54 protein-coding genes and 1 riboswitch (1 of these 55 running past the window's edge) are annotated in these 53,614 nt (G+C 71.7%); of the genes, 10 read left to right on the forward strand and 44 right to left on the reverse strand.

Annotated elements, in window-relative coordinates:
• The 6 genes from ACFWRT_RS03915 to ACFWRT_RS03940 form a co-directional block, all read right to left on the reverse strand.
• Positions 1 to 33, reverse strand: partial view of a DUF5701 family protein gene (locus ACFWRT_RS03915; protein ID WP_380951042.1) — the 5' portion only. 675 nt of this gene lie to the left of the window's left edge; 33 of the gene's 708 nt are visible here — the first part of the coding sequence; its start codon is at positions 31 to 33; its stop codon lies beyond the left edge, outside the window.
• A 140-nt stretch (positions 34 to 173) separates the two neighbouring features.
• Positions 174 to 1,064, reverse strand: coding sequence for an LLM class F420-dependent oxidoreductase (locus tag ACFWRT_RS03920; RefSeq protein WP_380951040.1), 891 nt, complete (start codon positions 1,062 to 1,064; stop codon positions 174 to 176).
• Positions 1,065 to 1,071: 7 nt separating this feature from the next.
• The gene (locus tag ACFWRT_RS03925; protein ID WP_380951039.1) at positions 1,072 to 1,218 is read right to left on the reverse strand and encodes a hypothetical protein; all 147 of its coding nucleotides are present in this window, start codon (positions 1,216 to 1,218) and stop codon (positions 1,072 to 1,074) included.
• A gap of 37 nt (positions 1,219 to 1,255) precedes the next feature.
• Entirely contained in the window at positions 1,256 to 3,376 is a 2,121-nt protein-coding gene (locus ACFWRT_RS03930; protein ID WP_380951038.1) for a glycoside hydrolase family 6 protein, read from the reverse strand.
• Between the two features lie 304 nt (positions 3,377 to 3,680).
• Positions 3,681 to 5,141, reverse strand: coding sequence for a WGR domain-containing protein (locus ACFWRT_RS03935; RefSeq protein WP_380951037.1), 1,461 nt, complete (start codon positions 5,139 to 5,141; stop codon positions 3,681 to 3,683).
• Between the two features lie 152 nt (positions 5,142 to 5,293).
• Positions 5,294 to 5,449 (reverse strand): DUF6131 family protein, encoded by a 156-nt coding sequence (locus ACFWRT_RS03940; protein ID WP_015613097.1) that lies wholly within the window; start codon positions 5,447 to 5,449, stop codon positions 5,294 to 5,296.
• Positions 5,450 to 5,646: 197 nt separating this feature from the next.
• Between ACFWRT_RS03940 and ACFWRT_RS03945 the strand changes: the two genes are divergently transcribed.
• Complete coding sequence (locus tag ACFWRT_RS03945; protein WP_380951035.1) at positions 5,647 to 6,090, forward strand: SRPBCC family protein; 444 nt, start codon at positions 5,647 to 5,649, stop codon at positions 6,088 to 6,090.
• Positions 6,091 to 6,287: 197 nt separating this feature from the next.
• On the opposite strand, the gene ACFWRT_RS03950 is transcribed toward ACFWRT_RS03945, so the two are convergent.
• Positions 6,288 to 7,940 (reverse strand): FAD-dependent oxidoreductase, encoded by a 1,653-nt coding sequence (locus tag ACFWRT_RS03950; protein ID WP_380951034.1) that lies wholly within the window; start codon positions 7,938 to 7,940, stop codon positions 6,288 to 6,290.
• A gap of 55 nt (positions 7,941 to 7,995) precedes the next feature.
• Complete coding sequence (locus tag ACFWRT_RS03955) at positions 7,996 to 8,910, reverse strand: AurF N-oxygenase family protein (RefSeq protein WP_380951032.1); 915 nt, start codon at positions 8,908 to 8,910, stop codon at positions 7,996 to 7,998.
• Positions 8,911 to 9,224: 314 nt separating this feature from the next.
• On the opposite strand from ACFWRT_RS03955, the gene ACFWRT_RS03960 reads away from it, so the two are divergent.
• Positions 9,225 to 9,866 (forward strand): TetR family transcriptional regulator, encoded by a 642-nt coding sequence (locus tag ACFWRT_RS03960; protein WP_380951136.1) that lies wholly within the window; start codon positions 9,225 to 9,227, stop codon positions 9,864 to 9,866.
• Positions 9,867 to 9,993: 127 nt separating this feature from the next.
• Here ACFWRT_RS03960 and ACFWRT_RS03965 read toward each other — a convergent pair whose 3' ends face one another.
• From ACFWRT_RS03965 to ACFWRT_RS04020, 12 genes are all read right to left on the reverse strand, one after another.
• Positions 9,994 to 11,145, reverse strand: a complete 1,152-nt coding sequence (locus ACFWRT_RS03965; protein WP_380951031.1) for an AI-2E family transporter — start codon at positions 11,143 to 11,145, stop codon at positions 9,994 to 9,996.
• A gap of 141 nt (positions 11,146 to 11,286) precedes the next feature.
• Positions 11,287 to 11,364 (reverse strand): 50S ribosomal protein bL37, encoded by a 78-nt coding sequence (locus tag ACFWRT_RS03970; protein WP_370454205.1) that lies wholly within the window; start codon positions 11,362 to 11,364, stop codon positions 11,287 to 11,289.
• A gap of 140 nt (positions 11,365 to 11,504) precedes the next feature.
• Positions 11,505 to 11,930 carry a DUF4190 domain-containing protein gene (locus tag ACFWRT_RS03975; RefSeq protein ID WP_380951030.1) on the reverse strand — a complete coding sequence of 142 codons (426 nt, stop codon included), beginning with the start codon at positions 11,928 to 11,930 and terminating at the stop codon, positions 11,505 to 11,507.
• Positions 11,931 to 12,023: 93 nt separating this feature from the next.
• Entirely contained in the window at positions 12,024 to 12,572 is a 549-nt protein-coding gene (locus ACFWRT_RS03980) for a heme-binding beta-barrel domain-containing protein (protein ID WP_380951029.1), read from the reverse strand.
• 505 nt (positions 12,573 to 13,077) lie between these two features.
• Positions 13,078 to 13,296: an MbtH family protein gene (locus ACFWRT_RS03985; RefSeq protein ID WP_380951028.1), complete on the reverse strand. Its 219-nt coding sequence runs from the start codon at positions 13,294 to 13,296 to the stop codon at positions 13,078 to 13,080.
• A 348-nt stretch (positions 13,297 to 13,644) separates the two neighbouring features.
• Complete coding sequence (locus ACFWRT_RS03990) at positions 13,645 to 14,526, reverse strand: siderophore-interacting protein (RefSeq protein ID WP_380951027.1); 882 nt, start codon at positions 14,524 to 14,526, stop codon at positions 13,645 to 13,647.
• Positions 14,527 to 14,638: 112 nt separating this feature from the next.
• Entirely contained in the window at positions 14,639 to 15,628 is a 990-nt protein-coding gene (gene hypE, locus ACFWRT_RS03995; RefSeq protein ID WP_380951135.1) for a hydrogenase expression/formation protein HypE, read from the reverse strand.
• Between the two features lie 85 nt (positions 15,629 to 15,713).
• Positions 15,714 to 16,892, reverse strand: a complete 1,179-nt coding sequence (gene hypD, locus ACFWRT_RS04000; RefSeq protein ID WP_380951026.1) for a hydrogenase formation protein HypD — start codon at positions 16,890 to 16,892, stop codon at positions 15,714 to 15,716.
• Positions 16,889 to 17,239 (reverse strand): HypC/HybG/HupF family hydrogenase formation chaperone, encoded by a 351-nt coding sequence (locus ACFWRT_RS04005; RefSeq protein ID WP_380951025.1) that lies wholly within the window; start codon positions 17,237 to 17,239, stop codon positions 16,889 to 16,891. The genes hypD and ACFWRT_RS04005 overlap by 4 nt, the downstream gene beginning before the upstream one ends.
• A gap of 14 nt (positions 17,240 to 17,253) precedes the next feature.
• A complete protein-coding gene (gene hypF, locus ACFWRT_RS04010) occupies positions 17,254 to 19,653 on the reverse strand; it encodes a carbamoyltransferase HypF (RefSeq protein ID WP_380951024.1) in 2,400 nt (799 codons plus the stop codon).
• Positions 19,650 to 20,402, reverse strand: a complete 753-nt coding sequence (hypB, locus tag ACFWRT_RS04015; protein WP_380951023.1) for a hydrogenase nickel incorporation protein HypB — start codon at positions 20,400 to 20,402, stop codon at positions 19,650 to 19,652. The genes hypF and hypB overlap by 4 nt, the downstream gene beginning before the upstream one ends.
• Positions 20,386 to 20,796 carry a hydrogenase maturation nickel metallochaperone HypA/HybF gene (locus ACFWRT_RS04020; RefSeq protein ID WP_380951134.1) on the reverse strand — a complete coding sequence of 137 codons (411 nt, stop codon included), beginning with the start codon at positions 20,794 to 20,796 and terminating at the stop codon, positions 20,386 to 20,388. The genes hypB and ACFWRT_RS04020 overlap by 17 nt, the downstream gene beginning before the upstream one ends.
• Positions 20,797 to 20,828: 32 nt before the next feature.
• Between ACFWRT_RS04020 and ACFWRT_RS04025 the strand changes: the two genes are divergently transcribed.
• Complete coding sequence (locus tag ACFWRT_RS04025) at positions 20,829 to 21,233, forward strand: helix-turn-helix transcriptional regulator (RefSeq protein ID WP_380951022.1); 405 nt, start codon at positions 20,829 to 20,831, stop codon at positions 21,231 to 21,233.
• Here the strand turns inward: ACFWRT_RS04025 and ACFWRT_RS04030 are convergent.
• The 11 genes from ACFWRT_RS04030 to ACFWRT_RS04080 all read right to left on the reverse strand — a co-directional run bounded on the left by ACFWRT_RS04030 (position 21,209) and on the right by ACFWRT_RS04080 (position 30,857).
• Entirely contained in the window at positions 21,209 to 21,313 is a 105-nt protein-coding gene (locus ACFWRT_RS04030) for a DUF6893 family small protein (RefSeq protein WP_374194653.1), read from the reverse strand. The two genes, ACFWRT_RS04025 and ACFWRT_RS04030, sit on opposite strands and share 25 nt — an antisense overlap.
• Positions 21,314 to 21,335: 22 nt before the next feature.
• On the reverse strand, positions 21,336 to 21,929 hold the full coding sequence (locus ACFWRT_RS04035; protein ID WP_380951021.1) for a hydrogenase maturation protease: 594 nt from the start codon (positions 21,927 to 21,929) through the stop codon (positions 21,336 to 21,338).
• Positions 21,926 to 23,383, reverse strand: coding sequence for a hypothetical protein (locus ACFWRT_RS04040; protein WP_380951020.1), 1,458 nt, complete (start codon positions 23,381 to 23,383; stop codon positions 21,926 to 21,928). Before ACFWRT_RS04040 ends, ACFWRT_RS04035 begins: the two co-directional genes overlap by 4 nt.
• Before the next feature lies 1 nt (position 23,384).
• Positions 23,385 to 24,041 carry a DUF6084 family protein gene (locus tag ACFWRT_RS04045; RefSeq protein WP_380951019.1) on the reverse strand — a complete coding sequence of 219 codons (657 nt, stop codon included), beginning with the start codon at positions 24,039 to 24,041 and terminating at the stop codon, positions 23,385 to 23,387.
• The gene (locus ACFWRT_RS04050; protein ID WP_380951018.1) at positions 24,038 to 24,682 is read right to left on the reverse strand and encodes a DUF5947 family protein; all 645 of its coding nucleotides are present in this window, start codon (positions 24,680 to 24,682) and stop codon (positions 24,038 to 24,040) included. Before ACFWRT_RS04050 ends, ACFWRT_RS04045 begins: the two co-directional genes overlap by 4 nt.
• Positions 24,679 to 25,608 carry a NifU family protein gene (locus tag ACFWRT_RS04055; RefSeq protein WP_380951017.1) on the reverse strand — a complete coding sequence of 310 codons (930 nt, stop codon included), beginning with the start codon at positions 25,606 to 25,608 and terminating at the stop codon, positions 24,679 to 24,681. Before ACFWRT_RS04055 ends, ACFWRT_RS04050 begins: the two co-directional genes overlap by 4 nt.
• Before the next feature lie 40 nt (positions 25,609 to 25,648).
• Complete coding sequence (locus ACFWRT_RS04060) at positions 25,649 to 27,439, reverse strand: nickel-dependent hydrogenase large subunit (protein WP_380951016.1); 1,791 nt, start codon at positions 27,437 to 27,439, stop codon at positions 25,649 to 25,651.
• A gap of 100 nt (positions 27,440 to 27,539) precedes the next feature.
• Positions 27,540 to 28,622, reverse strand: coding sequence for an NADH-quinone oxidoreductase subunit B family protein (locus ACFWRT_RS04065; protein ID WP_380951015.1), 1,083 nt, complete (start codon positions 28,620 to 28,622; stop codon positions 27,540 to 27,542).
• Between the two features lie 219 nt (positions 28,623 to 28,841).
• Positions 28,842 to 29,405, reverse strand: coding sequence for a type 1 glutamine amidotransferase domain-containing protein (locus ACFWRT_RS04070; protein WP_380951013.1), 564 nt, complete (start codon positions 29,403 to 29,405; stop codon positions 28,842 to 28,844).
• Between the two features lie 102 nt (positions 29,406 to 29,507).
• Positions 29,508 to 30,599, reverse strand: a complete 1,092-nt coding sequence (locus tag ACFWRT_RS04075) for a glutamate--cysteine ligase 2 (protein WP_380951012.1) — start codon at positions 30,597 to 30,599, stop codon at positions 29,508 to 29,510.
• A gap of 30 nt (positions 30,600 to 30,629) precedes the next feature.
• Positions 30,630 to 30,857, reverse strand: coding sequence for a DUF5133 domain-containing protein (locus ACFWRT_RS04080; protein ID WP_380951011.1), 228 nt, complete (start codon positions 30,855 to 30,857; stop codon positions 30,630 to 30,632).
• Between the two features lie 219 nt (positions 30,858 to 31,076).
• Between ACFWRT_RS04080 and ACFWRT_RS04085 the strand changes: the two genes are divergently transcribed.
• Positions 31,077 to 31,328, forward strand: coding sequence for a hypothetical protein (locus ACFWRT_RS04085; protein WP_380951010.1), 252 nt, complete (start codon positions 31,077 to 31,079; stop codon positions 31,326 to 31,328).
• A gap of 86 nt (positions 31,329 to 31,414) precedes the next feature.
• Here the strand turns inward: ACFWRT_RS04085 and ACFWRT_RS04090 are convergent, their stop codons facing one another.
• From ACFWRT_RS04090 to ACFWRT_RS04130, 9 genes are all read right to left on the reverse strand, one after another.
• Positions 31,415 to 31,543: an LPFR motif small protein gene (locus tag ACFWRT_RS04090; RefSeq protein WP_018512899.1), complete on the reverse strand. Its 129-nt coding sequence runs from the start codon at positions 31,541 to 31,543 to the stop codon at positions 31,415 to 31,417.
• Positions 31,544 to 31,736: 193 nt separating this feature from the next.
• Entirely contained in the window at positions 31,737 to 31,940 is a 204-nt protein-coding gene (locus ACFWRT_RS04095) for a cold-shock protein (protein ID WP_003964323.1), read from the reverse strand.
• A 233-nt stretch (positions 31,941 to 32,173) separates the two neighbouring features.
• Positions 32,174 to 32,551 carry a DoxX family protein gene (locus ACFWRT_RS04100; protein WP_380951133.1) on the reverse strand — a complete coding sequence of 126 codons (378 nt, stop codon included), beginning with the start codon at positions 32,549 to 32,551 and terminating at the stop codon, positions 32,174 to 32,176.
• A gap of 104 nt (positions 32,552 to 32,655) precedes the next feature.
• Positions 32,656 to 33,054 (reverse strand): DUF6221 family protein, encoded by a 399-nt coding sequence (locus ACFWRT_RS04105; RefSeq protein WP_380951009.1) that lies wholly within the window; start codon positions 33,052 to 33,054, stop codon positions 32,656 to 32,658.
• 139 nt (positions 33,055 to 33,193) lie between these two features.
• Positions 33,194 to 33,649, reverse strand: coding sequence for a VOC family protein (locus ACFWRT_RS04110; protein WP_380951008.1), 456 nt, complete (start codon positions 33,647 to 33,649; stop codon positions 33,194 to 33,196).
• Positions 33,633 to 35,282 carry an MFS transporter gene (locus tag ACFWRT_RS04115; RefSeq protein WP_380951007.1) on the reverse strand — a complete coding sequence of 550 codons (1,650 nt, stop codon included), beginning with the start codon at positions 35,280 to 35,282 and terminating at the stop codon, positions 33,633 to 33,635. Before ACFWRT_RS04115 ends, ACFWRT_RS04110 begins: the two co-directional genes overlap by 17 nt.
• Positions 35,283 to 35,497: 215 nt before the next feature.
• Positions 35,498 to 36,508, reverse strand: a complete 1,011-nt coding sequence (locus ACFWRT_RS04120; protein ID WP_380951006.1) for an NAD(P)/FAD-dependent oxidoreductase — start codon at positions 36,506 to 36,508, stop codon at positions 35,498 to 35,500.
• Positions 36,505 to 37,032, reverse strand: coding sequence for an isoprenylcysteine carboxyl methyltransferase family protein (locus tag ACFWRT_RS04125; protein ID WP_380951005.1), 528 nt, complete (start codon positions 37,030 to 37,032; stop codon positions 36,505 to 36,507). The genes ACFWRT_RS04120 and ACFWRT_RS04125 overlap by 4 nt, the downstream gene beginning before the upstream one ends.
• 13 nt (positions 37,033 to 37,045) lie before the next feature.
• A complete protein-coding gene (locus ACFWRT_RS04130; protein WP_380951004.1) occupies positions 37,046 to 38,098 on the reverse strand; it encodes a type III polyketide synthase in 1,053 nt (350 codons plus the stop codon).
• Between the two features lie 118 nt (positions 38,099 to 38,216).
• Between ACFWRT_RS04130 and ACFWRT_RS04135 the strand changes: the two genes are divergently transcribed.
• From ACFWRT_RS04135 to ACFWRT_RS04150, 4 genes are all read left to right on the forward strand, one after another.
• Positions 38,217 to 39,089, forward strand: coding sequence for a UbiA family prenyltransferase (locus tag ACFWRT_RS04135; RefSeq protein ID WP_380951003.1), 873 nt, complete (start codon positions 38,217 to 38,219; stop codon positions 39,087 to 39,089).
• Positions 39,090 to 39,253: 164 nt separating this feature from the next.
• On the forward strand, positions 39,254 to 42,205 hold the full coding sequence (locus tag ACFWRT_RS04140; protein WP_380951002.1) for a CARDB domain-containing protein: 2,952 nt from the start codon (positions 39,254 to 39,256) through the stop codon (positions 42,203 to 42,205).
• Between the two features lie 109 nt (positions 42,206 to 42,314).
• Positions 42,315 to 43,394 (forward strand): NAD(P)H-dependent amine dehydrogenase family protein, encoded by a 1,080-nt coding sequence (locus ACFWRT_RS04145; protein WP_380956091.1) that lies wholly within the window; start codon positions 42,315 to 42,317, stop codon positions 43,392 to 43,394.
• On the forward strand, positions 43,391 to 43,870 hold the full coding sequence (locus ACFWRT_RS04150) for a carboxymuconolactone decarboxylase family protein (RefSeq protein ID WP_380956092.1): 480 nt from the start codon (positions 43,391 to 43,393) through the stop codon (positions 43,868 to 43,870). Before ACFWRT_RS04145 ends, ACFWRT_RS04150 begins: the two co-directional genes overlap by 4 nt.
• A 60-nt stretch (positions 43,871 to 43,930) precedes the next feature.
• Here the strand turns inward: ACFWRT_RS04150 and ACFWRT_RS04155 are convergent, their stop codons facing one another.
• Together ACFWRT_RS04155 and ACFWRT_RS04160 are read right to left on the reverse strand one after the other, a co-directional pair.
• Positions 43,931 to 45,580, reverse strand: coding sequence for a GMC oxidoreductase (locus tag ACFWRT_RS04155; RefSeq protein ID WP_380956093.1), 1,650 nt, complete (start codon positions 45,578 to 45,580; stop codon positions 43,931 to 43,933).
• A gap of 159 nt (positions 45,581 to 45,739) precedes the next feature.
• Positions 45,740 to 46,579 (reverse strand): transglycosylase SLT domain-containing protein, encoded by an 840-nt coding sequence (locus ACFWRT_RS04160; protein ID WP_380948612.1) that lies wholly within the window; start codon positions 46,577 to 46,579, stop codon positions 45,740 to 45,742.
• A 3-nt stretch (positions 46,580 to 46,582) separates the two neighbouring features.
• A riboswitch (cyclic di-AMP (ydaO/yuaA leader) is annotated at positions 46,583 to 46,738 on the reverse strand.
• Positions 46,739 to 47,221: 483 nt separating this feature from the next.
• On the opposite strand from ACFWRT_RS04160, the gene ACFWRT_RS04165 reads away from it, so the two are divergent.
• On the forward strand, positions 47,222 to 48,583 hold the full coding sequence (locus ACFWRT_RS04165; protein ID WP_380948613.1) for an FAD-dependent oxidoreductase: 1,362 nt from the start codon (positions 47,222 to 47,224) through the stop codon (positions 48,581 to 48,583).
• A gap of 31 nt (positions 48,584 to 48,614) precedes the next feature.
• Here the strand turns inward: ACFWRT_RS04165 and ACFWRT_RS04170 are convergent, their stop codons facing one another.
• Together ACFWRT_RS04170 and ACFWRT_RS04175 are read right to left on the reverse strand one after the other, a co-directional pair.
• On the reverse strand, positions 48,615 to 51,242 hold the full coding sequence (locus ACFWRT_RS04170; protein ID WP_380948614.1) for a SpoIIE family protein phosphatase: 2,628 nt from the start codon (positions 51,240 to 51,242) through the stop codon (positions 48,615 to 48,617).
• An 85-nt stretch (positions 51,243 to 51,327) separates the two neighbouring features.
• Positions 51,328 to 51,951 (reverse strand): hypothetical protein, encoded by a 624-nt coding sequence (locus ACFWRT_RS04175; RefSeq protein ID WP_380948615.1) that lies wholly within the window; start codon positions 51,949 to 51,951, stop codon positions 51,328 to 51,330.
• A gap of 160 nt (positions 51,952 to 52,111) precedes the next feature.
• Between ACFWRT_RS04175 and ACFWRT_RS04180 the strand changes: the two genes are divergently transcribed.
• Positions 52,112 to 53,455: a helix-turn-helix domain-containing protein gene (locus tag ACFWRT_RS04180; RefSeq protein WP_380948616.1), complete on the forward strand. Its 1,344-nt coding sequence runs from the start codon at positions 52,112 to 52,114 to the stop codon at positions 53,453 to 53,455.
• Positions 53,456 to 53,614 lie beyond the last annotated feature (159 nt).

The raw sequence follows: 53,614 nt of genomic DNA on the forward strand, positions 1-53,614 counted from the left end.
GACGGTGGAGGTGACGGGCGCGGTCTCGGGCACGATGCTCCCAGCTGTGGCGGCGTGAAGGGGACCCAGCTGGGACAAGGCCGCCGACGGAATTATTCCCGCCGCTTCTCTACAGCGCGCCTTCCCTGCAGCTCGTCTTCCCTACAGTTCGCCCTCTCTACAGTTCGCCTTCTCTACAGCTCGTCGCCGAACGCCTCGGCCAGCTCCCGCCACTGGGCCCGGGGCAGTCCGGCGCCGCCCTCGTCGGCGGTGAGCACCTGGAGCGCCACATGGTCGGCTCCCGCGTCGAGATACGCCCGGGTCCGGGACTTCACGTGCTCGGCGTCGCCCAGCGCGAAGAGGGCGTCGAGGAGGCGGACGCTGCCGCCGCCTTCGAAGTCGCTCTCCGCGAAGCCCAGCCGCAGCAGGTTGGCGGTGTAGTTGGGGAGCTGGAGGTACATCTCCAGCATGTTCCGCGCGGTGGTGCGGGCCCGGTCCGGGTCGGTGTCGAGTACGACCGTCAGCTCGGGGGCGAGCAGGGCGTCGGGGCCGAGCGCCTCGCGGGCCTCGGCCGTGTGCTCGGTGGTGACGAGATACGGGTGTGCGCCCAGCGACCGGTCGGCCGCGAGCTTCAGCATCTTCGGGCCGAGCGCCGCCAGGACCCGCTCTCCGGGCTCCACGGACGGGTTCGCCGCGTCGAGCGCGTCAAGGTAGGCGACCATCGCGCTGTACGGCTTGGCGTACTGCGGCACCATCGGGCCGTGGCTGACGCCCAGGCCGAGGACGAAGCGTCCGCGCGCGGCCTCGTCGACGGCGGCGATCCGGGCGGCCACCTCCTCGGCGGTGTGGCTCCAGATGTTCAGGATGCCGGTGGCGACCGTCACCGTATGGGTGGCGTCCACGACGGCGGCCGCGTCGTCGGGTGAGGGGCTGCCGCCGATCCAGAGGGTGCCGTACCCCAGCTCTTCGAGCTCGGCGACCGCCTCCGCGATCGCCTTCCTGCCCGCGTCGTCCGTCCGCGACCCGTGCAGGGCGCTGCTCCAGATGCCGACCCGGCCGAATGCCTGATGCGTTGAGGAAGTCATGGTGTGATCAACCGTCATCCGGGGCCGGTATTCCCGGCCGGGCGACCCGCTCACCCGTCCGGCGGGCGTCGTACGGGCGGACCAGCGGGTTGGCGGCGTCCTTCACGGCGGTCGGGTGGTCGGACGGCTCCGCGCGCGGCTGCCCCTCCCCCACCGTACGGCGGGAGAAGGGCAGTTGCTCGCGCGTCGGGTCAGGGGGCGGTGCCCCAGGTGAGGGTGGAGCCGACGTAGAGGCCGATCTTCGGGGCGTCGGCGAAGGCGGTGTTGGTGGCGCGGCTGTAGTCGTCGGCCTCCTGGAAGGACGACCAGTCGCTCTTGTTGACGCGTAGCTGGATCTCTCCGGTCGAGGCGCCCGCCGCCAGGGTGCCGCTGCCGAAGCCGGCCTCCAGGTAGTGGCTGGCGCCGGGGGCGGGCGCGCTCGCCGCTCGTACGCCGTGCCTGACGGTGCCGCAGCCCAGTGCCGCCCAGTCGCAGGAGGTGGCGAAGGTGCTCGCTCCGGCGTCAGGGGTGAACCAGTAGCGGGCCGTCACCGTGGACAGGTCCACGGCGGTCGTCCCGGTGTTGACCACCTGGAGGGACATCCGGATCTGGTTGTCGGTCGGGGAGGAGTCGGTGGCACGGTACTGGACCTTGAGTGCGCCGGTGCCGCTACCTCCGCCCGCCTCCGTGGTGACCGGCAGGACTGCGGACGCCGCCGATACGTTGCCCGCCGCATCCTTGGCCCGGACCGTGTAGCTGTAGGACGTCGACGCGCTCAGGCCGGTGTCGGTGAAGGTGGTCGAGGCGGTGGAGCCCACGACCGCGCCGCCGCGCAGGATGTCGTACCCGGTGACCGCCCGGTTGTCCGTGGAGGCGGTCCAGGCCAGGGTGACACTGCTGCTGGACTTGGCCGTCGCCCGCAGGGCCGTGGGTACGGTGGGTGCCTGGGTGTCCTGCTCGCCGCCGTTGCCGCCGTCGAGCGGCGGGTTGGCGTTGCGGAGGAGTTCCTGGAACTGGCTGGAGAACCAGTGTCCGGCGACCGGGGAGTCGGGCAGGGCGCCGGTGAGGTTGAAGCCGTTGCGGCCGTTGCCGGTGTACGTGGGGTCGCACATCCGGTCGAAGCCCTTGCCCTCGTCGTTGTCGACGGGCTTGCTGCTGCCGTCGGACTCGCCCGGCGGCTTGGCCCAGACGTAGGCGTCGATCCCGGGCTCGGGGGCGGTCGTGGGCCGCTCGCCGACGCCCGCACCGCTCTGGTTGCACCAGTTGCCCGCGTGGATACGGCGGTCGGTGCGGCTGCCGTCGACGTAGGCGTTGACGCTGGTCGTCGGGCCGGGGCCGGTGGGCCGCGAGGGGCCGCCCCAGCCGTTGCGGGCGGTGTCGATGAGCATGCCGATGCCGGAGGCGAAGCCCTGGCGGACCAGCTCGGTGCGCAGGGCCTGGGCGAACGACAGCTCGTCCACGTGGTAGTTCCAGTCGACCCAGGAGGACTGGCGCACCGTGGTCCCGTTCACGGAGTCCGTCACCTTGAAGTGGGGCTCCTTGAGGGCCGAGTAGTTGGCCGTGTTCACGATGAAGCCGTGGACGTCGGCCACCGAGGCGCCTTCGACGGTGGCGGCCTTCTTGAACTGCTGGGCCGCGGGGACGAAGTTGGAGTCCCAGCCGAGCCAGCCGTGGTGGGCCGCGTCGACGTAGTTGTAGACGTTGGGGAGGGCACCGAGGGTGTGGAGGGCGTACCCGATGCCCTTCTCGTAGTTCCCGTTCGCCTTCATCGTGGCGCACTCGGGGGTCGACCCGGCGGTGCCGCCCGCGTTGGTGACCAGGTTGGGCAGCGAGTCGGGTTCGATGAGGGTGACGATGCGCAGGCTCGCGTAGGCGGGGTCGCCGAGGATGGCGGCGATCGGGTCGATGTAGTCGCTCTTGTAGCGGCCGAGCTCGGTGGGGCCGAGTTCGCCGTTGGAGGCGAGGGCGGCGCAGTCCCGGCCGGGGAGGTTGTAGATGACGACCTGGAAGAGATCGGCGCCCTGGCTCACGGCCGTTTCGAGGTGGGCGCGCAGACCGCGCGCGCCGGGGGTGCCGCCGATCGCGGCGATGCGGTCCATCCAGACGAACGACGGCTCGTCCGCGATGACGCCGCCGCCCGGTTCGGCGGCGGCCCTGGCGGACCAGTCGGGGTTCACATAGGCGGTGGCGCCGGCGTAGGGGTTGTCGACGCGGGCGGCGGCCGACGCCTGGCCGGGTAAGGCGATCGCGAGGGACGCGCCCATGACCAGGGCGGACAGGGCGGCGACCGCTCGTCTGCGCGGTGCGTGCGGGGTGGTGCCTCTGCTTCTCATTGCGGCTCCGTGCTCCTCTCGTACGTCCGCCACGGCCTGACGTGGCGGACGGGCTCAGGGCGTACATGGTGCTCAGGAGGTGAGGCGTGCTTGGTGGTGCGGGAACGTGATGCGGGGCATGGTGCGAGGCGAACTGTGGGAGCGCTCCCAAGGTGGCGTGACCGCCGGTGCATGTCAAGCAGCCCGGCTCAATCACCTTGCGTTGAAGGCACCTTGCCCGAATGGAAGCGCTCCCATCATCGGATGGCGGGCTCGGCGAGACCGGGCGGTGGGCCGGGTCGGCCGGCCCACCGTCAACGCTCGCTCACCGCAGTCGTCGGATGTCACCCCGCACCCGGTAGAAGCCGCCGGCCGCCGCGTGCAGGGCATCCACGACGTACCGCGCGCCGGGCTCCCGTATCGCGCGAGGGAACTGGACGTTCCAGGAGGTGTCGTAGCCCCCGGAGACCACATGCACCCGGATGCGGCCGCCGGTGTCCTGGACGCACTCGACGACGACCGATCCGGCGGGGGCGTGGGTGACGGTGGTGACCGCGGCGACGGCCGTGGCGGGCGCGTAGGTCGGCAGCGCCGCCGCCAGCTTCACGTCACGGGGCGCGGGCACCGTGCCCTGCTGGGCCGCGGAGATAGCCGCCTCGCTCGCGTCCACGCAGACCAGCGAGCCGTCGGTCGTCACGAGGTAGAGCCGCCCGTCGCGGTATTGCATGGACAGCGCCGACCCGCCGCCCGTACCGAGCTTCCACAGGCGCGTGCCGTCCTGGTCGAAGCAGTACACGGAGGACGAGGCGTCGCCCGCGAAGACGAACCGGCCGCCGGGCGAGGTGGCGCACGAGTAGACCGCGCTGTCACAGGCGTACGTGGCCTCGATCGCGCCGGTCGCCTTCGCCAGCCGCTGGACGACCCGGTGCGCCGTCCCCGCGTACACCGCGTCGTCCTCCTGCCAGCCGAACAGGACACCGCCGCGGGTGGGTGTGTGCCACAACTCGCCGCCGCCGTCCGGGGCGTAGGCGGTGACGCCGCGGTGGTGGCCGTGGTAGACCGCCCGGTCGTCGGCGCGGACCATCCAGGCGTGCTCGCCCTGGCTGCGGCGCGCCCATTGGTGCTCGTCCTCGTGGTCGATGACGGTCAGCCGGCCGTCCCGGTCCGAGACGTTCAGCAGGCCCTCGTGGATGTCCAGCCAGAAGATGTCCACGTCCGCCGCGATGTCGTACGCCGCGAACGGCAGCTTGGAGGAGAGGTCGTAGACCCGGCCGTCGTCGCAGCCCGCGTAGATCCAGAAGTCGTCGGCGACCAGGCACTTCACGCCGTCGGGGAGGCTGAAGCGAGCGAGGACGCCACCGTCGTGGTCCAGGGTGTAGACATCGCCCGCCTGGTTGCCGACCCAGCACCGCTCGTCGTCGACGTGGATGCCGAACGCGGAGGAGCCGGTGCGGAAGCGCCACAGGACGGGAGCCACGGCGCGCGCGGTGGAGGGGGCCGAGGTCACCTGGCGGCGGGTCACCGCTCGGGGCGCGCGCTGCCCGGGGACGGCCGGGGCGTACCCCTTGCGGACCTTCTCCCCCACCTTCTTCGCGGCTGCGGCCTGCGCCTTCGCGACCGTGGCGAACGTCGATGTCTGGGTCTGGCCACCGGCGCCGATCCGCCCGTAGCGCACGGTCACCACGAGTCCGTCGACGGTCACCTCGTAGAACTTGTGCGCACCGGCGCCTTCCTGTGACAGCTCCAGATACGTCGTCGTCGGCACGGTGGTGGACGCGGCAGACATGGCAGACCCCTCCCCAGGGCGGACCCGCGGCCGTTCCGGCGGGTCTCACTGCTCACACCGTAGAAGAGGGCACTGACAACGCCCGTCGCCGCCGTTCCCGTAAGGGAGCGACGGCGACGGTCATGTGGGTGTGCGGGTTCCTCCCCGGCGGGCTACCAGTAGTGGCGCCTTCCGCCAACCGCGCGGCCCGTCGCGCCCAGGACCCAGAGGACCAGACCGATGGCCACGAGAATGATGCCGATGGTCCAGAGGATGGAAATGCCGGCGATCAGACCGATCACCAGCAGAATGACACCGAGGACAATCATGGAGCCCTCCAAACAATGCCGACTACCTTCGAGTATGCGCCTCATAAAGGTTTTCCGTCAGTTCCCGTCGGTTCCCGCCAGTTCTCGTCGTTCCCGTCGGTTTCCGTCGGTTTCCTTCGGTCGGCTTCGCGTGGACCTTCAGGATGCGGGTAGCAGACAGCCCAAGCCGTACCCGAGGGAAAGCAAGGTGGTCGTGCATGTCCTCCTCCATCGTCGAGACCGTCGACATCCAGGCGCCGGTCGCCGTCACCTGGGCGCTGTGGAGCGATGTCACCCAGTGGCCGAAGTTCCTGAGCCATGTGCAGCGGGTCGACCCGCTGGACGAGCGGCGTTTCGCCTGGCAGCTCTCGCTGCCCGGGGCGGACAAGGGGTTCGTCGCGGAGTTGACCGAGGTGGTGCCCGAGAACCGCATCGCCTGGAAGACGACCGAGGGCGTCCATCACGCCGGAGTGGTCACCTTCCACCGGCTCGACGACCGTTCCAGCCGGGTCGCGCTCCAGATCGAATACGACCCCCAGGGATTCGTGGAACGCCTCGGGGCGCTCACCAACCTCGATTCGGCGCTCGCCAACTACGATCTCGGGGAATTCCAGAAACTGGCCGAGCTGACAGCGTCCGGCGGAACTCCCGAAACCCGCTGACCGTCGCCGCGCACCTCGGCACGAGGCGCCGGACTCCTGTGCCTCAGCCCACGCACACTTCCAGGTGCAATCCGGCGCTCAGCGGGTACGAGACACCCTGACCCGAGTTCATGCAGGCTCCCCCTCCTGCCTGCACGAAGCGCCGAGGCCCCACCGGTTCACCTGCCGGTGGGGCCTCGGCTCTGTCCGGAGCCGGTTCAGCTTGGCGTCTTCCAGCGGCGGCGGCCCTTCGCCGCCGCGACCAGGGCGGGAACCGTGCCGAGCTTGACGCGCGGGCGGCCGTGCTCGCGGCCGCGGGCCGTCTCCACCCGGTCGATGGCGGCCAGCCCCCGGGCGTCGACGACGTCCCCGCCACGGCTGCGGACGAGGCGGCGGAACGCCGTGGACGGGCGGGCCGGGGCGGGCAGGGCGCCCGCCACCGCGTCGGCCAGCAGCGTTCCGACGGTCTCGGCCGCGCAGGTGCGGTTGGCGCCGATGCCGCCCGAGGGGCCGCGCTTGATCCAGCCGACGACGTACGTCCCGGCCATGCCGCTCACCCGGCCCCCTTCGTGCGGTACGGTCCCGGACGCCTCGTCGAAGGGCAGGCCCGGCACGGCCACACCCCGGTAGCCGACCGCCCGCAGCAGCAGGCCCGCCGGGATGTCCCGCTCGCCCGGCCCCGACGTCACGCGCACCGCCGTGACGCGGTCTTCGCCCAGCGCCTCCAGCGGGGCGGAGTGGAAGCGGAAGACGATGCGCCGGCCGGGTTCCGGCGGCCGCGACCAGTCCACCTCCCGGCGCTCCACGTCCCGCAGCAGCGCCGCCTTCCCGCGCGGGGCCGCCGCGTCGATCGCGGCGCCGGTCCTGGGGTCGTGGTCGTCGACGACCAGGCCGACGCCCGGCAGGTGCTTCAGGGCGAGCAGCTCGGAGGCGGTGCAGGCCGCGTCCTCGGGGCCGCGCCGCCCCAGCAGGATCACCTCACGGACCGTCGATCCGCGCAGCGCCGCGAGCGCGTGGTCGGCGATGTCGGTGGCAGCCAGCGCGTCCGGGTCCGCGACCAGGATGCGCGCCACGTCGAGGGCGACGTTGCCGTTGCCGACGACGACCACGCGTTCCGCGCTCAGGCGTACGGATTCCGGTGCCACCTCCGGGTGGGCGTTGTACCAGGAGACGAACGAGGTGGCCGATGCGCTGCCGGGCAGGTCCTCCCCGGGGATGCCGAGCCGGCGGTCGGTGGAGGCGCCGACCGCGTAGATCACCGCGTCGTGGTGGGCGGCGAGTTCCTGGGCCGTGACGTCCTTGCCGACCTCGACGCCCAGGTGCATCCGTACCCGGGGGTGGGAGTGGAACCGGGCGAAGGTCTCGCCGACCTTCTTCGTCGCCGGGTGGTCGGGCGCCACGCCGTAACGGACGAGGCCGCCCGCCACGGGCAGCCGGTCGACCAGGGTCACCTCGGCGTCGGTGTGCAGGAGCAGGTCCTCGGCGGCGTACATCCCGGCCGGTCCGGTGCCGACGACCGCCACCCGGATCGGGGCGAAGTCGGCGGGCAGGCTGCGCTCGAAGGTCGGCTCGCCCCAGACGTGGAAGTTCGGTCCGGCGGGGGCGGGTTCGGGCTCCCTGTCGGCGAAGTAGGCCGCGTTGATGGCGGCGTACTCCTTCTGCGCGCCGAAGAGACTGTCCACCGGGAAGATCGCGTCGACCGGACAGGCGTCGGCGCAGGCCCCGCAGTCGATGCAGGTCCGCGGGTCGACGTAGAGCATCTCCGTACTGCCGAACTCCCGCTCCTCGGGGGTCGGATGGATGCAGTTGACGGGACAGACGGCGACGCAGGTGGCGTCGGAGCAGCAGGTCTGGGTGATGGCGTAGGTCATCTCGTCGTCTCGGGTCGTGGTGAGGGAGCGGATCGCCGGCGTCCTGCGGCCCGGATCAGATCAGCGAGGCGCGCCTGTAGAAGAACAGCGCCGGCTTCGTCAGCAGCCCGGCGGAGGCGAGGAACTCCATCAGTCCCGAACAGCTGGAGCGCATCAGCGACTTGTGGTGCTCGTTGACCTTCGCCTCGGCGCGGGCCCGCCGCGCGTCCAGACCGGCGTTGGTGTAGACATCGCGGTTCACCATGCTGATGACGATGTAGTACGAGGCGATCGCCACCACGATCGCGTTGAGCTGACGGCGCAGCGCGCCCGCGTCCCGGAGCCGTTTGCGGGTCTCGTCGCGGGCGAACTTCATGTGCCGCGACTCCTCGACGACATGGATGTTGTTGATGGTGCGGACGAAGGGCGCGACCCGCTCGTCCCGCATCCAGTCGCGCTGCATCACGTCGAGGACTTCCTCGGCCACGAGTATCGCCGCGTAGGCCGCCTCGCCGAAGGCCAGGGTCTTGAAGGCGCGCCCCAGCTCCACCACGGGGCGGCGCGGCCGGTAGGCCGGTGCGCCCAGCTTCGCGGCGCCCCGGGCGAACATGATGGAGTGGCGGCACTCGTCGGCGACCTCGGTGAGGGCCCACTGGAACCGGGGGTCGGTCGGGTCCTTGGCGTACATGTCGCGGAGCACCATCTGCTGGAGGATCATCTCGAACCAGATGCCCGTGCTGGCGACGGACGCCGCCTCCTGGCGGGTGAGCGCCTTGCGCTGCGCGTCGGTCAACTCGTTCCAGTACGCGGTGCCGTAGAGCGTGGACCACTCGGGGCTCGCGCCGTGGTGGTCCGGGTCGAGCGGGGTCTCCCAGTCCACCTCGGTGGCCGGGTCGTACGAGAGTTTGGCGGACGAGTCGAGCAGGCGTCGGGCGACGTCCTGCTCGGCGAGCCGGTCCTGGTCCTCCGGCCGAACGGTGCTGCTTGACATGGTGCGGCTCCTTGACTCGCGAGATCGGCCTGGCGCCGCCCGGCCTGTCCCCCATCGCGTTCCCGCCCGATGAGGTCCATGGCCGCCGAGCGCCGCCCGCTTGTTAGACGCGACGTCTAGCAAGCTTATTAGACGCAAGGTATAGCAAGAGAGGAGTGCGGGCCTAGACCCGTGCGGGGAATCTGTACGAGCTCTCCACCATCGGGCGCGGAGCGACGGGCCTCAGTACGGGAGAAGGCGGCTCTCCCGCCGTCTGCGGGGGCGTGCCACCCGGGCTCCGGGTAGCGTCGGTAGCGGCCCAGGGAGGCGTGACGATGCAGGACCGCGGGGAGCAGACCGTTCAGCGGATCATCGAGGCCGCCGGGGTGATCATCGCCCGGGACGGCTACACAGGCGCGACGACACCCGAGATCCAGCGGCTCGCCCAGGTCTCACCCGGCGGCTTCTCCCACCACTTCGACTCCAAGGAAGAGCTCGGCGACGCGATCCTGGCCTACCAGAACACGTACTTCCAGCAGGTCGCCGAGGAGACGGCGGCGGGCCCGGTTCCCGAGTTCTGGCTCCAGGCGCTGATCGACATCAGCCACCATTACACCGCCGGCCTCCTGGAGGACCCCGTCCTGCGGGCCGCCGTACGCCTCAGCATCGAACCGGGCCCCTACCAGACCGCCGAGAGCTACGCGGGCCCGCTGGGAGCCGTCACCGCCGTCCTCGAATCCGCCCGCGAGGCCGGTGAACTCCAGGACCACGTGGAACCCGTGGAGGCCTCCCGGACCCTCGTGGGCTGCTACAGCGGGGTGCAGATGCTCTCCCTGGCCCTGGCCGAGCGGGACGGCCTGCACCAGCAGGTCAGCGCCATGTGGTCCCTCACCATGCCCGGCCTCGCCCGTGCGGCCGTCCTCACCCGGCTGCGCCTGGGCGCGCCACGGTCGTCAGGTGCGGCCCGGCGGCGGTGAGACGCGGGTCCAGGGTCTTTCGTTCGGATCAGGCCGGGCTCGCGGGCCCCGGTGGGCAGGGAGTTACGCCACCGGGGCAGGCCTCATCAAGCAGGGGAGTTACGTCACCGGGCCCGGCCGGACCTCCTTACGCGGGGACCGGGGCGTCGGCGTCGGGGCGGCCGTCCGGGGCAGGTCCCGGCTCCGGCTCCCCGTCCTGCTGCTCCGGCCCCTCCTGCGGATCGCTGAGCTGTTCACGCAGGTAGTTCCAGATCACGGCGATCAGCGCGGCCACCGGGACCGCGAGCAGGCTGCCCACGACACCGGCCAGGCTGCCGCCGAGGGTCACCGCCAGCAGGACCACCGCGGCGTGCAGGCCGAGTCCACGGCTCTGGATCATGGGCTGGAAGACGTTGCCCTCCAACTGCTGCACCGCGATGATGATCGCCAGCACGATCAGGGCGTCGGTCAGGCCGTTGGAGACCAGCGCGATGAGTACCGCGACGAAACCGGCGAAGACCGCGCCGACGATCGGCACGAACGCGGAGACGAACGTCAGCACCGCCAGCGGGAGCACCAGAGGCACGTCCAGGATCCACAGGCCGATGCCGATGAAGACGGCGTCGAGCAGGCCCACGAAGGCCTGGGACCGCACGAACGAACCGAGCGTGTTCCAGCAGCGCTCGGCCACGACCGGGACGTCGGTGGCGAGCCGACCGGGCAGCTGGCGGGCGAGCCACGGCAGGAAGCGCGGGCCGTCCTTGAGGAAGAAGAACATCAGGAAGAGGGCCAGAATCGCGGTGACCAGGCCGCTGAAGACGGTACTCACCCCGGTCACCGCGGTGTTGACGACGCTTCCCGCGCTGTTCTCGATCCGGTCGACAGCGGCGTCGAAGGCGCCCGTGATCTGGGCATCGCTGATGTTCAGTGGCGGCCCCGCCGCCCAGTCGCGCAGCCTTCCGATGCCTTCGACGACACCGTCGGCCAGCTCGCCGGACTGCGAGGCGACCGGCACCGCGATGAGCGCGATGACGCCGCCGCCGACCAGGAGGAACAGCACGGTCACCAGCGCCGCGGCCGGCGCGGGGCGCCAGCCGTGGTTGCGCAGGAAGCGGGCGAACGGCCAGGTCAGGGTGGTGAGAAGCAGACCCACTATGAGGGGCCAGACCACCGGCCAGGTCCGGCCCAGAAGCCACAGGGCGACGGCGGCCATCAACAGGACCAGCAGCAGTTCGAGCGAGACGCGTGCCGATCTGCGGAGCGCGGCCGCGGTCTTTTCGGAGCTCAACGTGGCAGACATGGGAGCCACCTTATGAGTGCTCCGGCCTCTCCCCCGCATCGACGTCCGAACAGGGTGCCGCGTGGGCCCCGTGGCACCTGTCCGGAACAGGTCCGAGGGGCAGCACCGTGCGGTGCTGCCCCTCGGACCTGCGCGCCGGCCTCAGCTCTGCGGCCGCTTGCCGTGGTTGGCGCCGTTCTTGCGGCGGGCCTTCTTCTTACGACGTCGCTTCGAGGACATTCGAACCCTCCTCTCCCTCTGCTCGGTTGGGCACACTTGGTCCGCCGGACCGTCGGGTCCGGTGGTGAGGAAGACCATTCCTCGCCCCTACCGTCACAAAATCGGGCCGCGGCCGCAAACCGCCGCCCCGCTGTTCGAGGTCACTTGAACAGGCTGTCGCCGAAGTCCTCGGCGCAGCGGTCCTCTTCGGCCGAGGTGTTCGCGCTCTGCATACAGTCCTCGAAGTCCTGGAACGACCCGGAGTTCACGACGGATATGCCGATGATGAGGACGATGGCCGAGCCGATCAGTCCGAGTGCGCCGAGGACGGCACCGGCGATGGCCATGCCCTTGCGCGGAGCCCTTCCCTGGCGGGCGCGGAGCGCACCGAGGATGCCGAACACCAGCGCGAGCAGGCCGAGAAGGAGCCCGCCGGCGACCGTCCAGAAGAAGACGCAGGCGAGCAGACCCAGCACAAGAGCGGTGACCGCGAAGCCGTTGCTCCTGGCAGGTTCCGGAGCGCCGTACTGGTCGCCGTACTGCGCTTGGTCCGCATTCGGCTGCTGAGGGTAACTGGGCATGGACATCGGATACGAACTCCTTACCAAAAGTTGTCCTGTCCATGTGCCCCGGAAGACCCTCCGTATGCAAATCCGATCTATCCTCCCCCCGGTTCCGGATCAGCTCGGCGAACACCGCCGGAACTCCGCCGCCAGGTGGTGCTGCAACGGCTGCCCGACCGCCGCGAGGTCGTGGACGAAGGAGAGGGTGTCCGCGCCGGTCAGGGTGTAACGGCGGCGGGTGGCGTCGACCTGCTTGGCGGTGGGGGCGAGCGCCACTTCGTGGGTCGCGAGGTCGATGGTGCCCTCGCCGGCCCGGCCGACCGCGATCTCCGCGACGCCGGTGGGCTGGGTGATCAGCGCTTCCACCCGCCCTTCCGGCTGGAGCCGCCACCAGCCGCTCTCCCGGGCCGAGGGCCGCAGGGGGCGCCGGTCCGCGTCGACCAGCCAGGCGCGCGACGCGTAGTGGAGGAAGGGACGTCCGTCATGGCTGAAAGTGACCTCCTGTGCGTAGGCGAACTCCTCCTCCAGCGTCGGATACCCGCCGCGCCCGCTCCCCGTCCAGGTGCCCAGCAGCCCGAGCACCGGTGTGAGGAGCGGGTGCGGTGCCGGTGTTTCGTCGGGCCGGAAGGCGTCGGGGTACGGGTGGCGCGGGGTGGGGTCGGACATGGGGCGTGCTCCTGGGTCGCTGCCGGTTCTGGTGCCGGTGGCAGCCTAGGGGTGTCTCAGGGCCTGTGGGGGCGACGCTCATCGGTCGTGGCCCTGCTCATGCCGTCCGACTCCTCTCTGCTCCGAGGTGATCGGCTCCCGCCTTGAGGCTCCTCGATCTCGGACTGGCCCCGTCGGCATCCCGGACGGGCGGCGAACCCGCAGTCGCTACCGAAGGACGTGTTACGAGCAAATCGCGAAACCGGCCGCGGCGGTCAACCGCGAGAGCTGGCTCGGCGAGCGGAAGAAGGAGTACGAGAGTGGCCTCGCGGAAGTGGGAACGGCCTACCGCAAGCAGATCGACACCATCATCTGGGCCCCCTGAGCGGCGGTCCAAACGGCACGTTCTTCCTCGGGACACCGCAGGTCACGGTGGCGTGCGACGTCGGTCTGCGGATCGGCGCCGGGCTGCCCGGGACCGGATCTACGGACACCGCCCGGTGGTGAACCGGGCAGCGCGAAGGGCTCACACAGGATCGGTGGCCAGGCTCCGCGTCAGGCTCCTGGGGCGCAGGTCGGTCCAGTTCTGCTCCACGTAGTCGAGGCAGGCCTGGCGGGTGTCCTCGGCGTGGGCCACCGTCCAGCCGGCGGGGACCTCCGCGAAGGATGGCCACAGGGAGTGCTGTCCCTCGTCGTTGACGAGCACCAGGTAGGTGCCGTTCTCGTCCTCGAACGGGTTGGTCACCGATCCTCCTTGAACTCAGGCCTCGAACCCAGGCCTTCGACGTAGGTAGGTAAGGCTGTCTTTACTCGACGACAGCGACCCTACCCACAACTCCCCCGCGTGTCAGGGGGATCGCCTACCGGGATGGAGCGCCCGGAGGACGAGCAGCCCCCCGCCGCGCCGGGCGTTCCGGGCGGGGGTGGGTTCTTGGTGCTTACGGGCCGCCGGGACCGGGCGGCCGAGGGTGGTCGCACCGGGCACGTCAGGCTCTCACCTACCCGTCCGGCGGTGGCGTCCAGGCACCGATAACGCCCCGCCCGCACGATCGCCAGAGGCTCCGGAACCGATCCGCGCGACCGTGCACAGCGGTCACAGGCCCAGGTCGCTGAGGCGCGCCTCGTACCGGATGGTGAGGTCCTGCTCGTCGTCGACCGGGTCGTCCCAGAGGGCCATCAGCTCGGCGCGGACGGCGTCGGGCAGGGCCTCGTACCGCTCGTTCCAACTGTCGGCGTCCGGGATCCAGTAGCCGACGACCTTGAACCGGGTGGCGGGCAGCCCCAGCTCCTTGCGGAGGTAACGGCGCACGGCGCGCAGCGCGTTGGTCTCGCCCGCGACCCAGACGTAGCCGCCGGTCATGTCCGTGCCCGGCGGGATCGCGGCGCTCACCAGTTCGGCCAGCCGGCTGGCCGCGTGGCCGTTGCCGCCGTAGGTCCAGGTGACCTTGGTGCCGGGCAGCGGCTGGACGGCCTCGGGGCCGGGCAGTTCGACGACCACGCGGGTGGCGACCTCGTCCGGGGTGTTCTCCAGCAGCCGTGCCACGGCGGGCAGGCCGGTCTGGTCGGCGATCAGCACCTGCCAGGCGAGGTCGTCCGGCGGGCTGTAGAGGCCGGTCGGGTCGTTGACACCGAGCACGTCCCCGGGCTGCGCGCCGGCCACCCAGGTCGAGGCCACCCCGTGGTCGTGCAGCACGAAGTCGACGTCGATCTCCCGGCTCTCCGGGCGCGCGGCCCGCACGGTGTACGTACGCATCGGGGCGACGGGCCGGCCCTCCGGGGTCTCCCAGCCCTTCTCCGTGGTGACGGGCAGGGAGACGTCCGAGCGGTCGGGGCCGTGCGGGAAGAACAGGCGTATGTACTCGTCACCGACCCCGGTGGACGCGAAGCCGGCGAGCCCTTCGCCATGGAGCGTGACGCGGGTCATCGTCGCGGTGAGCGGCTGGACTCGGGCGACGACGGCTCGGTGGATCGTCATGGACATGGCCCCTTCGTACGAAGTTTCCGGATCGACTTAGGCCAGCCTAACCTTCCACGGAGGGTTGTTCGATACCACCTCGGGTGCACGGTCCCGCCCGGGGTCGCCGATTTCAGCAGATGCGCGGCAGTTGCTCACCGAGGGGCATGTCCACCACCCGGGTTCCGCCGAGGCCGGTGGCGGCCACGACCATGCCGGGGTGGTCCTCGACGCAGCTCCCGATCCGCACCGACTCCTTGCCGAGCGGGTGGGCGCGCATCGCCTCCAGGACGGCGTCGGCGTGGTCGGGAGGTACGAAGGCGACGAGCTTGCCCTCGTTGGCGACGTACAGGGGGTCGAGGCCGAGGAAGGAGCAGGCGTTGGCGACGGTGTCGGGGACGGGGAGGGACCGCTCGTCGAGGGTGATGCCGACGCCCGCCGCCCCGGCGATCTCGTTGAGCGAGGTGGCCAGGCCGCCCCGGGTGGGGTCGCGCAGGACGTGGAGGTCCCGGCAGACGGCGAGCATGTCGGCCACCAGGCCGGCCAGGGAGGCCGTGTCGCTCTGGATCTCGACGCCGAACTCCAGCCCCTCGCGCACGCTCATGATCGCCACGCCGTGCACCCCGATCTGGCCGCTGACCAGGACCGCGTCCCCGGGGGCGGCCCGCTGCGGGCGAATGTCGACGCCGTCGGGGACCAGCCCGATCCCGGCGGTGTTGATGAAGATCCCGTCGCCGTGTCCGGCGTCGACGACCTTGGTGTCGCCGGTCGCCACGGTCACCGAAGCGGTGCGCGCGGCGTCGCCGAGCGCTTGGGCGACCCGGCCGACGACGGAGAGTTCGATGCCCTCCTCCAGGATGAAGCCGCAGGAGAGGTAGGCGGGGACGGCCCCGGCCATGGCGAGGTCGTTGACCGTCCCGTTGACGGCGAGGTCCCCGATGGACCCGCCGGGGAAGAACAGCGGCCGGACGACGAAGGAGTCGGTGGAGAAGGCGAGCCGGGCGCCGCCCATGGTCACCCGTGCGGAGTCGCCCAGCTCGGCGAGCACGTCGCTGCCGAAGGCCGGGGCGAAGAGGTGTTCCACCAGCTCGGCCGAGAGCGTTCCGCCGCCGCCGTGGCCCATCACGATGCGTTCGTGGTCGCGGAGCGGAGCGGGGCAGGTCCAGCCAGAGAAGTCGGCGGGGGTCGAGGAGGAGGCCGGGGCGATGTCAGCCAACGGAACTCGCCTCCTTGGCCGGGGCGTTCGCAGCGGGGGCTTCCGTCGTCGGGGCCTCCCTCGTCGGGGCCTCCTTCTTCGGGGCCTCCAGACGCCGGTACAGGTAGTACGCGGCGCACGCGCCCTCGCTGGAGACCATCGTGGCGCCCAGCGGGTTGCGCGGGGTGCACTCCTTGCCGAACGCGGCGCACTCGTGCGGCTTGATCAAGCCCTGGAGGACCTCACCGCTGCGGCAGACCGTGGACTCCTCGGTCTCGATGCCGGTGACGGAGAACCGGTGCTCGGCGTCGTACTCGCGGTACTTCGGCGACAGCCGCCAGCCGCTCTGCGGGATCATCCCGATGCCGCGCCAGGCCCGGTCGGTGGCCTCGAAGACGTCGGCCAGCATCTTCTGCGCGGCCGGGCTGCCCTGTTCGTTGACAGCACGTGGGTAGGCGTTCTCCACGGTGTGCTCGCCCGCCTCCAACTGCCGTACGGCACGCCGGATGCCTTCCAGGATGTCCAGCGGCTCGAAGCCGGTGACCACGATGGGGACCTCGTGCTGGGCGGCGAGCTCCGGGTACTCCTTGGTGCCCATGACCGTGCAGACGTGCCCGGCGGCGAGGAACGCCTGCACCTGGCAGTCCGGCGAGTTCATGATCGCGTCGATCGCCGGGGGCACCCGGACATGGGAGACCAGCAGGCTGAAGTTGGGGATGGAGAGCTTCTTCGCCTGGTAGACCGTCATCGCGTTGGGCGGTGCGGTGGTCTCGAAGCCGATGCCGAAGAAGACGACCTGCTTCTCGGGGTTCTCCTGGGCGATGCGCAGGGCGTCCAGCGGCGAGTAGACCACGCGGACGTCCGCGCCCTCGCTCTTGACCTGGAACAGGTCGCGGCCGCTGCCCGGGACCCGGAGCATGTCGCCGAACGAGCAGAAGATGACGTCGGGGCGGGAGGCGATCTCCAGGGCCTTGTCGATGATCTCCAGCGGGGTGACGCAGACCGGGCAGCCGGGGCCGTGGATCAGCCGGATCTCGTCGGGGAGCAGTTGGTCGATGCCGTGGCGGATGATCGAGTGCGTCTGTCCGCCGCAGACCTCCATCAGGGACCACGGTCGGGTGGTGAGGGCCCGGATGTCGTCGAAGAGCCGCTTGGCGAGGACCGGGTCGCTGAACTCGTCCAGATACTTCATGACCGTGCCTCCTTCTCACTCCGGTCGCCTGGGACTTGGTCGGCGGGGAGTTCGGTTCCGGCGGGGCGCCGGGCGCCCGCGTCCTTGGCCGCCTTGCCCCAGTGGTCGCCGAACTCCTCCTCCAGGACGCCGAGGTTCTCGAAGAGTTCCAGAGTCTGGCGCGCCGACTCCTCGTCGAGGCGTTGCAGGGCGAATCCGACGTGGACGATGGCGTAGTCCCCCACCTGCATGTCGGGGACGTACTCCAGGCAGACGTCCTTGACGACGCCGCCGAAGTCGACCTTGGCCATCCGGGTGGCGTCGCGTTCCTCGATCTCCAGCACTCGGCCGGGTACGGCCAGACACATGGCGCTCTCCTCCCTCACTCCTTCGTCCGGGCGGCGACCATCAGCTGTCCGAGCGCGAGCCCGCCGTCGTTGGGGGGCACCTTGCGGTGTCGAAGTACGGTGAAGCCGTCCTCCTCCAGGCCGGCCGAACAGCCCTCCGTCAGCAGGGCGTTGCAGAACACCCCTCCGGTCAGGGCCACGGTGTCGATGCCCGTACGCCGCCGGGCCGCCGCGCACACGTCACGGACGAGGCCGGTCACCGCCCGGTGGAAGCGGCGGGCCACGGCCGGGGCCGGTGCTCCGGCGAGGACGTCCGCCGCGGCGGCGGCCAGGACGGGTGACGGGTCGGCGATCAGGGGGGTCTCCGGCCCGCCCGGCTCGGCTCCCGGCTCCGCTCCCAGGATGAACCCGTACGCGCGCCCGCGCCCGTCGTCGCCGGAGTCGGGGTCGGGACCGGGGTCCGGGCCGGGGGCGCCCAGCGCCGCGTTCTCCAGCCGCATCGCGGCCTCGGCCTCGTACTCCACCCGGTGGCAGACGCCCGCGAGCGAGGAGACCGCGTCGAAGAGGCGGCCCATGCTGGAGGTGGGCACGCAGTTCAGTCCGCGCTCCAACTGGCGCTCCAGGAGCCGTCGTTCGCCGGGCGGGGCGATGGCGGTGCAGGGCAGCCCCTCCGACCAGGGCACCCCGGCGGCGCGCAGGTGGGAGAGCGCCATCCGGTACGGGTTGCGGACGGCGGCGTCACCGCCGGGCAGCGGTACGTAACGGAGGTGGGCGAACCGCTGGAAGCCGTCGTAGTCCGCGATGAGCACCTCGCCGCCCCAGACCGCCCCGTCGTCGCCGTACCCGGTGCCGTCGAAGGCGATGCCGATGACGGGGGCGGTGCCGTCGAGCCCGTGCTCGGCCATGGTGGAGGCGACATGGGCGTGGTGGTGCTGGACCTGGCGGAGCGGGAGGCCGCGCGCCTCGGCGGTGCGGCGGGCCCACTGGGTCGAGCGGTAGCCGGGGTGACGGTCGGCGATGAGGAGGCGCGGGGTGACGGTGGTGAGGTCGGTGAGGTGGTCGGTGGCCTTCGCGAAGGCGGTGAGGGTGGCGAGGTCGTCCATGTCGCCGACGTGCGCGGAGAGCCAGGCGTAGCGGTCGTCGGCGGCGCAGAAGGTGTTCTTCAGGTCGCCGCCGACCGCGAGGGCCGGCAGGACGGGCTGGGGCAGGGCGAGCGGCAGCGGGGCGTAGCCGCGCGAGCGGCGGACCGGGAGTTCGGCCCCCGCGCAGATCCGGACCACCGAGTCGTCGCACGGCACGTGGATGGGCCGGTCGTGCCGGAGCCAGGCGTCGGCCAGCCCGTCCAGCCGGGCGAGCGCCTCGGCGTCATCGGTGACGATCGGCTCACCGGACCGGTTCCCGCTGGTCATGACGAGGACCGGCGGCCCGGGCGGATCACCGGGCAGGCCGAGGAGCAGGCGGTGCAGCGGCGTGTACGGGAGCATCACGCCCAGGTCCGGGCTGCCGGGCGCGACACCGGGCGCCACGTCCGTGGTCGCGGAGGCGTGGCGGCGCAGGAGGACGACCGGTTTACGGGGGCCGGTGAGGAGCTCGCGTTCGGCTTCGTCCACGTGGGCCAGGCGCTGGGCGGTCTCCAGCGAGTCCGCGAGGACGGCGAAGGGCTTGCCGCCCCGGTTCTTGCGCTTGCGCAGCGTGCGTACGGCGGTGGGGTCGCCGGCGTCGCAGGCCAGGTGGTAGCCGCCGATCCCCTTCACCGCGACCACCGCGCCCGCCGCAAGCAGCCGCCGGGCTTCCGCGAGCGCGTCGCCGTCGTAAAGAGCTTCCGGGTCGTCCAGGCCCAGGCTCAGGGTGAGGCCGGGACCGCAGGCCGGGCAGGCGATCGGCTGGGCGTGGAAGCGGCGGTCGGCGGGGTCGGCGTACTCGCGGGCGCAGTCGGGGCACATCGGGAACCCGGCCATGGTCGTGCGGGGCCGGTCGTAGGGCAGGCCGGTCACCACGGTGAAGCGGGGGCCGCAGTGGGTGCAGGTGATGAACGGGTGGCGGTGGCGCCGGTCGGCCGGGTCCGCGAGTTCGGTGAGACAGGCGTCGCAGGTCGCGGAGTCCGGGGGGATCAGGGTGCGGCCGGGGCCGGAGGAGGCGGAGGGGCGGATGGTGAAGCCGGAACCGTCGTTCAGGACGGGCACGGGACGCGGCTCGACCGACTCGACGACGGCGAGCGGCGGCGCCCGGGTCCCGATCGCGGCGGTGAAGGCGTCGACCGCCGCCGCCGGACCCTCGACCTCCGTACGGACACCGTCGGCGTCGTTGGTGACCCAGCCGGTGAGGCCGTGCTCCTCGGCCAGCGTGTAGACGAACGGCCGGAAGCCGACCCCTTGGACCGCGCCGCGCACGGTGAGGTGGCGGCGGACGCGGTCCTGCGGGGTCGCCGGGGTCATCGCGGGGTTCCGGCGGGTGAGGGGGAAGGAGCGTCGTGGTCATGGTGCAGGTGCTTCTCGTGGTGCTGCGCGAGCACCGGCGTATGCGGTTCCTGGCCGTCCGCAGCCCGCAGGACATGGGCGAGGAGGTCGTCCACGCCTTCGCCGGTCCTGGCGGACGTCTCTATGACGGGCACGCCCGGGTTGACCTGCTGGACGCCGCGCAGGAAGTCGTCCCGACGGAACTCCACCGCCTCCGCGAGGTCCGTCTTGGTCACCACGACCAGGTGCGCGAGCCCGAAGGCCGCCGGGTACTTCACCGGCTTGTCCTCGCCCTCGGTCACCGAGGCCAGCGCGATCCGCAGGGTCTCGCCGAGGTCGTAGGAGGCGGGGCAGACGAGGTTGCCGACGTTCTCGACGAAGAGCAGCTGGGTCCCGTCCGGCAGCCAGCCCTCCAGCTCGGCCCCGAGCATGCCCGCCTCCAGATGGCAGAGCCCGTCGGTGAGGATCTGCCGGACGGGGGCTCCCGAGCGGGCGAGGCGCGTCGCGTCGTTCTCGGTCGCGAGGTCGGCGGTGACGGCGGCCGCCGGGGTGCCCCCGGCGACGGCCCGGGTCAGCAGTGCCTCCAGGAGAGCGGTCTTGCCGCTGCCGGGGCTGGACATGAGGTTGACGGCCGTGGTGCCGCGATCGTCCAGGGTGCGGCGCAGCTCCACCGCGTTGGTGTCGTTCTTCGCCAGCACGGCCTGGTGCAGGTCAACGGTGCGGCACATGGCTCGCCTCCGGTACGTCGTCCCCCTGCCGGATCTCCGGGTCCTCCAGGACGACCCGGGCGATCTCCAGTTCGCGCCCGCCGGTCAGGCTCAGCGCCTGTTCGCAGGCGCCGCACCACAGGTCCGGGGGCATCCCGGTCGCGGTGTCCCGCCCGCAGCCCTCGCAGCGGGCCCTTCCCTCAACAGTCTCGATCAGCAGCCGGGCGTCCGCCAGCACAGTGCCCTCGGCGGCCACGCCGAACGAGAAGTCCAGCGCCTCGGGGACCACCCCGGACAGCTCCCCGACCCGCAGGGTCAGCGACCGCACCCGGGCGGCTTCCGCCTCCGCGCCCTGCTCGCGGACGGCGCTCGCGACCTGGTCGACGACGGCCATCGCGATCGACAGCTCATGCACGGTGCTCACCCCCTGGCTACCCTGAAAGGACCATGCCTGGTCACGAGGTCGAACGGCGAGCGCTGCTCACCCCGGTCCTGCTCCTGCTCCTGGCCGAGCGCCGGGATCACGGCTACGAGCTGGTGCAGCGCCTGGGCGCGTTCGGCTGGGAGGAGGCCGAGTCGGCCCATGTGTACCGGCTGCTGCGGTCCATGGAGAAGTGCGGCGAGGTCACCTCGCAGTGGTGCGCCTCCCCCTCCGGCCCGGCCCGGCGCGTGTACGCCATCACTCCGCAGGGCGCGATGAACCTCGCCCTGTGGTTCGTCCGGCTGGGAGAACTGCACAGCACCCTCCATCTCTTCCTCGAGCGCTGTGTGCAGCTGGAGGACGTCGGCGGCGGGGACGGGTCCCCGGACCACTCCGGACACGGGGACTACATCCGGCGCATGCGCAGGTAGCGGCGGACATCGGGCAGGTTCCTGGCGACGCCGTAGACGGCCGCGAGGCCCGCGGCGACGCCGATCCACATCCAGTGCATCCTGTCCTCCAACGTCGTGATCTCAGTGCTTCTGCGGTACGGGATCCGGTACGGAGCCGGGTACGGCGTCGGGTGCGCCATCCCGTACCGGGTCGGGTACGGGGCCGGCGCGGCGCGACAGCAGGCCGAGCACCAGGTCCACCGCCGGATCCACCGCCTCCCCGACGGGCGGGCTCAGCCCGATCCCCTCCCCCGTGTCCCGGGGTTCGCAGCCGACGACGTACACCTCGTCGGGGAGCGTGCCGCCCGCACCGGCGTGCAGGTCGTGCAGCAGGCCGAGCACGGTGGCGGGGTCCATCGCGTGGGTGTCGAGGGGCCCGGGCCGGTGGCCGGTCTCCGGGGGGCGCGGCCCGACGTCGATCGTGTACAGCGTGCCGGGCGGGGATCCCCGGCTCACCAGGTCGACCAGGACGAGGGTGCGGTAGCCCTCCAGGAGCCGGTAGGCGAGGTGCACCCCGCGGATTCCGGCGTCCATCAGCTCGGTGCCGGGCGGCAGGCGGGACGGGTCGAGGGTGCCGAGCCGCCGGACCGTCTCCACCCCGAAGCCGTCGTCCTGGAGGAAGATGTTGCCGACGCCGGCGACGAGGGTGCGTCCAGGTGTCTCCGTACCGCTCATGGCTCCTCCTCCCCTTCCCGCAGCGGCGCCACCTCGTCCGGCTTGAAGTAGAGGAAGCGGCCCTGCTGGCGGCGGATGTCGGTGCCCGGGTCGTCGTCCAGGACGACGGCCAGGTGCAGCTCCCCGTCCAGGTCCGCGACCACGGCCTCTACGGTGGCCCGGCAGCCCCGCAGGAACGTGTCCTGGGCGTCAGTGCGGCGGGCCCCCGGGGTGAGGAGGACCCGGGAGCCCTGGCCGACGGCCGCACCGTCTATGGGGATGGTGGTGGGCGCGTCGGCCGCCTCGGGGTCCTGCTGGGGGTCCCACCAGGGGTGCCCGGTGCCTTCGGGGAGGGTGAGCCCGGCGGCGGGCGGGCCGGGGGGCTCCGGGGGCGCGGGCGCACCAGCGGGATCCGTCACCTCACGCAGCCCCCGGATCGCCCCGTGCAGCCGCTCCCGTACCGCGTCGGGCAGGGAGTCCACCAGGTCGATGACCTCGGCGGCCCGGTCGTCGGTGCCGCGCGCCTCCCGCTTCTCCCGCTCGGTGAGGACGGCGGTGCGCAGCGCGAGGATCTCGTCGATCTCCGTGGCGTCGTACAGGGGGCCGGGGCTCTCGTCGGCGAGGACGGGGTGGTCCTCCAGGATGATCGGCGAGGAGAGGACGAGGTCCTCACGGCCCGCCGGGCCCGCCAGCACCGGCCAGGTCTGCTCGTTCCGCAGCTCGGCCACCGCCGGGCCGGCCCACTCGGGCGGGTCCGTCATCGACAGGAATCTGCCGCCCTCGACCGCGAGCAGCAGGTGGGCGCCGATCATGCTGTGCGGGAGGGCCGTCGTCCGGTCGCCGGCCGGGGCGTCGGTGGTGTTGTGGACGGTGACGGTGAGGCGGGAGACCCGGTAGGGGCCGGCCAACTCCTCGACGTGGGGCCGGATCTCGCCGGCCAGCCGCGCCCGTCGCCGTACGAGCCGCCCCACCGTCCGCCCCTCCGCGTCCCGCACGGGTTCGTGTTCGACGGCGGGCGGCAGGTCGAAGGTGACGGTACGGGTGTGGGCCTGCTCCCCCGTCAGCTCGGCCAGCGGCGCGTGGAGCCGGATGCGCTCCTCGTGGCCCTCGTCCCAGGGGACCAGGACCCGGTCGGGCAGCTCCAGTTCGGGCACTTCGGTGTACGTGCCGTCGGGGTCGAGGCGTTCGACGGTCCGCCGCCGGACGTGCAGGAAGCGCAGTTCGGCGTGGAGCCGGTCGCCGGTGCGGGGCTCCAGGAGGAGGTCGGTGCGCTGCTCCGCGTACTCCCCGCCCTCGGCCGTACAGGCGGGCGGCACGAGGACGCCGAACTGCCAGCGCATCCGGTTCTTCGCGGACGAGGCGCGGTACGGGTAGAGGACGTACCCCTCGAAGAGCACGGCGTCGGCGACCGTACGGGCCTGGCCGAGGGCGTCGTCGAGGGTTCCGGGCGAGGACAGCAGGTCCGGGTCGGCCATGTCACTCGGCCCCCTTCGCTTCCGTCGCCTTCGCTTCCGCCGTCGCGAGCAGCTCCTCGAAGACCTGCTCCCACGACGGCAGGGCGCGCGCCGAGCGGTAGCGGCGCAGGGACTCCAGGCTGTCCTTGCGCAGCCGCAGCCAGCCGGTGTTCGGGAAGTAGGACTCGATCAGCTCCCGCCACACGTCCACCGGCATCAGGCAGGACGCCTCCTTGTGCCACGGGATCGGCTCGGCGCGGAAGCCGTTGCGGCCGGTGAAGACCGTGCCGGAGAAGAGCAGCAGCAGCGGTATCTCGCCGCGCGCGAGGGCCCGGAAGTACGAGGCGGAGGCGACCTCGGTGTCGTACGTGCAGGGCACCGGGAGGTCGACGTGGGTGGTGCCGGTGAAGGCGGGCACGGTGAGGGAGGCGTGGGCGAACTGGAGCGGTTTGAGGGTGCTGCTCCAGCGGCTGGGCTCGCCGAACAGGTCGCCCAGCATGTCGACCTCGTCGGCTTCGTAGGTGCGCTGGGCGGGCTCGATCCGGATCTGGCAGCGCAGGGCGACAGCGTGGACGGGCTGGTGGTCCAGCTCCTCGATGCGCAGATCGAACAGGAGCGTGGGGCTCGCGCCGAAGGGCTCGGGCCGTACGCCGGTACACCGGAAGTCGAGGTCGGTCACGGAACGCCCCCGTCCTTCGCCCTGTCCTCGGCCGGCAGCGGTCGCGCGCGGGCGGCGACGCGTCCGAAGAACTCCGCGATGTCCGCCCGGGCCTCGGCTCCCCCGTCGAAGCCCTTCCAGTGGAGCCGCATCCGTCCGACGAGTTCGTAGCAGACGTCGATCGGGACGAGCGTGCAGGTGGCGGTCTCCCCGCGCCCGGCGCGCAGCAGCAGCGCCTCCACGTCGTCCTGGAGCAGTCCGGCCAGCCGGGTGGAGCCGATGACCGCGTCCCAGGTGGCGGGGTCGAGTTCGCTCTCGGTCGCTCCGGCGGGGCTCGGGTAGAAGGCGGCGAACCGGTCGAGCGCGGAGTTGCGGAAGAAGAAGGCGAGGCCGACCGGGATCTGGAGCCGGTTCCAGCCGTCGGCGTCGAGGGTGAAGCCGGGGTCGGTGAGGTAGCGGTCCGGGACGGCCCGGAAGCGGCCCTGCCCCGCGCCGGGCCGGGTGAAGAGCAGGTGGCAGGGCGGGCAGGAGCACTTGAGGGAGCGTCGGACGGTGTCGACGAGGTGCCGGTGCTCGTCGGGCAGCGGCTCCCCGCACAGCTCGCACCGCTCCCCCGGCGGTGGCGGCCGCCGGGTGAACTGGGCCAGCACATCGGCGCTCACGGCCTTGCCCCCAGCAGCTCGGGCAGCGCGACCCGGACCGCTCCCTCCTCCTCCAGGAGCGGCAGGGGCTCCAGGTGGGCCTGCTCGCCGCGCCCCGCGTGCCTGATGTCGAACCGGGCGGCGCAGGCGGCGCAGCTCAGGAACTCCCCGTCGAGAGGTGCGGTGCGCAGGTCGGCACCGCAGCCGGGGCAGCGGTCGCGGTAGGCATACAGGTTGCCGGGGAGCCGGACGAGCAGGAGTGCGTTGCCTTCGACGTCGGCGACGCGGGTGGCGTGGTCGCGGGCGGGCAGGGCGGGGGCGGCGAGGGTGTGCCAGTGGGGCGGTTCGGCCGCGCTCGCGGTCGGGGCGTCGGCGGCCGGGGGCGGTGCGCCCGGGGCGTCGGCGGGCGGCCGGGGCTGGATCTGGAGCAGGGGCTGTCCACCGGCGGCGGGTTCCTCGGTGACCCCCTCCACCTCGATGTGCGCGATCTCCGGCGCGAGGCGGGCGACGGCCTCCTCGATGGTCCAGCGCACGGTCTGGGTGGAGGACGGGCAGCCGTCGCAGCTCCCGCGCAACCGCAGCCGCAGGGTGGGCCCTTCGGGCGCCTCCGCGTCGAGACCGGCGACCTCGACGTCGCCGGCGTGCGAGCCGAGGTAGGGGCGGACCTTGTCGAGTGCGCGGCCGACCCGGGTCATGGTGTCCTCGGGGTGCAGGTCGTGCAGGATCAGCAGGTCCCCGACGAGCTCGTCGGCGGTGAGCACGGCGAGCGGGTCGGAGCCGGCCGGGGCGGTGCGCAGCAGCCGTACGGTGCGGGCGAGGCCCTCCCCGTAGAACTCGACGACGCTGCGTACGAGTTCGTCGGCGGTCTCGCGCGCCTGGGGCCCGGCCTCGCGTCCCAGTCGGTCCAGCAGTTCACCGATGCGTGCACCGGGGTCGGCTCCCGCCATGGTGGGCCCCTTTCCGAAGTGTGCGCCCGCCGGTGCGGGGTCAGCCGCCCGCCAGTCCGCTCAGCCCGGTCGGCATATGGGTCTGCTCGATGGTCCGGCCGCCGCCGACGTACATGTGGACGCCGCACGGCAGGCACGGGTCGAAGCTGCGGACGGCCCGCATGATGTCGATGCCCTTGAAGTTCTCGGGCGGGTTCTCCTCGAAGATGGGGGTGTTCTGGACGGCGTCCTCGTACGGTCCGGGGGTGCCGTAGCTGTCACGGACGCTGCCGTTCCAGGGGGTCGGCGGGTAGGGGTGGTAGTTGGCGATCTTCCCGTCCCGGATGACCATGTGGTGGGAGAGGACGCCGCGTACGGCCTCGGTGAAGCCGCAGCCGATCGACTCGTCGGGGACGTCGAACTGCTCCCAGGTCTGGGTGCGTCCGGCGCGGACCTCCTCCATCGCCTGCTCGGCGAAGTGGAGGGCGGCGGCGGCCGCGTACGCCTGGAAGTAGGTGCGGGCCCGGTTGCGTTCGATGGCGTTGGACCACTGCGGGATCGTCCACTCCAGGGCCGTCTCCGGCTTGGTCATGGTGCGCGGGAGGTTGATCTGCACGCTGTGGCCGGTGGCCTTGATGTAGCCGATGTCGACCAGGCCGGACAGGGCCGTGGACCAGAGGCGGGCGATGGGGCCGCCGCCGGTGTCCAGGGCGAGGTGGTCGGTGCCGTCGAACCAGCGCGGGGACATGACCCAGCTGTACTTGTCGTCGAAGTCGCGCTTCTGCGGGGCCGGGATGGTGTGCTGGTTCCACGGGTGGCGCTCGTCCAGCTCGTTGCCGAGGGGGTCGCGCTCGACGAACTTGCCCATGCCCGCCCAGTCCTCGTAGTAGGAGGATCCGAGCAGGATGCGGATGCCGAGGTTGATGTCGACGAGGCTGTTGGTGACCAGCTTGCCGTCCACGATGACGCCGGGGGTGACGAACATCCGCCGGCCCCAGTCCTCCATGTTGGCGTACGTGAAGTCGCAGTACTCCGGGTCGTTGAGCGCTCCCCAGCAGCCGAGCAGGATCCGCCGGCGGCCGACCTCCTCGTACCCGGGCAGCGCCTCGTAGAAGAAGTCGAAGAGGTCGTCGTGGAGCGGGACGACCCGCTTCATGAACTCCACGTAGCGGGTGAGGCGGGTGAGGTAGTCCGTGAAGAGCTGGATCGTGGCGACCGTGCCGACACCGCCGGGGTAGAGCGTGGAGGGGTGCACATGGCGGCCCTCCATCAGGCAGAACATCTCCCGGGTGTAGCGGCTGACCTGGAGCGCCTCGCGGTAGAACTCGCCTTCCAGCGGGTTGAGCGAGCGCATGATGTCGGCGATGGTGCGGTAGCCGTGGTCGGCCGCGTGTGGGGCCTCGGTGCGCTCCGCGAGTTCGAGGACGCCGGGGTTGGTCTCGGCGACCATGCGCTCGCAGTAGTCCACGCCGACCAGGTTCTCCTGGAAGATGTTGTGGTCGAACATGTACTCGGCGGCCTCACCGAGGTTGATGATCCACTCGCCGAGGTGCGGGGGCGCCACGCCGTACGCCATGTTCTGCGCGTAGACGGAGCACGTGGCGTGGTTGTCGCCGCAGATGCCGCAGATGCGGCTGGTGATGAAGTGGGCGTCGCGGGGGTCCTTGCCCTTCATGAAGACGCTGTAGCCGCGGAAGATGGACGAGGTGCTGTAGCACTCCGCGACCCGCTTCGCGGCGAAGTCGATCTTCGTGTGGATGCCGAGGCTGCCGACGATGCGCGTGATCGGGTCCCACGACATCTCCATGAGGCCGTCAGCGTCGACGGCGGGTTTGCCGGTCGCAGTCGCCATGGTCCCGCGCCGCCTTTCTGGTGGGTCGTGCTGCCCGTCTCCGGTGGGTCGTGCTGCCCGTCCTGGCCCTAGGGCTCCCCGGGGTCGCCGGGGGCCCGGGTCACCAGGGCGGCCGGTAGCCGGTCTTGATGGTGTCGGTCCTGGTGCGCCACTTCGGTTCCTTGTCGGCCGTCCTCACCGTGAAGCCGCGCAGCCGGCGGACGACGGAGCCGTAGATCCCGCTCGCCGCGGCCGAGACGTGGCCGCCGGGCGGCTCGTCCATGAACGGCATGAACTTGTCGGGGAAGCCCGGCATCGTGCAGGCGATGCAGATGCCGCCCACGTTGGGACAGCCGCCCACGCCGTTGATCCAGCCGCGCTTGGGTACGTTGCACTTGACGACCGGGCCCCAGCAGCCGAGCTTGACCAGGCACTGCGGGGAGCCGTACTCGTCGGCGAACTGGCCCTGCTCGTAGTAGCCCGCCCGGTCGCAGCCCTCGTGGACGGTGGCGCCGAACAGCCAGGTGGGCCGCAGCTCCTCGTCCAGCGGGATCATGGGCGCGGCGCCGGCGGCCTGGTAGAGCAGGTAGAGCAGGGTTTCGGAGGCGTTGTCAGGGTGCACCGGACAGCCAGGGATGCAGACGATCGGGATGCCCGCCTTGGACTTCCACTCCCAGCCCAGGTAGTCGGGTACGCCCATGGCTCCGGTCGGGTTGCCCGCCATGGCGTGGATGCCGCCGTAGGTGGCGCAGGTACCGATGGCGACGACCGCCAGGGCCTTGGGGGTGAGCCGGTCCAGCCACTCGCTGGTGGTGATCGGCTGACCGGTCTCGGGGTCGTCACCGAAGCCGCACCAGTAGCCCTCGGGCTTGATGCGCTCGTTCGGGATGGAGCCCTCGACCACCAGGACGAAGGGTTCCAGTTCGCCCCGGTCGGCCTTGAAGAACCACTCCACGAAGTTGTCGGCGCCCTGGACGGGTCCGCACTCGTAGTCGATGAGGGGCCAGTGGACCGCGACCTTGGGCAGTCCGGGCAGGGCGCCGAGGGCGAGTTCCTCGATGCTCGGCTGGGTGGCGGCGGTGAGGGACACGGAGTCCCCGTCGCAGCTCAGCCCGGCGTTGATCCAGAGGATGTGAACGGTCGGGTCTTCCTGAGGTGTGTCCATCACGTCCGTGTCGGCCATGGTGGCGGTCGGGGCATCCATGGGCCCTCCTCGGGTCGGCCCGCTTCAGGAACTTCTTGCCGGCAGCCTCTTTCCTGGATACCGCGCGCGCGTCCCGCCCGGTAAGTGCGCGATGGCCCTATTGCCGCCCCGCACCCCTGCGCATGGCCCTGTTGCCCGCCCCGCACCCCCTGCGTACGCGGACATGCCGACGGCCCCCGCCGCGGTACGCGAACGGGGGCCGTGAGCCGTACGTCAGGATCAGGACTCGGTGAGGACCGCGTCGATCTCGCGGAGGAAGTCCTTCAGGTCGTCGGGGTCCCGCGAGGTGATCAGCGGCCAGCCGCCCTCGTCGTCGCGGACGACGGACTTGTCGACCCAGGAGCCGCCGGCGTTGGTGATGTCGGTCTTCAGGGACGCGTACGAGGTCAGGGTCTTGCCCTGGACATAGCCACCCTCGATGAGCGCCCACGGGCCGTGGCAGATCGCCGCGACGGGCCGGCCGGAGACGGCGAACGAGCTGACGATCCGGGTGGTGGCGTCCTGGAGGCGCAGGGTGTCGGCGTTGAGCGTGCCGCCCGGGACGAGCAGGAGGTCGTACGCGGCGGGGTCGACGTCCGCCAGGGTGAGGTCGGGCCGCACGGTGTCACCGGGGTCGCGGTCGCCCACGAGGGTGCGGATCCCGTCGTCGGAGACCGCCGCGACACTGACCTCGGCCCCGTGGTCGCGCAGGTGCTTCACGGGGACGACGAGCTCGTCCTGCTCGACCCCGTAGTTGGTGACGATCGCCAGGATCCGGCGGTTGCCGAGATCGGTGCTGGCCATGTGCTGCTCCTTTCCTCACAGGTCATGCGGTCGTGTCGTCGGCCGTTCTGCTCAGCCCGCCGTTCTGCTCAGCCGGTCGTTCTGCTCAGCCGGTCGTTCTGCTCAGCCCGCCGTGATGCGGACGCATTCCGCGACGGTGTCGCGGAGGCTTCCGGTCCGCTCCAGGATCTCGCGCTGGACCCTGGCCCCGTTACCGCGCCGCTCCAGAGTGGTCAGCGCCTTCTGGGCGGCCTTGAGGTCGCCGCTGTCCTCCAAGGCGTCCCGCACATGGGTGACGAGCGCCTGGAGCACGTCGGCCGCGGGCTCGGGCCGCAGGGTGCGGGGATGGATCAGCCGGTCCTCCAGTCCCGAACGGGCCGCCTGCCAGGACGCCACCCGCAGCAGCGCCACGTTGGTGTCCAGCGGAGGTTGCCCGGCCCGCCACTCCCGCGCGGCCGTCTCCACCAGCGCCCGCACCAGCGTGGCCAGCAGCACGGTGTCCGCCGGGTCCAGGCAGACATCGGCGATCCTGACCTCCACTGTGGGGTAGTTGGCCGAAAGACGCGCGTCGAAGTAGACCATCCCCTCGTCCTTGAGCACACCGGTACCGACGAGGGCCTTCACCTGCTCGTGATAGCGCTCGGCGGAGCCGTGGAGCTCCACTGGCCCGGCCGAGGGCCACCTGCCCCACACCCGGCTGCGGTAACTGGCGTACCGGGTGTCCTGCGCCTGCCAGAAAGGCGAATTGGCGCTCAGGGCGAGCAGGACCGGCAGCCAGCCGCGGATCCGGTCGAGCACGGCGACGCCCTCCTCGTCCGACTCGACCGAGACGTGTACGTGGCATCCACAGGTCAGCTGCTCCTGTGCGGTCAGCCCGTAGCGCTCCGCCATCCAGTTGTACCGCTCCCCCGTCCCGATCGTGGGGCTCACCGCCAGCGGCGAGGTCGCCAGGGCGGCGACCGAGGCTCCCACGTCGGCGGCGTGGCGGCTCGCCTCGGCGCGCCACCTCTGCACCGCGTCGGCGATCTCGTCCATCTCCCGGCAGGGATGCGTGGCGAACTCGAGCTGCTGGCGGTGCAGCTCCGGCTCGAAGGCCGACTCCCCCTCCGCGTCCCTCTCGGCGAGGGCCAGCACGGCCGTGGAGAGGGCACGCGCCTCCCCACTCTCCGGATCGACCAGCAGCAGTTCCTCTTCCACGCCTACGGTCCGCACCATCGCTCCCACCCCTTCGCTCTTCACCGGTGATCAGGCCGTCAGGACGGAGTCGTCCTCGGGACGGGCCCCGGGCAACCGGTGCCGGGCGGCGACCAGCGCACTCTCGACATCGCCCGTGCCCGTCGAGACGCACAGGGTGTAGGCCACGTCGTCCATGCGCTGTCGCGCCTCGGCGGAGCCGCTGTCCGCGTGCAGCAGGCGCAGGGCCTCGTACTGCTCGACGAGATTGCGCAGCACGGTGGGGTGGGCCATCAGCATGCGGGTGATCCTTCCGCGGAATTCCTCGTGTGAATGTCATGTGCCCGGGTCGTGTGCTCAGGCACAGCCCCGGGTACCCCGGCCCGTCCGGACCACACCCTCGTGTGGGAAGTCTCCCGATGCCCGGCCGCCGGTGAATCGATCGCGCCTCAAGGGGTACTCACCAGGGCGGACGACCCGCCCCCGGACTTTCCGGGGGCAGCACGGAAGGAAGCTCTCATGACCGACCGCAGGCCGGAAGGCACCGCATACACCGGGGCTTCCGGCTCTCCGCCTCCCGTACCGGCGGACATGCCGGACCAGCAGAACCAGGAGGGCGAGGACGCCCTCGACATACCGATCCCGGAGCGGGTCGCCCGCGAGAGCGGCGAACGGCCCGACCCGGACGAGGCGGGTTCCGGCAAGGACGAGCCGCGCAACGCCGGTGCGCACCCCGAGGAGCACCCGACGCCGGACGAGTCCACGGGGTAGGCGCTCACCGCGGGAGGGACCTACGCAAGGCCTGTGCCCCCGGTCCGGGAAAGGACCGGGGGCACAGGCCTTGCGTGCACATCAGCTCAGTGGTGTCCGCGTGCCGTGCTCGACGCGCCCCCGAAGAGGCGGGCGAGGGCCCGGAAGGGCAGCGTGACCACGGTGGCGATGGCTCCTCCGACGGACCGCAGCACATCGGCGATGGCCTTCAGCATGGGATGTCCTTCCTGCTCGTCCCGGCAACTTCCGGAGGCTCCGGACGCTGCCGGGATCTTCGGCTCGGACACCCCGGGTACCCGGCATGCGCCCCGCGAACCGGACCGGGCCGATCCGTTCGGAACGGGCCCCGGACGCCCTCGGCCCCCAGGACGCGAGCGTCCTGGGGGCCGAGGGGTCGTTCAACCCGGATCAGGCGGTGGTGATGTTCTCCGCCTGCGGGCCCTTCTGGCCCTGGGTGATGTCGAAGGTCACCGCCTGGCCTTCCTGGAGCTCACGGAAGCCGGTGGAGTTGATGTTGGAGTAGTGCGCGAAGACGTCGGGGCCGCCGCCGTCCTGCGCGATGAAGCCGAAGCCCTTTTCCGAGTTGAACCACTTGACGGTTCCGCTGGCCATGCCTGTACCTCTCAGCAGTAAACGGATCCGCACCGCGCGGACCCGGAGGTGATCGCCCTGGTTCTCAGGCACTGCACAGCAAAACGCCCGCGCCAGGCGCGGGCAGGTACTGCGAACCACGACATCTGTCGGCGACGCTACACGGCGGGATCACTCCTCACCAGAGAGCAACGCCATTTTGGTGTGGATCTTCCTCCGGGCAGGTGGCTCGAACCCCACCGGCCGCGCCCCGTTCAGGGCCCGTCGGCACCCCGGGCGACACTCCGCGCCCAGAGCACCAGCGGTAGCTGGAGGGGCAGCCTGGCCAGGGCCGCGGCCCGCTGCGGCCGGGGCCGGCCGCGCCAGTCCACGGCCATCTGCACATTGGCCGGAAACACCCCGACGAAGAAGCCCGCGGTCGCCCGGGCAGCGGCGCCCCGCGTCCGGGGGTGGGCGAGGCCTGCCGCCAGGGCGAGTTCGACCACTCCGCTCGCGTACGTCCAGGTTCGGGGCTCGCCGGGCAGGATCCGGGGCACGGTGGCGTCGAACGCCTTCGGGGCGGCGAAGTGGAGCACCCCCGCTCCCGCCATGAGTCCGGCGAGCAGCAGGGGCGAACGCGTCCGGGAGGGCATGGAGGACACGGAGGACATGAGGGCTCCTTACGTCGACGAGTGAGCCGGGAAAGCGACTTACTTGCGAGTAAGTTACCGGCTCCCGGAGTCCCTCGTCCCCCTCCCTACTGGATGAACCGGGGCAGCCACCGGGCCTGGTAGTCCGGGTGCCCCGCGTATTCGGCGGCCAGTTGCCGTACGGCGAAGCCCAGGCCCACCGCCCGGCCGGAGCGGAAGTCCTGGGCCGGGCGGTCGGTGTCCAGCTCGGCGACCTCGACGTACTCGCCGAGCAGCACCCGGTGCGTCTCGATGCGCTCCAGGGTGCGGGCCGGGTCCTGGAGGGCGATGTGGTGGTCGAAGCCGCTGTCCCGCACGGTGAACGCGACGCCGCCCCTGCGGTCGTGGACCTCGCCGGGCACGTCCGCCGGGCACCGCCATCGGTCCCCGCCGGCAGCCAGGGCGACCTGTTCCTCATCGGCGAGACGCGCCTGGACGAAGGCCACCATGTCTGTGTTGCCGGCCATTGGATGCTGCTCCCTCGGGTTCATGGATCACTGCGGTGATACGGGGAGCATTGTGGTGGACCGGGGCGGCGCGATCCACCACGGCAGGCGGTGCGGGCGGTGGTGGGCGGGTGTGCGAGCGACAAAGGGGACGAGCGGGTCAGTCCGCCGTCTCCCCGGCCCCCTTCGCGGCGAGATCGGCGAGGACCTGGTGGAGGGGTTCGGTCAGCCGGCGGCGGTACTCCTGGACGGCCCAGCCGTTGCCGTCCGGGTCGGTGAAGTACATGAACGTGGCCCCGTCCTCGGGGGCGTACCGCTGCGGTTCGGAGACCTCGACCCCGCGGGCGACGAGCTCCGCGTGGGCGGCGTCGATGTCGGTGACGCAGAGCTGAAGGCCGTGGTACGTGCCCGGTTGCGGGTCCCCCGTCGGGTTCGGCACGCCCTCGGTCAGGGCGATCGAGCAGCCTGAACCGGGCGGGGTGAGCTGGACGACGCGCGCCCCCGGCATCACCTCGCCGTCGATGTCGACGTGGAAGCCGACCTTGTCCCGGTAGAAGTCACGGGCCCGGTCCAGGTCGGTCACGGGGAGCACGATCACTTCAAGGGTCCAGTCCATGGCGGTGGGGGCCTTTCGCTGTGTCGGGAGGTGTGCCGGAGGTGTCCGACGTTTCGTCGGCCGCCTCGGAGGCGGTCCCGCCGGGGGCCGTCACGCCGGGGGCCGCGCCGCCCTGGAGCCGGGCCAGGTCGGAGGCGCGGACCTGGATGACCAGCAGGGCGACCAGCGCGGCGAAGACGGCGAAGCAGGCCGCCACGACGAAGGCGCTGGAGACGCCCGCCGTGAGGACCTCGTTCCCCCAGGGCGGTGGCAGCTCACCGGTCCTGCGGAACTGGAGCAGTTGGGCCGGGGTGGCCTGTTCCAGGAAGCGCGGCACCTGGTCGGTGGCCTCGTGGCGGCTGGCCGTGCCGAACATCGTCACCAGGATGGAGAGCCCCAGGGAGCCGCCCACCTGCTGGGTCGCGTTGAGGACCCCGGAGGCCGCGCCCGCCTCCTTGGGCGCGACGCCGGAGACCGCCATGAGGGTCAGGGAGACGAACTGCATGCCCATGCCCAGGCCGAAGACGAGCATCGGGCCGAGGATGGAGCCGAGGTACGTGCTGTGGACGTCGGTGAGCGTGAGCCAGCCGAGCCCGATGGCGGCCAGCAGGGCGCCCGTGACCATGAAGGGTTTGGGCCCCCACCGGGGCAGCAGCTGGGAGGCGAAGCCCGCGCCGACCGCGATGATGACGCTGATCGGCAGGAAGGCGAGTCCGGCCCGCAGCGGGCTGAAGCCCAGCACGTTCTGGACGAAGAGCGTCAGGAAGAAGAACATCCCGAACATCGCCGCGGCGAGGCTCAGCATCATCGCGTAGGTCCCGGCGCGGTTGCGGTCGCGGAACATCCACAGCGGCGTGATCGGCTGCCGGGAGCGGCTCTCGATGAAGATGAACAGCGCCAGCAGCACGATCGCCGCCGCGAAGGAGCCGAGGGTGAGCGGGTCGCTCCAGCCGTCCTCGGAGGCGCGGATGAAGCCGTAGACCAGCAGCACCATGCCGACGGTCGAGGTGAGGGCGCCGACGACGTCGAAGTGGCCCGGGTGGCGTTCGGACTCGCGGATGTAGCGGGGTGTGGCGAACGCGATGAGCAGGCCGATGGGGACGTTCACGAACAGGACCCACCGCCAGTCCAGCCACTCGACGAGCACACCGCCCGCCAGCAGCCCGATCGCGCTGCCGCCCGCCGAGACCGCGGCGAACACCCCGAACGCCCTGTTGCGTTCGGGGCCCTCGCGGAAGGTCGTGGTGATCAGCGACAGGGCGGTCGGCGAGGCGATGGCGCCGCCGACGCCCTGGAGCGCACGGGCGGCCAGCAACTGCCAGGACTCCTGCGAGAGTCCGCCGAGCAGCGAGGCGAGCACGAAGAGCAGCACGCCGAAGATGAAGACACGGCGGCGGCCGAGGATGTCACCGAGCCGCCCGCCGAGCAGCAGCAGTCCGCCGAAGGTCAGCGTGTAGGCGTTGACCACCCAGGACAGGTTCTCGGTGGAGAAGCCCAGTGACTTCTGCATGTGCGGGAGGGCGATGTTGACGATGGTGATGTCGAGGACCACCATCAGCTGGCACGAGGCGATGACGAGGAGTGCCATTCCGCTGCCCCGGCCCTGCTGATCGGGCCGGGCGGTCCTGCCGGGTGTCGCGTGGGAGCCCGTCATGAGTGGGTTCGTCTCTCGTTCCGAGGGCGCTGCGCCCCGTGGGGGCGGTCGGTCTTCCGTCGGCCGGATGAACGCGGGCCGTTGACCCGGCCGACGTTCACCCGACCGACGTTATGACGGAACCGGGAGCCTCGCCATTCGATCACCCGGGGCGCTCCGGCCGGCTCGGTACGCGTCACGGGAGCGCGTCACGCGTCACCGGAGTGCGTCATGCGTCACTGGAGCGCGCGCACTGCCGTGCCGAAGAGGGCGGGTGCGCGGTGGGCCGCCGCGACGATCATCCGGCGCGATACGGGGTGGCCCGCGGCGCCCAGCAGGGCCTGGGTGAGCAGCCGGTAGCAGCGCGTCGCCCTCGTCCACCGCGCCGGGTACTCCTCGGGTCGCCCGGCGGCCAGGCAGCCGACCGCCGCCGTCGCGGTGGCCACGGCGAGGGCGATGCCCTCCCCGGTCAGCGCGTCGGTGTACCCCGCCGCGTCGCCCACCAGCAGGACCCGTCCGGCCCGGGGCGCCGACGCCCGCTGCCGGAGCGGGCCCGCCCCGCGTACGGGGGTGGCGTGCGGGCCGAGCCGGGCGGCGAGGGCCGGGAAGGCGGCGAGGTGCTCGTCGTAGGGGCGGCGGTCGCGGCTGAGGATCGCCACGCCTACCAGGTGTTCGGCGACCGGGGTCACGTACGCCTCCGCCTCCGGTGACCAGTGCACCTCGACCAGGTCCGTCCAGGGGGCGGTGCGGTAGTGGCGGCGCAGCCCGTAACGGCCGGGGCCGGGCGCGGGGCGGTCCAGGCCGAGGGTGCGGCGCAGCGGGGAGTGGAGGCCGTCGGCGGCGATGAGCCAGCGCGCGGTCAGCCCGGCGGCGGTGACGGTCCGCCCGTCCTGCCGGACCTCACGGACCTTGCCCTCCACGATGCGTACGCCGAGGGCCTCGGCCCGCTCGTGCAGGGCCGCGTGCAGGGCGGTGCGCCGGACGCCGAGCCCGTACGCGCCCCGGAACGCCGCCTCGGCGCTGCGCCGCCCGTCGGTGTACCGGATGCCGCGCAGGGGGTGCCCGGCCGGATGTACGCCCAGGCGGTGGAGGGCGGCGAGGCCGCCGGGCATGATGCCCTCGCCGCAGGCCTTGTCGACGGGGGCGGGGCGGGGCTCGACGACCACCGCCTCCAGCCCCGCCCGGGCGGCCTGGATCGCGGCGGCCAGTCCGGCCGGGCCGCCACCCGCGATGAGGATGTCGATCACGCCCGCGCTTCCGCCACCGGGAGGCGGGCCAGCGCCTCGTCCTCGCAGCGGATCCGGACGGCCATGAGGACGGCGTTGAGCGCGGTGAAGAGCAGCGCCGTCACCCACGCCCCGTGGACGAGAGGCAGGGCGATGCCTTCGGCGGCGACGGCGACGTAGTTGGGGTGGCGCAGCCACCGGTAGGGGCCGCCGGTCACCAGGGGCAGGCCGGGGATGACGATGACGCGGGTGTTCCAGCGGGGTCCGAGCGTGGTGATGCACCACCAGCGCAGCGCCTGCGCCGCGACGACGACGGCCGCCATGGTCCAGCCGAGGGCGGGCAGGAAGGGGCGGGGCGCGTGGTGGACCTCGGCCAGGCAGCCGGCCAGCAGGGCGGTGTGCAGGACGACCATCGCCGGGTAGTGGCCGCCGCCCGCCTCGGTGGAGCCACGGGCCAGGCTCCAGCAGGTGTTGCGGCGGGCGACGACGAGTTCGGCGAGCCGTTCGACGGCGACGCCCAGCACCAGGGCGGTGTACCAGATCATGGGCCGTACCTTCCTACCAGCGCAGCAGCACCAGTTCGCAGCAGAAGCCCGGGCCCATGGCCAGCAGGAGTCCGGGGGTGCCCGGTTCGGGGCGGCGGTGTTCGATGGTGTCCCGCAGGACGTGCAGGACCGAGGCGGAGGACAGGTTCCCGACGTCGGCCAGCGAGCGCCAGGTGACGTCGAGCGCGCCCTCGGGCAGGTCGAGGACCTCGGTGACGGTCTCCAGGACCTTGGGGCCGCCGGGGTGGCAGACCCAGTGGGCGATGTCCTTCGGCTTGAGGCCGTGTTCGCCGAGGAACTCCCGTACGTCGTCGGCGAGGTACCGGCGTACGACGTCGGGCACGGCCGGATCGAGGACCACGCTGAATCCGGTGGAGCCGATGTCCCAGCCCATCACGTGCCCGGTCTCCGGGTACATCCGGCTGCGGGTGGCCACGATCTCGGGTCCGGCGACGGCCCGCCGCCCGCCGAGGGCGACCACCGCGGCCGCCCCGTCGCCGAAGAGGGCGGTGGCCACCAGGTTGGCGGGGGTCACGTCCTGGCGCTGGAAGGTGAGGGAGCACAGCTCCACCGAGAGCAGCACGGCGACGTCGTCGGGCCGGCCGAGCAGATAGTCGTGGACCCGGGCCACCCCGGCCGCTCCGGCGACACAGCCGAGGCCGAAGACGGGCAGCCGCTTCACATCGGAGCGCAGGCCGAGGCGGGCCACCAGCCGGGCGTCGACGGAGGGGGCGGCGATGCCCGTGACGGAGGTGAACATCAGCAGGTCCACATCGGTGGGACGCAGCCCGGCCGCGCGCAGGGCGCCACGTACGGCCTGGCCGCCGAGGTCCACGGCCGAGCGGATGAACACGTCGTTGGCCGCGCCGAAGCCGCCCAGGTCGCGGTAGCCCTCCAGCGGCAGCACGGTGTGCCGGGTGCGGACGCGGGCGTTCTCGTGGAGCCGGTCCAGGACGCGGCGGTCGATGCCGGGCGGCAGACAGGTGCCGGCCACCATGTCGGTGACGGCTCGCTGGGTGTGGCGGTGGGGCGGCAGGGCCCCGTGGACCGCGGCGATCCGGGTCATTGCGACTCCTGCGTCGGGGACGTCATCACCCCATCCTGCCTACGAATGCGAGCAAAACCTGGCAAAAGAGGCACGCGGCTGCCGTGTTGACGGGGCCGCAGGTCCCTACGATCGCCGGATGGACGCCACGGACGGGGCAGGCACGGCAACGGCGGCGGGTGCCCGGTGGCCGGGCCGCGCGGCGGGGCTGGCGCTGGCCTGCCATCCGGGGCCGGTGGTCGCGGTCACCGTGCTCGCATGCGCCTTGGCCGTCGGGGCGGGCCTCTCCCCCGCGCGGCTCGCCCTGGTCGGGGTGGCGGTGCTGACCGGGCAGCTCTCGGTGGGCTGGTGCAACGACGCGTACGACGCGGGGCGCGATGCCCGGGCCGGGCGCCGGGGGAAGCCGGTCGCCGACGGCGCGGTCCCCGTGCGCGCGGTGTGGGGCGCGGCGGTGGTCGCGCTCGCCCTGTGCGTCCCGCTCTCGCTGGCCTGCGGCCTGCTCGCCGGTACGGTGCACCTCGTCGCGGTCGCCGCCGCCTGGCTCTACAACCTGAGGCTGAAGGCGACGGCGCTCTCCTGGGTGCCGTACGCGGTCGGATTCGCCGCACTCCCCTGCCTCGTGACGCTGAGCCTGCCCGACGCGCCCTGGCCCCGGTGGTGGACGGTCGCCGCGGGGGCGCTGCTGGGGTGTGCGGCCCATCTGGGCGACACGCTCCCCGACATCGAGGCGGACCGGGCCGCCGGCATCCGGGGGCTGCCGCACCGGCTCGGCACCAGAGGGACCCGGGTGCTGCTGCCGGTGCCGCTCCTCGCGGCCACGGGCGTCCTGGTGCTGGGCCCGCCCGGCCCGGTGGACGCCGGGTCCCTGGCCGTGCTCGTCCTGGCCGGTGCGGCGGCGCTGCTGGGGCCGGTGCTCGGCCGGTGGTGGCACAAGGCCGCGCTGGCCGGGGCGGTGGCCGTGGCGGCGGCGGACCTGACACTGCTGCTGGCGCTCGGCACAGCGCTGTCCTGAACCGCGCACCCCCCAAGGCCTCCTGACGAGGCGTCACCCCACATGCCTTCATGACGTGAGCATGCGAGAACCGTTGACAAATCAGAAACAGAGCAGAAATCTATCAACTGCTGTTTGCAAAACATTGACTGCATGGCTCAAATACCGTGGAAGCAGAGGACAGCATGAGATGGAAACGACTCAGCGAACGATCGATCACCGGCCTGCTCATAGCGGGGCTCGTCACCGTCGGCCTGCTTCCCGTCCAGGCGGCAGCGGCTGAGCCGACCGACCTGGCCCGGGGCAAGACGGTCACGGCCAGCGGATCGCACGGCGGCTACCCGGCCGTCAACGCCAACGACGGCCAGGTGAACACCTACTGGGAGTCGAACGGGCATCCCTCGAACCTCACGGTGAAGCTCGGCGCCGACGCGGACCTCCAGTCCGTGGTGATCAAGCTGAACCCGGACCCGATCTGGGGCACCAGGACCCAGGAGTTCCAGGTGCTCGGCCGGACCCAGAGCGGCACCGGCTTCACCTCGCTCAAGTCCCGCGCGGGCTACGTGTTCAACCCGGCCACCAACCAGAACACCGTGACGGTCCCGGTCAGCGGCCGGGCCGCCGACCTCCAGGTGCAGTTCTTCTCCAACACCGGGGCGCCCGGGGCCCAGATCGCCGAGATCCAGGTGCTCGGGACGCCCGCGCCCAACCCGGACCTGACCGTGAGCGCCCTCTCCTGGAGCCCCTCGGCGCCTTCGGAGACGGACAACATCACCATCCAGGGGACCGTCCGCAACATCGGTACGGCCGCCTCGGCTGCGACCACCGTCAATGTGAGCCTGGGCGGTGTGGTCGTGGGCAGCGCCCCGGTCGGAGCGCTCGCGGCAGGGGCCTCGGCGCCGGTCTCGGTGGCGGTCGGCAAGCGGCCGCAGGGCTCGTACACCGTCTCGGCGCTGGTGGACCCGACCGACACGATCATCGAGTCGGACAACACCAACAACAGCCGCACCACCGCCTCACCGCTGGTGGTCGGCCAGAGCCCCGGCCCGGACCTGGAGGTCCGCTCCATCACCTCCAGCCCGTCCAACCCGGCCGTCGGCGCGGCGGTCACCTTCACCGTCGCCGTGCACAACCGCGGCACCAGCGCGGTGAGCGCGGGCTCGGTCACCCGGCTGACCGTGGGCTCCACCACGCTCAACGGCACGACCCCGGCCGTCCCGGCGGGCGCCACGGTGAACGTGCCGATCAGCGGAAGCTGGACGGCGGCGAGCGGCGGGGCGACCCTGACCGCCACGGCCGACGCCACGAACCTGGTCGCGGAGACCAGCGAGACCAACAACGTGCTGGCCCGCTCCATCGTCGTCGGGCGCGGCGCGGCGGTGCCGTACACGGAGTACGAGGCGGAGGACGCCGCGTACCGGGGCACGCTGCTCACCTCGGACGCCGAGCGGACCTTCGGCCACACCAACTTCGCCACCGAGTCCTCGGGCCGCAGGTCGGTGCGGCTCAACTCGACCGGTGAGTACGTGGAGTTCACCTCGACCAACGCGTCGAACTCCATCGTCGTCCGCAACTCCATCCCGGACGCGGCGGGCGGTGGCGGCCGTCAGGCGACCATCAGCCTCTACGCGAACGGCCAGTTCGTCCGCAAGCTCGACCTCTCCTCCAAGCACAGTTGGCTGTACGGCAACACCGACAGCCCGGAGGGCCTCACCAACACGCCGGGCGGCGACGCGCGGCGGCTGTTCGACGAGTCGAACGCGCTGCTCGCCCAGACCTATCCGGCCGGCACCAAGTTCAAGCTCCAGCGGGACGCGGGCGACAACGCCGCGTTCTACATCATCGACCTGATCGACCTGGAGCAGGTGGCCCCGCCCACCGCCCAGCCCTCCGGCTGCGTCTCCATCACGACGTACGGCGCGGTGGCGAACGACGGGATCGACGACACCGCCGCCATCCAGCGCGCGGTGACGGCCAACCAGAACGGCCAGATCGGCTGCGTCTGGATCCCGGCGGGCCAGTGGCGCCAGGAGCAGAAGATCCTCACCGACGACCCGCTGGACCGGGGTCAGTGGAACCAGGTGGGCATCCGCGACGTGACGATCCGGGGCGCGGGCATGTGGCACTCCCAGCTCTACACCCTCACCCCGCCGCACGAGGCGGGCGGGATCAACCACCCGCACGAGGGCAACTTCGGTTTCGACATCGACGAGAACACGAAAATTTCCGACATCGCGATCTTCGGCTCCGGCACGATCCGCGGCGGTGACGGTAACCACGAGGGCGGCGTCGCGCTCAACGGCCGGTTCGGCAAGAACACGAAGATCAGCAACGTCTGGATCGAGCACGCCAACGTGGGCGTCTGGGCGGGCCGCGACTACGACAACATCCAGTCCCTGTGGAACCCGGGCGACGGCGTCGAGTTCACCGGGATGCGGGTCCGCAACACGTACGCCGACGGCATCAACTTCGCCAACGGGACCCGTAATTCGACGGTCTACAACTCGTCCTTCCGCAACACGGGTGACGACGCGCTCGCCGTCTGGTCCAGCAAGTACGTCAAGGACCAGTCCGTCGACATCGGCCACGACAACAGCTTCCGCAACAACACCATCCAACTGCCGTGGCGGGCCAACGGCATCGCGATCTACGGCGGTTACGGCAACAAGATCGAGAACAACATCATCTCCGACACCATGAACTACCCGGCCATCATGCTGGCGACCGACCACGACCCGCTGCCCTTCTCCGGGCAGACGCTGATCGCCAACAACGCGCTGTACCGCACCGGCGGAGCCTTCTGGAACGAGGACCAGGAGTTCGGCGCGATCACCCTCTTCCCGCAGAACCTGCCCATCCCCGGTGTCACGATCCGCGACACCGACATCATCGACTCCACCTACGACGGCATCCAGTTCAAGACCGGTGGCGGCCTGATGCCGGACGTGAAGATCCAGAACGTCAGGATCGACAAGTCCAACAACGGCTCCGGCATCCTCGCGATGGGCGGCGCGCGCGGCAACGCGACGCTGACCAACGTGACGATCACCAACTCGCGTGACGGCCATGTCCTGATCGAGCCCGGCTCGCAGTTCACGATCAGCGGCAGCCCGACCGCCGCACGCGCCAAGCAGTAGTCACCTCCTGTACGTCGCCGGGCCGGCGGTTCGTCCGCCGGCCCGGCAACACTCATATTTCCCCGCCACGGCTCTGGGAAGTGCAAGGTGCGGCCGCTACCCTCCGCGCATGATTCCCACGGTTGTCTGGGGTACCGGCAACGTCGGCCGCGCGGCGATCCGCGCCGTCGAGGCCCATCCGGCACTGACACTCACCGCCGTCCTCGTCCACGATCCCGCCAAGGTCGGCCGGGACGCGGGCGAGCTGGGCGGACTCGGCCGCACGCTCGGCGTCGCGGCCACCGACGACATCGCCGCCGTCCTGGCCGACCGCCCCCGGGCGGTGGTCTACGCGGCGTCCGGCGACATCCGCCCCGACGACGCGCTCACCGACATCGGCCGGGCGATCCGGGCCGGAGCGGTCGTCGTCACGCCCTCCCTCTATCCCCTCTACGACCAGCGCAACGCCCCGCCCGAGCTGCGGGATCCCGTCCTGGCCGCCGTCGCGGAGGGCGGCGGCTCCCTCTTCGTCTCCGGGGTCGACCCCGGCTGGGGCAACGACGTGCTGCCGCTGCTGGTCAGCGGCCTGGGCACCGAGGTGGACGTGATCCGCTGCCAGGAGATCTTCGACTACTCCACGTACGAGCAGGAGGAGTCGGTACGCCACCTGATCGGCATGGGCCACCCGTTGGACTATCAGCCGCTGATGCTCGCCGAGAGCGTTCCGACGATGGTGTGGGGCGGTCAGATACGGCTGATGGCCCGGGCGCTCGGCGTGGAACTGGACGGGATCCGCGAGACGCTGGACCGCCGGGCGCTGGAGACGACGGTGACCACCCGCACCATGGGCGAGTTCGCGGCGGGGACGCAGGGCGCGGTGCGCTTCGAGGTGCAGGGCATCGTGGGCGGCGAGCCCCGCATCGTGATCGAGCACATCACCCGTATCCATCCCTCGTGCGCACCGGACTGGCCATCACCGCCCGACGGTGTGGGCGCGCACCGGGTGGTGATCGAGGGCCGCCCCCGTATCGAGGTGACGGTCGAGGCCTCCGACGAGGGTGAGAACCGGTCGGCGGGCGGGAACGCCACGGCCGTCGGGCGGCTCGTCTCGGCGATCGACTGGCTGGTGGACGCGAAACCGGGCCTGTACGACGCACTCGACGTCCCGCTGCGGCCCGCTGTCGGCAGGCTGGGAAGGAGAACGGCATGATCATCGACATCCCGGAGGGCCAGGAGCCCATCGGTTACGTGTGGGGGGAGATGGTTCCCGGCATCGGCATGGCCGCCGCCACGTTCTCGATGTCCGTATACGAGCACACGACGCTGGGCCTACGGGAGTTCGAGGCGGCGCGGCTGCGGATCGCGCAGATCAACGGGTGCCTGTTCTGCCTGGACTGGCGGACCGAGCGGGACGGGGCGAAGGTCGAGGAGGAGTTCGCCGGGGCGGTGACCGAGTGGCGTACGACGGACGCCTTCGACGTGCGGACCCGGCTGGCGGCGGAGTACGCGGAACGGTACTCGCTGGACCACCACGGTCTCGACGACGCCTTCTGGACGCGGATGACCGCGCACTACAGCCAGGTGGAGATCGTGGAGCTGTCCATGAGCATCGGCTCCTGGCTGGCGTTCGGGCGGCTCAACCACGTGCTGGGAATCGACGCGGTGTGCGTGCTGCCGGGTCACTGACGGAGTCCGGGGCCGCCGGGTTGGCACTCCCGGCCCCGGGCTCTCCGTACGCCCGGTGGATCAGCGGCGCAGATCGGTGGCGATGATCCGCTCGATGTTGCGCTCGGCGAGCGCGGTGATCGTGACGAACGGGTTGACGCTGACGTTGCCGGGGATCAGGGCGCCATCGATGACGTACAGGCCCGGGTAGCCGTGCAGCCGGCCGTAGTTGTCGGTGGCCTTGTCGAGGACCGCTCCGCCCAGCGGGTGGTAGGTGAGGTGGTCGCCCCAGATCTTGTAGGTGCCGAAAAGGTCCGTGCGGTAGATCGTCCCCTCCTTCTTGTTGATCTTGTCGAAGATGGTCTTCGCGGCGTCGATGGACGGCTGCTTCCACGCCGTCTGCCAGTTCAGTTCGGGCCTGCCCGCCGCCGCGTTCCAGGTGAACTCGGCCCGGTGGGGGTTCTTGGTGATCGAGAGGTAGAACGAGGCCCAGGTCTCGATCCCGGTGGGCAGTGGAGCGACTTCGGCGAACGCTCCGCCGGCGTCCCAGTTGTCGATGCCGCCGGTGGGGATGGACGACTGCACCTTCCCCGTCGGGTCCCAGAGGTGGTTGGCCCGGCCGCACATGACGTTGCCGTTGTCGCCCCAGCCCTTGCCGACCTCGTTGTTGAGGCCGGGCAGCGCCCCGGTCGCCTTCAGACCGACGAGCAGCTTGCTGGTGCCGACGCTGCCCGCGGCGAAGAAGACCTTGTCCGCCGTGACGGTCTTGGTGGTGACGGTCCGGCCGGTGGTGTCCAGTTGGTCGATGAGGACCGTGTAGCCGCCGCCGGAGGCCGGGGAGACGCGGGTGACCTTGTGGAGCGGGGTGATGGTGACCCGGCCGGTGGCCTTGATCCGGTCGATGTAGGTCTTCTGGAGCGACTTCTTGCCGTAGTTGTTGCCGTAGAGGATCTCGGCGTCCAGCGCGGACTTCGGGACGGTCCCGGCCGCCTCCTGCTTCATGTAGTCCCAGTCGTACACGGCGGGCACGAAGAGGAAGGGGAAGCCGGAGCGCTGGGCGTGCTTCCGGCCGACCCGCGCGTACTGGTAGCAGTCGACGGAGTCGAACCAGGCCGGATCGATGGTGGTGACGCCGAGGTCCGCGTTGGCGCGCGGGTAGTAGGTGCTGTACATCTCGGCGGCGTTCACCGACGGGAGGATGGCGGCGAAGTTCTCCCGCTTGGGCGTGACGGCCATACCGCCGTTGACCAGCGATCCGCCGCCGACGCCACGCCCCTGGTAGACGGTGATGCCGGCGAACTCCTCGGCGTCCAGGATTCCGGTGTAGCGGTTCACGTTCTTGTCGATCGGGAAGCCGAGGAAGTTGCTCAGCGGCTGCTTGGTCCGGGTGCGCAGCCAGAAGGAGCGGTCGTCCGGCTTGGTGGTGTTGGCGAAGATCTTGCCGTCCGCGCCGGGAGTGTCCCAGGCCATGCCCATCTCGACCATGTGGACGTCCGTGCCGGCCTGGGCGAGCCGGAGAGCGGCCACCGAGCCGCCGTAGCCGGTCCCGACGATCAGCACCGGCACATGGGCGCCGGATCCGATCGGGGCCGCTGCCGCACGGGGCGTGGCCCAGACCGGTGTGGTGGATCCGGCGAGCGCCGCGACCCCGAGAAGAGAACCTGTTCCTGTTATGAATCTTCGACGCGATACACCCTTGGGGGCGTTGTTGTGCAGGGTAGGGTCGTTCATGTGACATCCCTCACTCTCGATAGAGTGAAACAGGTTCTACTGTCGATCGCGTGGTAAGTCACTAGAAACTTGGAGGTAACTTCCCCGTGCGGACGCTCACGCCCGAGGGGCCCCGGACCGTGCGGTCCGGGGCCCCTCGGGCGTGAGCGCGTACCAGGATCAGTAGGCGCCGAAGACGTTGTCGATCGAGCCGTACCGGTCGGCGGCGTAGTTGCACGCGGCGGTGATGTTGGCGACCGGGTCGTAACTGTCGGTCGAGGTGCCGGGCACGTGGTACGCCTGGAACGTCGGGTCGATGACCTGGAGCAGCCCCTTGGACGGGGTGCCCTTCACCGCGTTGGAGTCCCAGTTGTTGATGGCGTTCGGGTTGCCCGAGGACTCGCGGATGATGTTGCGGTGGATGCCGTCGTAGCTGCCGGGGATGCCGTGCTGGGCCATGACCGCCAGCGACTCCTTGATCCAGCCATCGAGGTCGTTGGTGTACGTGGCGGGAGCGGCGGCGGCCGGGGCGGCGGCGGGCGCGGCCGTGGTGCGCTCCGAGCGGTCGGCGCGCTCCGCCGTGGCGGTGCGCTCGGCGACCGGGGCGGCCTTGGCAGCCTTGCCGGCCTTGGCGTCTGACGGGGCGGCAGCCTTGGCGCCGATGGTCAGCGTGATACCCGGGTGAATAAGGTTCGGGTTCTCGCCGACGGCCTTGCGGTTGCCTTCGTACAGCTTCTTCCAGCCGCCGCTGACGGAATACTCGCGGGCGATCTTGGAAAGCGTTTCGCCGGACACCACGGAATGCTTGGCGGGCGCGGCCTTCGTCACGGAATTCGCCTGGGCGGTCACGGAGACGGGAGCGACCGCCTTTTCCGCGGCGATGGAGTGCGCGGGGGCGGCGGAGGCGGTGGTGGCGCCGAGCACCGGGAGGGCCAGAACGGCTCCACCCGTGGTCACGGCAGCGATGCCGCGGCTCAGCGAGACGGACTTGGGACGGCGGTGCTTACCCTGTGCGGGCATGGGGGATTTCCTCTCCGGCGCCTACGAGGTGAGCTGTCGGGTTCAGACGGGAGATGTCTGGCCGCACGGACATGCGACTTCACCCCTAGCCGTTCCGGATACCGGATCGGCGACTTACCTGGGTCCCCCGCTCCTGCCGTACGTGGGTGGGTTTCGGATTCCCGGACGGCGGCAGGATTCGGCGTTCCATCCGGATTGAGCGTGACCGTAGGCGAAAAGCGCCGGACAGAACAAGCCCCGAATTCCGGATGACCTTTCTCCGCAAGATCGAATGAAGGAATTCCCGGCCGCGCCCGTTTCGTCACGGTGTCAACTTTCTTGGCACAGAAGGGAACCGAACCTTCCGATCCCGCATCCGCACCCTTGGACGTGACGCTCACCACTTCGCACGGGGGTGGCCGAAATGGGCGCGGTCAAAACAACCCAAAGACGCCAATAGCCCTTTTATGGAAGAGAGGGTTAAAGGGATGAAATCGCCCATACCGCCCCACAGAAACGGACTTATCGGGCGGTTCCGTAGGCCGGGTCGGAGGCCTCGCGGGGCGAGGGCTTACCGTGTGGGGTGGAGACTAGTAAGCCAACCCTTACCTCCGACGTACGCTGTACCTGCCCGCGTTCGCCCGCCTTAAGGATCACCACGCCATGACACGCCCCGTCCGCGTCGCCATTGTCGGAGCCGGCCCTGCCGGTATCTACGCTGCGGACGCGCTGCTCAAATCCGAGGTCTGCCAGGACCCGGGTGTCTCGATCGACCTGTTCGAGCGCATGCCCGCGCCCTTCGGCCTGATCCGTTACGGCGTGGCCCCCGACCACCCCCGGATCAAGGGCATCGTCAAGGCACTGCACCAGGTGCTGGACAAGCCGCAGATCCGCCTCTTCGGCAACGTGAGCTACCCGAACGACATCGACCTGGACGACCTGCGGTCCTTCTACGACGCGGTGATCTTCTCGACCGGCGCCGAGGCCGACCGGGCGCTCGACATCACGGGCATCGAGTTGGACGGCTCCTACGGCGCGGCCGAGTTCGTCTCCTGGTACGACGGCCACCCCGAGGTGCCGCGCACCTGGCCACTCACCGCGGAGAAGGTCGCCGTCCTCGGCGTCGGCAACGTGGCGCTGGACGTCGCCCGGGTGCTGGCCAAGACGGCCGACGAGCTGCTGCCGACCGAGATCCCGGACAACGTGTACCAGGGCCTCAAGCAGAACAAGGCGCTGGAGGTGCATGTGTTCGGGCGGCGTGGCCCGGCGCAGGCCAAGTTCAGCCCGATGGAGCTGCGGGAGCTGGACCACTCCCCCAACATCGAGGTCATCGTCAACCCCGAGGACATCGAGTACGACGAGGGCTCCATCGCCACCCGGCGGGAGAACAAGCAGGCCAACATGGTCGCGCAGACCCTGGAGAACTGGGCGATCCGCGACGTCGGCGACCGCCCGCACAAGCTCTTCCTGCACTTCTTCGAGTCCCCGGTCGAGATCCTCGGCGAGGACGGCAAGGTCGCCGCGCTGCGCACCGAGCGCACCGAGCTGGACGGCACCGGCAACGTCCGGGGCACCGGCCGGTTCACCGACTGGGACATGCAGAGCGTCTACCGGGCCGTCGGCTACTACTCGGAGGAGCTGCCCAAGCTCCCCTTCGACGTGGCCTCCGGCACGGTCCCGCACGAGGCGGGCCGCGTCATCGCCGGTGACGAGCACATGGCCTCGGTCTACGTCACGGGCTGGATCAAGCGTGGCCCGATCGGCCTGATCGGCCACACCAAGGGCGACGCCAACGAGACGGTCGCCTGCCTCCTGGAGGACCGTGCCGCCGGCCGTCTGCCCGAGCCCGCGACGCCCGCCCCGGAGGCCGTGGAGGCCTTCCTGGAGAGCCGCAACGTCCGCTACACGACGTGGGAGGGCTGGCACAAGCTGGACGCCCACGAGCAGGGGCTCGGCGTCGCCCAAGGCCGTGAGCGCATCAAGGTCGTGGAGCGCGAGGGCATGCTGGACGCCTCCGGCGCCTGATCAGGGGCGCCACGGGCCGTGACCGCTCAGCTCAGGCCGGGTCCGGGGCACTCGTCGTGCCTCCCGGGCCCGGCGAGCCCCCCGGGCCCGGCCCGCGGAACGTCCGCCACAGGTCCGGCGGGGCGGTGTCCCGGGACGGCTGCGGCGCCTTCTCCGGGACGTGCGTCCAGCGGGCGGCCAGCAGGATCGCGATGTCGTCCGGGCGGTCCGTGGCCTGCCGGGCCTCCCCGATCACCCGGTTCGCCAGCTCGGCCAGCGGGACGGAGCCGACCCCGGCGATGGTGGCGCGCAGCCGTTCGATGCCCTCGTCGATGTCGGTCCCGGGGCGTTCGATGAGCCCGTCGGTGAACAGGGCGAGCACGTCGCCCGGGGCGAGGTGCAGCTCCGTGACCGGGTAGGTCGCCTGCCCGTCGATGCCGAGCACGATGCCGCCGGGCAGGTCCAGCACCTCGGTCCGGCCGTCGGGGTGCCGCAGCACCGGCTGCGGGTGTCCCGCCCGCACGGCACGGGCCCGTCCCGTGAGCGGGTCCAGCGTGATGTAGCAGCAACTGGCGAACTGGCCCGGGTCGAGATCGATGAGCAGCCGGTTGGTGCCGCTCATCACCTCCTGCGGGTCATGGTTGCTGAGGGCGAACGCCCGTACCGCGCTGCGCAGTTGCCCCATGGTGGCGGCCGCCGACACACCGTGCCCCTGGACGTCGCCGATGACCAGGGCGAGTTCGTGGCCGGTCTCGATGACGTCGTACCAGTCACCGCCGACCTCCATGTCCTGGGTGCCGGAGAGGTAGCGCCCGAGGGTGTCGACCCCGTCGACCTCCGGCAGCCGGTGCGGCAGCAAGGCGTCCTGGAGCCCCCGGGCGAGCGCCGACTCGCTGTCGTACCGCTGGGCGCGTTGCAGGGCCTGGGCGATCAGCCCGGCCAGCGCGGTCAGGACGGTGCGCTCCTCGGGGCTGAACCCCCGGGGCCGGTCGAAGCCGAGGATGCACGAGCCGACGGGCCGCCCGGAGGCGATGAGCGGGAGGAAGGCGCGCGCGCCGACGTCGGTCTCCATCGGGATGCCCGGGTAGGCGTCGGCCAGGCGCTGCATGGACTCGAAGAAGATCGGCCGGCCGGTGGTCAGGGTCTCCACGCCGGGTATGGAGACGTCGAGCCCGACCCCGTCGAAGCGGTCGAGGAACCCCTTGGGGAACCCCGTCTCCCAGGCGAGGTGGAGGTGACGTTCGCTCAGCAGGTAGATGGCGAGCTGCCGGCCGCCGAACGCGGGCAGCAGCTCCTCGGTGACCACGGCGGAGACCTGACGGGCCGTGACCGCCTCGGTGAGGGCGATGGCCAGGGCGACCGGGCGGTAGAGCGCGGAGGACCGGTCGGCGGTGGAGCCGATGCCCAGCCCGGGCGTGGTGACGGAGCCGGGCGCGTACGCCGGCCGTTCCGTGGCCTGGAACACCGCGCTCAGCCCCTCGTGGCCCGGGTACAGCGAGACCGAGAGCCAGATCGACGGGGCCCGCCGGGCGAGGAAGTGGACGGGTTCGTCGGAGATCAGGGCCGCCCGGCAGTGGTCCTCGTACGCCGGATGCCCGAACCACGGCAGCACCTCCCACACGACGTGGCCCACCAGCTCGGCACGGGGGAGGTCCAGCAGCTCCTCCGCGAGCGCGTTGGCGTACGTGATGCGCCCGATCCGGTCCAGGGAGACGATCCCCCGGGGCAGCCGGTCCGCCGCCTCCGCGATGACGGGTCCCGCGCCGAAGTCGACGACGAAGCCGGTCAGATGGCTCTCGGCGCTCTCCCCGTCCGGGTGGGTCCAGCGGCCGGAGAGCTCCAGCAGGTGGTACCGGCCGTCGGGCCCGCGCAGCCGCATCCTCCGCACCACCGGATCGGCGGACTCCACCGCCTGCCGGGCCAGGGCCCACAGTCCGTACACGTCCTCCGGTACGAGACGTTCGGCGAGGGCGTCGACGGTGCCGGGGAACTCCGCCGGATCGGTCCCGAAGATCGCGCACAGGTCGTCGTCCGCGGTGAGGCCCCCGGAGTGCAGGTCCCAGTCGAAGCTGCCGACCCGGACAGGGGGCGCGGGGGCGGCCGGCAGTTGGACGGGGATCGGCTCCTTCTCCCAGACGACGGGGTGGAACCTCGACTCCAGATCGGTGAGCGCGGCCCCGAGGCGGTGGCCGAGGCGCAGCAGCCGCTCCCCGTCGGCGGGAGCGATCTCCTCGCCCGGGGTGGGGGCCCGCAGGACGGCCATCACGCCCATGCTGCCCTGCGGGCCGGTGATCGGGACCCACAGCGAGCCGAACGGGAACGGCAGCCCCGCCATCAGCTGGGGAAACCGCCGCATGCCCTCCTCCGCGTCGGCGAGCAGCACGGGGCGCCCGGTGCGGTAGGCCTCGGAGACGGGGAACGGCCGGTTCACGTGCATCCGCCACCAGGGCCGGAACAGCGGCCCCGGCAGCCCGGCCAGCACCGCGAGACGCAGCAGCCCGGGTGTCCCGGAGCGGAGGTAGATGCCGCCCGCGTACCCCCCGGCGGTCTCGACGGCGCTGACCACCCCCTGCGCGAGTACGAGGGACAGCTCGTCCGGTACTCGGCCGCCGTCGTCTCGCCCGGCCGCGGCCCCGCTGCCGGGGGACGGGGTGGGCCGGGTCGCATCGTGCCGGGTCACACAGCCAGCATGCTCCCGGCAGCGGGGGCCGCGCACGTCGGCGGACCGGCCGGAACCCCGTGCCGGCCGGTCCACCGACGCGGTCTCAGTGCAGCTTGGCGACGGCGGTGCCGGTCGTCTTCCTGAACCCCTGCAGCGGTGCGCCGTCCAGGTCACCCAGCTGTCCCCACTCCAGGACGGTCACCGTGCGGCCGTCGCGGCCGACGGAGTGGAGGCCGATGTCGGTGGAGCCGGCCTCCGGGTAGGACGTGTCGATGCTGTGGACGTACGCGCCCTCCTCCACGTTCACCCGCCCGTGGTACCGGCTGACGCCCTCCAGTCCGGGCTCCTGCTCCTTCAGCCGCTCCAGGCAGGTCGCCAGCGCGGTCCGCAGCTCGGCGGCGAGCGCCTTGGCCTTCGCGGTGGTGGGGGCGACGGTGACGGTCTGCCGGGCGCCGGTGTCCAGCTCGGTACGGAAATCCCGGTGGCGGGTGCCCTTGGCCGGGACGGTCCCCGCCGTGCAGAGCGAGCCGTCCTCGGGCAGGCCCTTGTGCACCGGCCCGGCGGTCCAGGGGGTGGGGGAGGCGGGCCACTGCCCGGCGGAGAGGAACTTCCGCGCGGCGGGGGCGGCGGGCGCGGCGGCCGCGGGTGCCGTGGGCAGTGCGGTGGCGGCGAGCCCCGCGACGGCGGCGGTCAGGAGTGCGGTGCGGAGCGTACGGATGGTGCGCATGGTGGTGATCCCCGTTCAGGTGGTCGAGCGGTCGGTCGGTGGAACGGCACCAGCCTGGGGCGGGCCTCCCGGCGGCGACAAGCACGACACGGATTCCGGCGGCCCTGGAACCGTCCCACCTCCGGTGACGTGGGTGTTCTCGTCGGGGTGGAACGCTTTGGTGGGACGGCCGGGGGAGGTCGAGCGGGTGTCGGGTGACGAGGGAACGGGCGATGGGCGGGCGGGCGATCGGCGGGCGGGCGAGGAGTTCGCACGGGAGGTGCTGGCGGACCGGCTGCGGGAGCTGCGGGACGGCTCGGGCCGGACGTACGCGTCCCTCGCCCGGCGGATCGGGGTCAGCGGCTCGACGCTCCACCGGTACTGCACCGGGCAGACCGTGCCGGCGGAGTTCGCCCCGGTGGAGCGCCTGGCACGGCTGTGCGGCCGCACCCCCGAGGAACGGCAGGCACTGCACCGGCTGTGGCTGCGAGCGGACGCGGAACGGGTGGAGCGGCAGGAGGCGGGGGTGGTCCCGGGTACCGAGGAGTCGGGCGCTGCGGTGGACCCGGTTGCTGAGAAGGCGAGCTCTGCGGCGGGTCCCGCTTCCGAGGCCTTGGAGCGGACGGGTACGCAGGCCCCCGCCGGCTCCTCACCGCCCGCCGCCGCACCGACCACCTCTGCGACACTCCGCGACGAGAACCGGCCCGCGCCCGCTCCTGCGGCGCCCCGCGCCCCCCTCGTACGCCGGTGGGCGCCTGCTCTCGCCGCCTGCGCGGCCGTCGCCGCCCTGGCGCTCGTCCTGATCGCGGGCTTCGGCGGGCCCGCGCGGCCGGAGCGCCCCGAGCGGCAGCCGCCGGTGGCGCGACCCGCCGCCCCCCCGTTCACCTGGACCACCGACGACCACGTCTGGCGGTACGGCTGCGGGCACGAGTATCTCGTCGCCCGTCCCCCGGACGCCGCCGTCCCGCCACCACCGGCCGAGGCCGACGCGGAGCCCTGGGCGCAGGCGCTCGGCGCGGTGCACGCTGGTGAGACCGGCGTACGGATCACCCTCCAGGGCACGGGCGAGCGGGCGGTGGTCCTGGAGGCGCTGCGGATCCGGGTGGTCGCGCGGCGGGAGCCCGCCGAGGGGCGGGTCCACGGGATGAGTTCCGGGTGCGGCGGGGCGCTCACCCCGCGGATGTTCGACGTCGATCTCGACGCGGAGCGTCCGGTGGCCCGGTCCGTGCCGGGCAACGACACGGGTGAGCCCATCGCCCCGGTCTCCTTCCCGTACCGCGTCTCGGGCGCGGACCCCGAGGTCTTCCTCGTCACCGGGCGTGCGGCCCGCTGCGACTGCGACTGGGTCGCGGAGCTGCGGTGGAGCGGCGGGGGCCGGTCCGGCACGGTGCGGATCGACGACGGCGGGCGCCCGTTCCGTACGAGTGGGGCGCCGGGGCGGCCCGTCCACGACTACGACTACGGCGCCCGGCGCTGGGTGGCGGCCGAGCCGGAGGGAGCGGGTGGACCGTCCGGCCCCGGGTGACGGCGGTGGGGCGGCCGTCCGGGTTACGGCGTGCGGTGGCCGCCGGGTTACGGCGTGCGGTGGCCGCCGGGTTACGGCGTGCGGTGGCCGTCCGGGAGCCGCTGCGGCCATCCTGGGGACAGGCGGCCCGGACGGGTGATCTGCGGGGCGGCCGACGCT

The sequence above is a fragment of the Streptomyces cyaneofuscatus genome (genome assembly GCF_042718795.1).
Classification (GTDB): domain Bacteria; phylum Actinomycetota; class Actinomycetes; order Streptomycetales; family Streptomycetaceae; genus Streptomyces; species Streptomyces cyaneofuscatus_A.

Bases quoted from the DNA above. Each gene is read 5' to 3' on its own strand.
- ACFWRT_RS03920 (WP_380951040.1), bottom strand. From the start codon at position 1,064: ATGACTTCCTCAACGCATCAGGCATTCGGCCGGGTCGGCATCTGGAGC.
- ACFWRT_RS03930 (WP_380951038.1), bottom strand. From the start codon at position 3,376: ATGAGAAGCAGAGGCACCACCCCGCACGCACCGCGCAGACGAGCGGTC.
- ACFWRT_RS03935 (WP_380951037.1), bottom strand. From the start codon at position 5,141: ATGTCTGCCGCGTCCACCACCGTGCCGACGACGACGTATCTGGAGCTG.
- ACFWRT_RS03940 (WP_015613097.1), bottom strand. From the start codon at position 5,449: ATGATTGTCCTCGGTGTCATTCTGCTGGTGATCGGTCTGATCGCCGGC.
- ACFWRT_RS03945 (WP_380951035.1), top strand. From the start codon at position 5,647: ATGTCCTCCTCCATCGTCGAGACCGTCGACATCCAGGCGCCGGTCGCC.
- ACFWRT_RS03950 (WP_380951034.1), bottom strand. From the start codon at position 7,940: ATGACCTACGCCATCACCCAGACCTGCTGCTCCGACGCCACCTGCGTC.
- ACFWRT_RS03955 (WP_380951032.1), bottom strand. From the start codon at position 8,910: ATGTCAAGCAGCACCGTTCGGCCGGAGGACCAGGACCGGCTCGCCGAG.
- ACFWRT_RS03960 (WP_380951136.1), top strand. From the start codon at position 9,225: ATGCAGGACCGCGGGGAGCAGACCGTTCAGCGGATCATCGAGGCCGCC.
- ACFWRT_RS03965 (WP_380951031.1), bottom strand. From the start codon at position 11,145: ATGTCTGCCACGTTGAGCTCCGAAAAGACCGCGGCCGCGCTCCGCAGA.
- ACFWRT_RS03970 (WP_370454205.1), bottom strand. From the start codon at position 11,364: ATGTCCTCGAAGCGACGTCGTAAGAAGAAGGCCCGCCGCAAGAACGGC.
- ACFWRT_RS03975 (WP_380951030.1), bottom strand. From the start codon at position 11,930: ATGTCCATGCCCAGTTACCCTCAGCAGCCGAATGCGGACCAAGCGCAG.
- ACFWRT_RS03980 (WP_380951029.1), bottom strand. From the start codon at position 12,572: ATGTCCGACCCCACCCCGCGCCACCCGTACCCCGACGCCTTCCGGCCC.
- ACFWRT_RS03990 (WP_380951027.1), bottom strand. From the start codon at position 14,526: ATGACGATCCACCGAGCCGTCGTCGCCCGAGTCCAGCCGCTCACCGCG.
- hypE (WP_380951135.1), bottom strand. From the start codon at position 15,628: ATGGGCCACGGCGGCGGCGGAACGCTCTCGGCCGAGCTGGTGGAACAC.
- hypD (WP_380951026.1), bottom strand. From the start codon at position 16,892: ATGAAGTATCTGGACGAGTTCAGCGACCCGGTCCTCGCCAAGCGGCTC.
- ACFWRT_RS04005 (WP_380951025.1), bottom strand. From the start codon at position 17,239: ATGTGTCTGGCCGTACCCGGCCGAGTGCTGGAGATCGAGGAACGCGAC.
- hypF (WP_380951024.1), bottom strand. From the start codon at position 19,653: ATGACCCCGGCGACCCCGCAGGACCGCGTCCGCCGCCACCTCACCGTG.
- hypB (WP_380951023.1), bottom strand. From the start codon at position 20,402: ATGTGCCGCACCGTTGACCTGCACCAGGCCGTGCTGGCGAAGAACGAC.
- ACFWRT_RS04025 (WP_380951022.1), top strand. From the start codon at position 20,829: ATGCCTGGTCACGAGGTCGAACGGCGAGCGCTGCTCACCCCGGTCCTG.
- ACFWRT_RS04030 (WP_374194653.1), bottom strand. From the start codon at position 21,313: ATGCACTGGATGTGGATCGGCGTCGCCGCGGGCCTCGCGGCCGTCTAC.
- ACFWRT_RS04035 (WP_380951021.1), bottom strand. From the start codon at position 21,929: ATGAGCGGTACGGAGACACCTGGACGCACCCTCGTCGCCGGCGTCGGC.
- ACFWRT_RS04040 (WP_380951020.1), bottom strand. From the start codon at position 23,383: ATGGCCGACCCGGACCTGCTGTCCTCGCCCGGAACCCTCGACGACGCC.
- ACFWRT_RS04055 (WP_380951017.1), bottom strand. From the start codon at position 25,608: ATGGCGGGAGCCGACCCCGGTGCACGCATCGGTGAACTGCTGGACCGA.
- ACFWRT_RS04060 (WP_380951016.1), bottom strand. From the start codon at position 27,439: ATGGCGACTGCGACCGGCAAACCCGCCGTCGACGCTGACGGCCTCATG.
- ACFWRT_RS04065 (WP_380951015.1), bottom strand. From the start codon at position 28,622: ATGGATGCCCCGACCGCCACCATGGCCGACACGGACGTGATGGACACA.
- ACFWRT_RS04070 (WP_380951013.1), bottom strand. From the start codon at position 29,405: ATGGCCAGCACCGATCTCGGCAACCGCCGGATCCTGGCGATCGTCACC.
- ACFWRT_RS04075 (WP_380951012.1), bottom strand. From the start codon at position 30,599: ATGGTGCGGACCGTAGGCGTGGAAGAGGAACTGCTGCTGGTCGATCCG.
- ACFWRT_RS04080 (WP_380951011.1), bottom strand. From the start codon at position 30,857: ATGCTGATGGCCCACCCCACCGTGCTGCGCAATCTCGTCGAGCAGTAC.
- ACFWRT_RS04085 (WP_380951010.1), top strand. From the start codon at position 31,077: ATGACCGACCGCAGGCCGGAAGGCACCGCATACACCGGGGCTTCCGGC.
- ACFWRT_RS04090 (WP_018512899.1), bottom strand. From the start codon at position 31,543: ATGCTGAAGGCCATCGCCGATGTGCTGCGGTCCGTCGGAGGAGCCATC.
- ACFWRT_RS04095 (WP_003964323.1), bottom strand. From the start codon at position 31,940: ATGGCCAGCGGAACCGTCAAGTGGTTCAACTCGGAAAAGGGCTTCGGC.
- ACFWRT_RS04100 (WP_380951133.1), bottom strand. From the start codon at position 32,551: ATGCCCTCCCGGACGCGTTCGCCCCTGCTGCTCGCCGGACTCATGGCG.
- ACFWRT_RS04105 (WP_380951009.1), bottom strand. From the start codon at position 33,054: ATGGCCGGCAACACAGACATGGTGGCCTTCGTCCAGGCGCGTCTCGCC.
- ACFWRT_RS04110 (WP_380951008.1), bottom strand. From the start codon at position 33,649: ATGGACTGGACCCTTGAAGTGATCGTGCTCCCCGTGACCGACCTGGAC.
- ACFWRT_RS04115 (WP_380951007.1), bottom strand. From the start codon at position 35,282: ATGACGGGCTCCCACGCGACACCCGGCAGGACCGCCCGGCCCGATCAG.
- ACFWRT_RS04125 (WP_380951005.1), bottom strand. From the start codon at position 37,032: ATGATCTGGTACACCGCCCTGGTGCTGGGCGTCGCCGTCGAACGGCTC.
- ACFWRT_RS04130 (WP_380951004.1), bottom strand. From the start codon at position 38,098: ATGACCCGGATCGCCGCGGTCCACGGGGCCCTGCCGCCCCACCGCCAC.
- ACFWRT_RS04135 (WP_380951003.1), top strand. From the start codon at position 38,217: ATGGACGCCACGGACGGGGCAGGCACGGCAACGGCGGCGGGTGCCCGG.
- ACFWRT_RS04140 (WP_380951002.1), top strand. From the start codon at position 39,254: ATGAGATGGAAACGACTCAGCGAACGATCGATCACCGGCCTGCTCATA.
- ACFWRT_RS04145 (WP_380956091.1), top strand. From the start codon at position 42,315: ATGATTCCCACGGTTGTCTGGGGTACCGGCAACGTCGGCCGCGCGGCG.
- ACFWRT_RS04150 (WP_380956092.1), top strand. From the start codon at position 43,391: ATGATCATCGACATCCCGGAGGGCCAGGAGCCCATCGGTTACGTGTGG.
- ACFWRT_RS04155 (WP_380956093.1), bottom strand. From the start codon at position 45,580: ATGAACGACCCTACCCTGCACAACAACGCCCCCAAGGGTGTATCGCGT.
- ACFWRT_RS04160 (WP_380948612.1), bottom strand. From the start codon at position 46,579: ATGCCCGCACAGGGTAAGCACCGCCGTCCCAAGTCCGTCTCGCTGAGC.
- ACFWRT_RS04165 (WP_380948613.1), top strand. From the start codon at position 47,222: ATGACACGCCCCGTCCGCGTCGCCATTGTCGGAGCCGGCCCTGCCGGT.
- ACFWRT_RS04175 (WP_380948615.1), bottom strand. From the start codon at position 51,951: ATGCGCACCATCCGTACGCTCCGCACCGCACTCCTGACCGCCGCCGTC.